47 protein-coding genes, 14 tRNA genes and 2 rRNA genes (2 of these 63 running past the window's edge) are annotated in these 57,671 nt (G+C 41.1%); 52 read left to right on the forward strand and 11 right to left on the reverse strand.

Going from position 1 to position 57,671, the window contains the following annotated elements; genetic code table 11:
• The 17 genes from MKY07_RS01045 to MKY07_RS01125 form a co-directional block, all read left to right on the forward strand.
• Positions 1-1,526: ribosomal RNA gene (locus MKY07_RS01045) — 23S ribosomal RNA — on the forward strand; it begins 1,403 nt to the left of the window's first position.
• Positions 1,527-1,639: 113 nt separating this feature from the next.
• Positions 1,640-1,755 (forward strand): 5S ribosomal RNA (gene rrf, locus MKY07_RS01050).
• Between the two features lie 9 nt (positions 1,756-1,764).
• Positions 1,765-1,840, forward strand: a tRNA-Val gene (locus MKY07_RS01055).
• A gap of 9 nt (positions 1,841-1,849) precedes the next feature.
• Positions 1,850-1,925: transfer RNA gene (locus tag MKY07_RS01060), tRNA-Thr, on the forward strand.
• Positions 1,926-1,931: 6 nt separating this feature from the next.
• Positions 1,932-2,007, forward strand: a tRNA-Lys gene (locus tag MKY07_RS01065).
• Positions 2,008-2,057: 50 nt separating this feature from the next.
• A tRNA-Gly gene (locus MKY07_RS01070) sits at positions 2,058-2,132 on the forward strand.
• A 4-nt stretch (positions 2,133-2,136) separates the two neighbouring features.
• Positions 2,137-2,225, forward strand: a tRNA-Leu gene (locus tag MKY07_RS01075).
• Positions 2,226-2,252: 27 nt separating this feature from the next.
• Positions 2,253-2,329, forward strand: a tRNA-Arg gene (locus MKY07_RS01080).
• A 23-nt stretch (positions 2,330-2,352) separates the two neighbouring features.
• Positions 2,353-2,429: transfer RNA gene (locus MKY07_RS01085), tRNA-Pro, on the forward strand.
• An 8-nt stretch (positions 2,430-2,437) separates the two neighbouring features.
• Positions 2,438-2,513, forward strand: a tRNA-Ala gene (locus MKY07_RS01090).
• A 19-nt stretch (positions 2,514-2,532) separates the two neighbouring features.
• Positions 2,533-2,625: transfer RNA gene (locus tag MKY07_RS01095), tRNA-Ser, on the forward strand.
• A gap of 26 nt (positions 2,626-2,651) precedes the next feature.
• Positions 2,652-2,727 (forward strand) — tRNA-Asp (locus tag MKY07_RS01100).
• A gap of 10 nt (positions 2,728-2,737) precedes the next feature.
• Positions 2,738-2,813, forward strand: a tRNA-Phe gene (locus MKY07_RS01105).
• Between the two features lie 6 nt (positions 2,814-2,819).
• A tRNA-Ile gene (locus tag MKY07_RS01110) sits at positions 2,820-2,896 on the forward strand.
• Between the two features lie 9 nt (positions 2,897-2,905).
• Positions 2,906-2,981 (forward strand) — tRNA-Asn (locus MKY07_RS01115).
• Between the two features lie 2 nt (positions 2,982-2,983).
• Positions 2,984-3,055 (forward strand) — tRNA-Glu (locus MKY07_RS01120).
• A 114-nt stretch (positions 3,056-3,169) separates the two neighbouring features.
• Complete coding sequence (locus tag MKY07_RS01125; RefSeq protein WP_065217558.1) at positions 3,170-3,592, forward strand: hypothetical protein; 423 nt, start codon at positions 3,170-3,172, stop codon at positions 3,590-3,592.
• A gap of 415 nt (positions 3,593-4,007) precedes the next feature.
• Here MKY07_RS01125 and MKY07_RS01130 read toward each other — a convergent pair whose 3' ends face one another.
• On the reverse strand, positions 4,008-5,132 hold the full coding sequence (locus MKY07_RS01130) for a cupin domain-containing protein (protein WP_008407936.1): 1,125 nt from the start codon (positions 5,130-5,132) through the stop codon (positions 4,008-4,010).
• Between the two features lie 57 nt (positions 5,133-5,189).
• Complete coding sequence (locus MKY07_RS01135; protein WP_008407937.1) at positions 5,190-6,140, reverse strand: fumarylacetoacetate hydrolase family protein; 951 nt, start codon at positions 6,138-6,140, stop codon at positions 5,190-5,192.
• 239 nt (positions 6,141-6,379) lie between these two features.
• Between MKY07_RS01135 and MKY07_RS01140 the strand changes: the two genes are divergently transcribed.
• On the forward strand, positions 6,380-7,594 hold the full coding sequence (locus MKY07_RS01140) for an FAD-dependent monooxygenase (RefSeq protein ID WP_339263528.1): 1,215 nt from the start codon (positions 6,380-6,382) through the stop codon (positions 7,592-7,594).
• Positions 7,595-7,623: 29 nt separating this feature from the next.
• On the opposite strand, the gene MKY07_RS01145 is transcribed toward MKY07_RS01140, so the two are convergent.
• Positions 7,624-8,385: an IclR family transcriptional regulator gene (locus MKY07_RS01145; RefSeq protein WP_014824986.1), complete on the reverse strand. Its 762-nt coding sequence runs from the start codon at positions 8,383-8,385 to the stop codon at positions 7,624-7,626.
• Positions 8,386-8,437: 52 nt separating this feature from the next.
• Between MKY07_RS01145 and MKY07_RS01150 the strand changes: the two genes are divergently transcribed.
• Together MKY07_RS01150 and MKY07_RS01155 are read left to right on the forward strand one after the other, a co-directional pair.
• A complete protein-coding gene (locus MKY07_RS01150) occupies positions 8,438-8,947 on the forward strand; it encodes a DinB family protein (protein WP_339263529.1) in 510 nt (169 codons plus the stop codon).
• A gap of 129 nt (positions 8,948-9,076) precedes the next feature.
• The gene (locus MKY07_RS01155) at positions 9,077-10,072 is read left to right on the forward strand and encodes an MBL fold metallo-hydrolase (protein WP_339263530.1); all 996 of its coding nucleotides are present in this window, start codon (positions 9,077-9,079) and stop codon (positions 10,070-10,072) included.
• A 42-nt stretch (positions 10,073-10,114) separates the two neighbouring features.
• Here the strand turns inward: MKY07_RS01155 and MKY07_RS01160 are convergent, their stop codons facing one another.
• Positions 10,115-12,268: a leucine-rich repeat protein gene (locus tag MKY07_RS01160; protein WP_339263531.1), complete on the reverse strand. Its 2,154-nt coding sequence runs from the start codon at positions 12,266-12,268 to the stop codon at positions 10,115-10,117.
• A gap of 141 nt (positions 12,269-12,409) precedes the next feature.
• Positions 12,410-13,471, reverse strand: coding sequence for an S-layer homology domain-containing protein (locus MKY07_RS01165; protein WP_339263532.1), 1,062 nt, complete (start codon positions 13,469-13,471; stop codon positions 12,410-12,412).
• 142 nt (positions 13,472-13,613) lie between these two features.
• Here MKY07_RS01165 and MKY07_RS01170 point away from each other — a divergent pair, with 142 nt between their 5' ends.
• Together MKY07_RS01170 and MKY07_RS01175 are read left to right on the forward strand one after the other, a co-directional pair.
• Positions 13,614-15,368 (forward strand): S-layer homology domain-containing protein, encoded by a 1,755-nt coding sequence (locus MKY07_RS01170; RefSeq protein ID WP_339263533.1) that lies wholly within the window; start codon positions 13,614-13,616, stop codon positions 15,366-15,368.
• Between the two features lie 232 nt (positions 15,369-15,600).
• The gene (locus MKY07_RS01175) at positions 15,601-16,530 is read left to right on the forward strand and encodes an AEC family transporter (protein WP_339263534.1); all 930 of its coding nucleotides are present in this window, start codon (positions 15,601-15,603) and stop codon (positions 16,528-16,530) included.
• Positions 16,531-16,822: 292 nt separating this feature from the next.
• Here the strand turns inward: MKY07_RS01175 and MKY07_RS01180 are convergent, their stop codons facing one another.
• A complete protein-coding gene (locus MKY07_RS01180; RefSeq protein ID WP_014824979.1) occupies positions 16,823-18,313 on the reverse strand; it encodes a catalase in 1,491 nt (496 codons plus the stop codon).
• 318 nt (positions 18,314-18,631) lie between these two features.
• Here MKY07_RS01180 and MKY07_RS01185 point away from each other — a divergent pair, with 318 nt between their 5' ends.
• Positions 18,632-20,479 (forward strand): SLC13 family permease, encoded by a 1,848-nt coding sequence (locus MKY07_RS01185; protein WP_339263535.1) that lies wholly within the window; start codon positions 18,632-18,634, stop codon positions 20,477-20,479.
• Between the two features lie 47 nt (positions 20,480-20,526).
• On the opposite strand, the gene MKY07_RS01190 is transcribed toward MKY07_RS01185, so the two are convergent.
• Together MKY07_RS01190 and MKY07_RS01195 are read right to left on the reverse strand one after the other, a co-directional pair.
• Entirely contained in the window at positions 20,527-21,489 is a 963-nt protein-coding gene (locus tag MKY07_RS01190; RefSeq protein ID WP_339263536.1) for a fumarylacetoacetate hydrolase family protein, read from the reverse strand.
• Between the two features lie 124 nt (positions 21,490-21,613).
• Positions 21,614-22,171: a TetR/AcrR family transcriptional regulator gene (locus MKY07_RS01195; RefSeq protein ID WP_339263537.1), complete on the reverse strand. Its 558-nt coding sequence runs from the start codon at positions 22,169-22,171 to the stop codon at positions 21,614-21,616.
• Positions 22,172-22,276: 105 nt separating this feature from the next.
• On the opposite strand from MKY07_RS01195, the gene MKY07_RS01200 reads away from it, so the two are divergent.
• Both MKY07_RS01200 and MKY07_RS01205 read left to right on the forward strand, forming a co-directional pair.
• Entirely contained in the window at positions 22,277-23,008 is a 732-nt protein-coding gene (locus MKY07_RS01200; RefSeq protein WP_339263538.1) for an SDR family oxidoreductase, read from the forward strand.
• Between the two features lie 15 nt (positions 23,009-23,023).
• Positions 23,024-23,842: an SDR family oxidoreductase gene (locus MKY07_RS01205; RefSeq protein ID WP_339263539.1), complete on the forward strand. Its 819-nt coding sequence runs from the start codon at positions 23,024-23,026 to the stop codon at positions 23,840-23,842.
• A gap of 78 nt (positions 23,843-23,920) precedes the next feature.
• Here MKY07_RS01205 and MKY07_RS01210 read toward each other — a convergent pair whose 3' ends face one another.
• Together MKY07_RS01210 and MKY07_RS01215 are read right to left on the reverse strand one after the other, a co-directional pair.
• Positions 23,921-25,129 (reverse strand): MFS transporter, encoded by a 1,209-nt coding sequence (locus MKY07_RS01210; RefSeq protein ID WP_339263540.1) that lies wholly within the window; start codon positions 25,127-25,129, stop codon positions 23,921-23,923.
• A gap of 273 nt (positions 25,130-25,402) precedes the next feature.
• Entirely contained in the window at positions 25,403-27,229 is a 1,827-nt protein-coding gene (locus MKY07_RS01215) for a V4R domain-containing protein (RefSeq protein ID WP_339263541.1), read from the reverse strand.
• Positions 27,230-27,678: 449 nt separating this feature from the next.
• Between MKY07_RS01215 and MKY07_RS01220 the strand changes: the two genes are divergently transcribed.
• The 20 genes from MKY07_RS01220 to MKY07_RS01315 all read left to right on the forward strand — a co-directional run bounded on the left by MKY07_RS01220 (position 27,679) and on the right by MKY07_RS01315 (position 47,474).
• Positions 27,679-28,878: an acyl-CoA dehydrogenase family protein gene (locus MKY07_RS01220; RefSeq protein ID WP_039967394.1), complete on the forward strand. Its 1,200-nt coding sequence runs from the start codon at positions 27,679-27,681 to the stop codon at positions 28,876-28,878.
• Positions 28,879-28,979: 101 nt separating this feature from the next.
• On the forward strand, positions 28,980-29,972 hold the full coding sequence (locus tag MKY07_RS01225; protein ID WP_014824974.1) for a VOC family protein: 993 nt from the start codon (positions 28,980-28,982) through the stop codon (positions 29,970-29,972).
• 11 nt (positions 29,973-29,983) lie between these two features.
• A complete protein-coding gene (locus MKY07_RS01230) occupies positions 29,984-30,838 on the forward strand; it encodes an alpha/beta hydrolase (RefSeq protein ID WP_339263542.1) in 855 nt (284 codons plus the stop codon).
• Between the two features lie 68 nt (positions 30,839-30,906).
• The gene (gene tcuA / locus MKY07_RS01235; RefSeq protein ID WP_065217548.1) at positions 30,907-32,391 is read left to right on the forward strand and encodes an FAD-dependent tricarballylate dehydrogenase TcuA; all 1,485 of its coding nucleotides are present in this window, start codon (positions 30,907-30,909) and stop codon (positions 32,389-32,391) included.
• Positions 32,392-32,404: 13 nt separating this feature from the next.
• Positions 32,405-33,262 carry an alpha/beta hydrolase gene (locus MKY07_RS01240; RefSeq protein ID WP_339263543.1) on the forward strand — a complete coding sequence of 286 codons (858 nt, stop codon included), beginning with the start codon at positions 32,405-32,407 and terminating at the stop codon, positions 33,260-33,262.
• Between the two features lie 20 nt (positions 33,263-33,282).
• Positions 33,283-34,491 carry an acyl-CoA dehydrogenase family protein gene (locus MKY07_RS01245; RefSeq protein WP_339263544.1) on the forward strand — a complete coding sequence of 403 codons (1,209 nt, stop codon included), beginning with the start codon at positions 33,283-33,285 and terminating at the stop codon, positions 34,489-34,491.
• A gap of 32 nt (positions 34,492-34,523) precedes the next feature.
• The gene (locus MKY07_RS01250; RefSeq protein ID WP_251690479.1) at positions 34,524-35,477 is read left to right on the forward strand and encodes a VOC family protein; all 954 of its coding nucleotides are present in this window, start codon (positions 34,524-34,526) and stop codon (positions 35,475-35,477) included.
• A 70-nt stretch (positions 35,478-35,547) separates the two neighbouring features.
• Positions 35,548-36,024 carry a flavin reductase family protein gene (locus MKY07_RS01255; protein ID WP_173364567.1) on the forward strand — a complete coding sequence of 159 codons (477 nt, stop codon included), beginning with the start codon at positions 35,548-35,550 and terminating at the stop codon, positions 36,022-36,024.
• A gap of 14 nt (positions 36,025-36,038) precedes the next feature.
• Positions 36,039-36,809, forward strand: a complete 771-nt coding sequence (locus tag MKY07_RS01260; protein WP_339263545.1) for a 2-keto-4-pentenoate hydratase — start codon at positions 36,039-36,041, stop codon at positions 36,807-36,809.
• A 17-nt stretch (positions 36,810-36,826) separates the two neighbouring features.
• On the forward strand, positions 36,827-37,714 hold the full coding sequence (locus MKY07_RS01265; RefSeq protein ID WP_014824967.1) for an acetaldehyde dehydrogenase (acetylating): 888 nt from the start codon (positions 36,827-36,829) through the stop codon (positions 37,712-37,714).
• On the forward strand, positions 37,711-38,706 hold the full coding sequence (gene dmpG / locus MKY07_RS01270) for a 4-hydroxy-2-oxovalerate aldolase (RefSeq protein WP_339263547.1): 996 nt from the start codon (positions 37,711-37,713) through the stop codon (positions 38,704-38,706). The genes MKY07_RS01265 and dmpG overlap by 4 nt, the downstream gene beginning before the upstream one ends.
• A gap of 133 nt (positions 38,707-38,839) precedes the next feature.
• Positions 38,840-39,790 carry an SMP-30/gluconolactonase/LRE family protein gene (locus MKY07_RS01275; RefSeq protein WP_339263548.1) on the forward strand — a complete coding sequence of 317 codons (951 nt, stop codon included), beginning with the start codon at positions 38,840-38,842 and terminating at the stop codon, positions 39,788-39,790.
• Between the two features lie 132 nt (positions 39,791-39,922).
• Complete coding sequence (locus MKY07_RS01280) at positions 39,923-40,873, forward strand: VOC family protein (RefSeq protein WP_339263549.1); 951 nt, start codon at positions 39,923-39,925, stop codon at positions 40,871-40,873.
• A 56-nt stretch (positions 40,874-40,929) separates the two neighbouring features.
• Positions 40,930-41,715 (forward strand): FAD synthetase family protein, encoded by a 786-nt coding sequence (locus MKY07_RS01285; RefSeq protein ID WP_339263550.1) that lies wholly within the window; start codon positions 40,930-40,932, stop codon positions 41,713-41,715.
• Positions 41,716-41,729: 14 nt separating this feature from the next.
• Positions 41,730-42,593, forward strand: coding sequence for an oxaloacetate decarboxylase (locus MKY07_RS01290; protein WP_339263551.1), 864 nt, complete (start codon positions 41,730-41,732; stop codon positions 42,591-42,593).
• A 22-nt stretch (positions 42,594-42,615) separates the two neighbouring features.
• Complete coding sequence (locus MKY07_RS01295; RefSeq protein WP_339263552.1) at positions 42,616-44,034, forward strand: FAD-binding protein; 1,419 nt, start codon at positions 42,616-42,618, stop codon at positions 44,032-44,034.
• Between the two features lie 10 nt (positions 44,035-44,044).
• Positions 44,045-44,779 (forward strand): SDR family oxidoreductase, encoded by a 735-nt coding sequence (locus tag MKY07_RS01300; protein ID WP_008407977.1) that lies wholly within the window; start codon positions 44,045-44,047, stop codon positions 44,777-44,779.
• 21 nt (positions 44,780-44,800) lie between these two features.
• Positions 44,801-45,247: a heme-binding protein gene (locus MKY07_RS01305; RefSeq protein WP_008407978.1), complete on the forward strand. Its 447-nt coding sequence runs from the start codon at positions 44,801-44,803 to the stop codon at positions 45,245-45,247.
• Between the two features lie 5 nt (positions 45,248-45,252).
• Positions 45,253-46,632: a flavocytochrome c gene (locus MKY07_RS01310; RefSeq protein WP_339263553.1), complete on the forward strand. Its 1,380-nt coding sequence runs from the start codon at positions 45,253-45,255 to the stop codon at positions 46,630-46,632.
• Positions 46,629-47,474, forward strand: a complete 846-nt coding sequence (locus tag MKY07_RS01315) for an aspartate/glutamate racemase family protein (protein ID WP_339263554.1) — start codon at positions 46,629-46,631, stop codon at positions 47,472-47,474. Before MKY07_RS01310 ends, MKY07_RS01315 begins: the two co-directional genes overlap by 4 nt.
• Positions 47,475-47,777: 303 nt before the next feature.
• Here MKY07_RS01315 and MKY07_RS01320 read toward each other — a convergent pair whose 3' ends face one another.
• Positions 47,778-49,250, reverse strand: a complete 1,473-nt coding sequence (locus MKY07_RS01320; protein WP_339263555.1) for a helix-turn-helix domain-containing protein — start codon at positions 49,248-49,250, stop codon at positions 47,778-47,780.
• A gap of 157 nt (positions 49,251-49,407) precedes the next feature.
• Here MKY07_RS01320 and MKY07_RS01325 point away from each other — a divergent pair, with 157 nt between their 5' ends.
• The 7 genes from MKY07_RS01325 to MKY07_RS01355 form a co-directional block, all read left to right on the forward strand.
• Positions 49,408-50,742, forward strand: a complete 1,335-nt coding sequence (locus MKY07_RS01325) for a YjiH family protein (protein WP_339263556.1) — start codon at positions 49,408-49,410, stop codon at positions 50,740-50,742.
• Between the two features lie 25 nt (positions 50,743-50,767).
• Positions 50,768-52,429: a urocanate hydratase gene (gene hutU / locus MKY07_RS01330; RefSeq protein WP_339263557.1), complete on the forward strand. Its 1,662-nt coding sequence runs from the start codon at positions 50,768-50,770 to the stop codon at positions 52,427-52,429.
• Between the two features lie 45 nt (positions 52,430-52,474).
• Positions 52,475-53,704: an imidazolonepropionase gene (gene hutI / locus MKY07_RS01335; protein WP_231918741.1), complete on the forward strand. Its 1,230-nt coding sequence runs from the start codon at positions 52,475-52,477 to the stop codon at positions 53,702-53,704.
• The gene (locus tag MKY07_RS01340; protein WP_339263558.1) at positions 53,701-54,672 is read left to right on the forward strand and encodes an agmatinase family protein; all 972 of its coding nucleotides are present in this window, start codon (positions 53,701-53,703) and stop codon (positions 54,670-54,672) included. The genes hutI and MKY07_RS01340 overlap by 4 nt, the downstream gene beginning before the upstream one ends.
• A gap of 338 nt (positions 54,673-55,010) precedes the next feature.
• Entirely contained in the window at positions 55,011-55,277 is a 267-nt protein-coding gene (locus tag MKY07_RS01345) for a hypothetical protein (RefSeq protein ID WP_065217532.1), read from the forward strand.
• Positions 55,270-56,475, forward strand: a complete 1,206-nt coding sequence (locus MKY07_RS01350) for an RtcB family protein (RefSeq protein WP_339263559.1) — start codon at positions 55,270-55,272, stop codon at positions 56,473-56,475. Before MKY07_RS01345 ends, MKY07_RS01350 begins: the two co-directional genes overlap by 8 nt.
• Before the next feature lie 223 nt (positions 56,476-56,698).
• Positions 56,699-57,671, forward strand: partial view of a sensor histidine kinase gene (locus MKY07_RS01355; RefSeq protein WP_008407991.1) — the 5' portion only. 611 nt of this gene lie beyond the right edge of the window; the window shows 973 of its 1,584 coding nt (coding positions 1-973); its start codon is at positions 56,699-56,701; its stop codon lies beyond the right edge, outside the window.

The following is a 57,671-nucleotide window of genomic DNA, read 5'->3' on the forward strand; positions in this document are numbered from 1 at the left end:
GCCGATAGGCGTAGGCGATGGACAACAGGTTGATATTCCTGTACCACCTCCTCACCGTTTGAGAAATGGGGGGACGCAGTAGGATAGGGTAAGCACGCCGTTGGTTGCGCGTGTTCAAGCAGTAAGGCGTGTATGTAGGCAAATCCGCATACTTTAACGTTGAGCTGTGATGACGAGCTCGTATGAGCGAAGTTCCTGATTTCACACTGCCAAGAAAAGCCTCTATCGAGGTGAGAGGTGCCCGTACCGCAAACCGACACAGGTAGTCGAGGAGAGAATCCTAAGGTGTGCGAGAGAACTCTCGTTAAGGAACTCGGCAAAATGACCCCGTAACTTCGGGAGAAGGGGTGCTTCTTTGGGTGCATAGCCTAGAGAAGCCGCAGTGAATAGGCCCAGGCGACTGTTTAGCAAAAACACAGGTCTCTGCAAAACCGTAAGGTGACGTATAGGGGCTGACGCCTGCCCGGTGCTGGAAGGTTAAGAGGAGCGGTTAGCGCAAGCGAAGCTGTGAATTGAAGCCCCAGTAAACGGCGGCCGTAACTATAACGGTCCTAAGGTAGCGAAATTCCTTGTCGGGTAAGTTCCGACCCGCACGAAAGGCGTAACGATCTGGGCACTGTCTCAACGAGAGACTCGGTGAAATTATAGTACCTGTGAAGATGCAGGTTACCCGCGACAGGACGGAAAGACCCCGTGGAGCTTTACTGTAGCCTGATATTGAATTTTGGTACAACTTGTACAGGATAGGTAGGAGCCAGAGATCTCGGAGCGCCAGCTTCGAAGGAGGCGTCGGTGGGATACTACCCTGGTTGTATTGAACTTCTAACCCATGCCCCTTAGCGGGGTAGGAGACAGTGTCAGGCGGACAGTTTGACTGGGGCGGTCGCCTCCTAAAGAGTAACGGAGGCGCCCAAAGGTTCCCTCAGAATGGTTGGAAATCATTCGTAGAGTGTAAAGGCATAAGGGAGCTTGACTGCGAGACCTACAAGTCGAGCAGGGTCGAAAGACGGGCTTAGTGATCCGGTGGTTCCGCATGGAAGGGCCATCGCTCAACGGATAAAAGCTACCCCGGGGATAACAGGCTTATCTCCCCCAAGAGTCCACATCGACGGGGAGGTTTGGCACCTCGATGTCGGCTCATCGCATCCTGGGGCTGTAGTCGGTCCCAAGGGTTGGGCTGTTCGCCCATTAAAGCGGTACGCGAGCTGGGTTCAGAACGTCGTGAGACAGTTCGGTCCCTATCCGTCGTGGGCGTAGGAAATTTGAGAGGAGCTGTCCTTAGTACGAGAGGACCGGGATGGACATACCGCTGGTGTACCAGTTGTCTTGCCAAAGGCATCGCTGGGTAGCTATGTATGGACGGGATAAGTGCTGAAAGCATCTAAGCATGAAGCCCCCCTCAAGATGAGATTTCCCATTACGCAAGTAAGTAAGACCCCTGAAAGACGATCAGGTAGATAGGTTCGAGGTGGAAGTGCGGTGACGCATGCAGCTGACGAATACTAATCGGTCGAGGACTTAACCACATTTTATTGCACAAATTCAATGAAACGTTTATCCAGTTTTGAAAGAATGATCTTTCTAAGGGTTTCAAGACACAAGCTAAAGGATAGCGCCGTGAATTGGAAGCCGAAAATAGTGAAGTGATGATGGCAAAGAGGTCACACCCGTTCCCATACCGAACACGGAAGTTAAGCTCTTTAGCGCCGATGGTAGTTGGGGGCTTCCCCCTGTGAGAGTAGGACGTCGCTTCGCTAGAATATTGGAGGATTAGCTCAGCTGGGAGAGCACCTGCCTTACAAGCAGGGGGTCGGCGGTTCGAGCCCGTCATCCTCCACCATTTCTAAATGCCGGTGTAGCTCAGTTGGTAGAGCAACTGACTTGTAATCAGTAGGTCGAGGGTTCGACTCCTTTCGCCGGCACCATTTAGAGAGCCATTAGCTCAGTTGGTAGAGCATCTGACTTTTAATCAGAGGGTCGAAGGTTCGAGTCCTTCATGGCTCACCAGTTTTATAAAATTATACATACTGTCAGAATAAATAAATCTTAAGCATTTTGCGGAAGTAGTTCAGTGGTAGAACACCACCTTGCCAAGGTGGGGGTCGCGAGTTCGAACCTCGTCTTCCGCTCCAAAATGCCGGGGTGGCGGAACTGGCAGACGCACAGGACTTAAAATCCTGCGGTGAGTGATCACCGTGCCGGTTCGATTCCGGCCCTCGGCACCATTTTATAATTCTTATCTCTAATAATGCGCGCCCGTAGCTCAATTGGATAGAGCGTCTGACTACGGATCAGAAGGTTGTGGGTTCGACTCCTGCCGGGCGCGCCATAATATATTTTTACTGACATATTCGGAATGTAGCTCAGCTTGGTAGAGCACTTGGTTTGGGACCAAGGGGTCGTAGGTTCGAATCCTGTCATTCCGACCATTATTTATGGGGCCTTAGCTCAGCTGGGAGAGCGCCTGCCTTGCACGCAGGAGGTCAGCGGTTCGATCCCGCTAGGCTCCACCATTTATATTTTATTCCCTTTGGAGGTATACCCAAGTCTGGCTGAAGGGATCGGTCTTGAAAACCGACAGGCGGGTAACACCGCGCGGGGGTTCGAATCCCTCTACCTCCTCCATTTTTAATATTTTTACTTTAGATGTTGGTCCCGTGGTGTAGCGGTTAACATGCCTGCCTGTCACGCAGGAGATCGCCGGTTCGATCCCGGTCGGGACCGCCATTTTTTTTATGGGTTTGTAGCTCAGTTGGTAGAGCATTAGATTGAAGCTCTAAGTGTCGGCGGTTCGATTCCGTCCAAACCCACCATACTATGGGCCTATAGCTCAGCTGGTTAGAGCGCACGCCTGATAAGCGTGAGGTCGATGGTTCGAGTCCATTTAGGCCCACCATAGTATTATTCCGAAGTAGCTCAGTTGGTAGAGCATCCGGCTGTTAACCGGCAGGTCGCAGGTTCGAGTCCTGCCTTCGGAGCCATTGGCCCGTTGGTCAAGTGGTTAAGACACCGCCCTTTCACGGCGGTAACACGGGTTCGAATCCCGTACGGGTCATATACACTTGAAAGAAAACACATTGCAGATTTTGCAATGTGTTTTTTGTTATTTTAAAAATGAATTCAACATAGGGAATTATTTGAAATACTGAATGTTAAGGAGTTTGAAGAAATGAGTATGATAGCCTATATAGGCTTTAATTTTCCGATAAAACTAAATGAAGGTGATGTAGAACATGAATATGAAGTTGACTATGTTTACCCCGATGCAGAACATCTTAACATAGTTAAACAAAAGCATTTTACGACACCCTATATCTTTGAGATTTTACAATTTGCAAATCCTATTTGGGAATTGACGGACTATAATAAGGCTTATTCTCCACATAACTATGAAAAATCTAAAAAAAAATTTCTCAATTTATGTCATTCTCTAAAAGAATTGCTCCCGAAAGGTGATATTTGTGAAATATATATCTGCTGGGACGGAGAAGAAAATGAAGACCTTGAAGTTGAATTGAAGATTAATTTAAATGATTTACAAATTGAAGCCATTGAAATATATGAAAAGTGCTTTATTCGTGTAGAAAACTAAAGGTTAAATTAGAGTATGAGTATTGTCATGAAAGGAAAATAATTAGAGGAACTTAATTTGCTGAGCTCCTCTAATTATTTATTTCAAAATCAACAATTAAATTTAACAGAGCCTTTTGTTTAGTAAAGGGAGGGCCATCAATAAAAATGAAGGTTACCTGGTAGACTGTCCAGCTGTAATGAGCGATACAAATAGTAAATCATACAGCTATTACAACTTTATACTTTAATAAAAAACATCCTACAGACAAATCGCTTTCGGCATGGACGATTTATCGATGTAGGATGTTTTTTTGAGATATATTATAAAAGGGATGCGTGGAAAATTGTTCAAAGTTCAATTGTTATACTATGTGATTAAAAATGAAGAATTTTACGTTCTATAAAAATTGGGCAGAATTTTTATAGATGCTGCATTAACGGAATGCAGCTTTAAATTCTCCAGTCACTTCCTGGTGACCATTATTCGACTCATACGCTTGCTCGATCTCTAATTCAAAACGATCCATAATCGGAATATCGTTTACAGAGAATAAGTACGAATCTTTTGAAGCATAGTGCTCATACCAAGCCCAGTTTGGAACGACAAAGTAATCGCCTTTTTTCCAGTCAAAGCGTGTACCGTTAATAACTGTATAGCCTTCACCTCTATGCACCTGATAAACAGTAGAATGCGTATGGCGTAAAGCTTTTGTATGCATGCCAGCTGGTAAGTGCTGCATACGTGTACCTAATGTCGGGTTGGCTGCTTTACCTGTAGAAGGATTAATATATTCAACAGCAAAACCATGATGCGGGTCCGGATCAAATGACATTAAGCCTTTAATTCCTTCAACCGTACGATCCCATTTATAGTTGGCAAGTGGTGCTACTGTATACTTGTCATCTCCGACAGGTCGTACCATTCCTCCACGATAACGCTTTTCCGTGAAGTTATCCGGAATATTCGGCTCTTGTAAACCGCCTTCATAAGGATCGAAGAAAGTACCGCCGATTCCGTATAAAGTCGGGATATCCAGCGCGTCTGTCCATAACATCGGCTCATCGCCAACGTGTTCATGCCCGTGCCATAAACCTTTAGGTGTAATTAAAAAGTCGCCTTCCTCCATGAAAATACGTTCGCCTTGTACGATTGTGTAGGCGCCTTGTCCTTCAGAAATAAAGCGCAATGCTGATTGAGAGTGACGGTGAGATGGGGCTTTTTCACCCGGTAACAGCATTTGTACCGCTACGTAAATCGTTTGTGTAGTAGATGCCCAACCCCATGGCTGACGATATGTTAATCCTGGATTTTGGAAATAGATTGCACGACGTTCTCCACCACGATCTGGTGTAAAGATTTGTGCTGCTTCGCCCATTTTCTTTTTAATTAGTTCATCACTCCAAAGGTAAGCTTGTGCTTGTGGCTTTGGTGTATGATTCATAATTTCCGGAATGGCTTCCCAAAGTGGACCTAAATGATATTGTTCAATATCTTTCGTAAAATCCTTTACCGTGTCACTTTTCATAAACTCTTTTACTTCTTCTGATACTCCTGCCATACATCTTCACTCCTTTAATAGTAATTGTGCATAAAGAATACTAGACCGTATTGAAGGTTATACACTAACTGGCACATTTGCAGCTGCTACTTTGTTTTCCAGAGCACCAACTTTATCAATTTCGATGCGGACAACATCGCCGTCTTTCAAGAAAGTCGGAGGATTCATTGCAACCCCAACACCACCTGGAGTACCTGTTAAAATTACATCACCCGGCTCTAATGTCATTAAGTTAGAAAGGAAAGCAACTAGCTTTTGTACAGAAAATACTAAGTTAGCCGTGTTCGTTTGCTGGCGTACTTCGCCATTCACTGTCAATACAACAGATAACCCTGATGGATCCGGTAATTCATCAGCTGTTAATAAATAAGGTCCCATCGGTGCAGAACCGTCTACTGTTTTACCTTGCAGCCATTGTAATGTACGACGTTGGATATCACGATAAGTCACATCGTTCGTAATTGTATAGCCGGCTACGTAATCCAGGGCGTCTTCTTCTGAAACATTACGGGCTTGTTTGCCAATAACAAATGTAAACTCTGCTTCATAATCAAGCTGTTCAGAAATCGGATAGAATGGAATATCATCATCAGGCCCTAAAAGTGTATTTGCAAATTTAGCGAAAATAACTGGATGTGTTGGTAGCTCACGGCCCATTTCCAGAATATGCTCACGGTAATTGTGACCTACACAAATGATCTTTCCTGGATTTAATACTGGTGCTCCAACATGTACTTCGTTACGATCAAAAACCGCTTTTGTAATAGAAGCATTTGGATTCTCTAAAATGAAGTCGACAGCTTGTTGCGCCAATTCAATAGATTTTTTCCCGCCTTCATAAATACCATCTGTAGTTGCCGGCACATAAGCATGGGCAATCTCCTTATAACGATATTCACCTTCTGCTTGAAGTTTTGCTTCAAAAGCATGGTTTAAATCGATTACTTGTTCCTTCACAATCGCTCCAGCACGTGTAATACCGTTCACTGTATAGTTGACTAATTTCATAGTTATCCCCCTTTATCGAAATAGAATACAAAGTTCTCTATTTAAAGAAAATATAAAGTACTTTAGGTAGTAAAGTCAATATTTTTCAGAAAAATCTTTTAAATAAGTGATTTAGGACCTATTAAAATCAATTAATTATCAGTAAATTTAGAAATATTATTGACAAATGTTTCTCTTTTACGTTACATTTTCATTATAAGTAAACAAAGTTCTCTATTTATAGAATCGGAGGTAATGATATGACAAATATTAGTGATGTAATTGTAGTTGGTGGGGGAATTGGCGGTTTAGCGACAGCGCTTTCAATAGTACAACGCACAGATAAAACGGTAGCAGTATTAGAACAAGCACCTGCATTCGGAGAAATAGGAGCAGGTATCCAATTAGCACCTAACGCACTGCATGTATTGGACCAATTAGGTGTTAAAGAAGAAATATTGAATGTAGCGGTCGTACCGAAGCGCTTAGTGCTAAAAGATATTTATACGGCAAAGGAATTAGCTGTACTTGATTTGACTGACGGTTTCCAGGAGCGTTTCAAGCAGCCGTACGTTGTATTGCACCGCTCGGATCTACACCGTGTTTTATATGAAGCATGTTTGAAAAATAACCGTATTTCATTTAAAAACGATGAGCAAATCCAAACAGTATCACAAACGCCAGGTCAAGTAACGATTACAAACCAACGTGGTGAGTCCTATACAGCAGAAGCAGCAATCGGGGCAGATGGTATTAAATCAAATGTACGTAAGCTATTTTCTCAAGACGAAATGATCTGTTCGGAATATGTAGCATACCGTGGGACATTACCGATTGAAGAGATTACTGCTGAAGGCGATATTGCAATGGATGATGTGATTATGTGGATTGGACCGAACTTACACTTAGTACAATATCCTGTTCGTCGCGGTGAGTTATATAATCAAGTCGTTGTTTTCAAAACATATGACTATAAACCGGAAGGCGACTGGGGTACTCCGGAAGAAATGCAACAACGCTTTGAAGGTGCACATCCGGATGTAGAGCGTGCGTTAAAGTATATTTCGACTCAATTCCGCTGGCCGATGTTCCACCGTCTGCCAATAGAAAACTGGACAGATGAAAATGTAACACTATTGGGAGATGCAGCTCACCCGATGCTTCAATATTTAGCGCAAGGCGGTGCACAGGCACTTGAAGATGCATATGTATTAGGAGAAGCTTTAGAAAATGAAGCAACGTACAATGAAGCATTTTTACGCTACCAGAAAGAGCGCCAACCGCGTTCAGCAATGGTACAAAATTCAGCGCGTCGCTGGGGTGAAATTATTCATGCCGATACAGCTGACGATCTTGACCGTGCGCTTGTGTTATTACGTGATCATTTATTCGGCAGCCACAAGGAAACAAACTATGAAGTAGCAGACTTTTTATATAATTACTTCAACACACGCAAAAGTGAAGTTAAGAGCTGAATAACGGAAAAATAAAAAGAGAAAGGGGATTAGTTCCCTTTCTCTTTAAAGCCATATACAGTCGACATTTCTTTACTCATATCAATAATTTGCTGCATCATTTCAGATGAAGTGTCTGTAGGTACGTCCTCTTCAAAGCCAACAACTGTGATGGCACCGACAAGCTCATTTTTGTAATTGAGTATTGGTAAACCGATAGAGGAAACATGACGGACAAGAGGCTCATGTGCAAACGAAAACCCGTTTTTGCGAATTCCTTTCAGCTCGCGTTGAAAAGCCGCAACATCAAAATTGGCAAGTTCATTTTGCTGAGCTTCAATCCAGTTCGTAATTTCCAAGGAATTAGCATAGGCCGCAAAAATTTTTCCTGTAGATGAATTAATCGGCAGTTTCGTACCGACTTGCGCACCGATACTTAAGCCAAAATTCGTATTCCAAATATTTGTGATAACCGGGGAATCATTTACCCAAAGCGATAGCAATGTCGTCATATTTGTGAGATTGCTAAGTTCTTTAAAATAGGGTGTAAGGCGTTCGATAAAATCGTCGTTTTGCATGGCAGCATTCCCGTATTCCAAAAATTTATAGCCGAGTGAATAGCTACCGGTCTTTTGATCACGATAAAGCAAATCTAACTGGATAAGTGTATTTAAATATTTATAGAGATTACTTTTAGAAATGCCTGTTTGTTCCTGAATATCGGAAAAACGTAGTGGGTGGTCGCTTTGCGCAACGACATCGATAATTTGAATACCTAATGCTAATGATCCGATTGTAGTACTGCTTGACATAGTATTCTATTCACCTTTCTTAAAAAGTCATTCAAAATAAGGAGATTATATCATGAAAACTAATGTTATGGAAAAGAAGTTTGAAAGTTTCGAGAAAAGCATCAATAGTATGGTTGATCTAATAAGTATAACAGAGACGGGAGTGCTGTATAAAAAACCGTCCAAAGAAAAATGGTCGGTTATGCAAATCGCTACACACATCATCGAAGCAATCGAGTTTTGGGTAGCTGACTTAGAGGCACTCCTAGTCGTACCAGGAGCGAAATGGGGACGTAACCATGAACATGTCCGTCGTTTAGCGGCGGTAGATGAAAATTATGTAGCGACTGTTTCAAAGGAAAAAGCGATTGAAAGGCTCAATGCGCTCATTCCTTTAGTGAACGAAAGCTTTGCAAAAGTGCAACAGGAAGATTTAGAAAAAACTGCACCTAGCTACAACCCGAATTTTGATGGCAAGCCGTTATCATTTTTAATCAACCATCTAATTATTTTGCATACTGAAAGTCACGTAGGGCAGATGCAGCGTCATTTAGAATTGGTACAGCCGCAAAAAGTAGAGTAAGAGTCGGAAGTATCCACTGTTTGATGTGCGTATAGTAAGGTATTATAAAGATACAATAGAGAGGGCTGTCTGGAATGGATTTCGGGGCATGCCCTTTCTGCGTATAAAACAGTGGAAGCAGGTGGAAAAGTGGATGCAATAATAAAAACAGGGAATAAAGCAGTCTATCCGATTATTTTCCCTTCTGACTATAGTGGATTGGGGAGTATTAACTGTTATGTCTACCAAAATGGAGAAGACTATACCTTAATCGATGCGGGCATTAAAAATGAGGGATTTGAGCAGTTTTTTTATCGGAAATTGAAAGAATATAATATAGAAATTAATCAAATTACCGGTATTATTTTAACTCATTTTCATAATGATCATATCGGGGTAGTAAATCAGATTACGAATGATTACCGGATTTCTGTCTACGCCAGTGAAATTGCCATTCCTCGTTTGAAGTGTGAGGATGATTATTTACAGCAGAAGCTTAGCTTTTACTATGAGTTGTATGAGCAATACGGCGTCTCGGAATTTGCCCGTGAACGAATGGCAAAAATGGAGAATACCCTTCAAAATAAAGAACAGGTGATGATCTATCCGCCGATAATGAAACTGGAAGACGGGCAAGCAATCGGAGGATTACGCGTAATGACTGCTCCCGGGCATTCACCGGATTCAATTTGTTTGTTTGATGAGGAGACAGGATGGCTATTCGCGGGGGACTTTTTATTGGCTACTGGTATGACGAATGCTTTAATCGATCATGACGAATCAGGAGACATAACGAACCCGATTAGCCAATATATAGACTCGATTGAGAAAATGAAAGCATACAATGTGCGCACCGTATTTGCCGGACATAAAGAGATTTATGAAAACTTGATTGAAGTGATGGATAAAAGCTTAAGTAAAATAGAATACAAGCTGCAAAAGGTTGTATCCAAAATTAGTGAAGGAAATCATACGGCGAAACAATTAGGAGAAGCAATCTATGGTGCCCGTTTTGCGAAGTATTTTACATTTATAATTTCTGAAATTATCGGATTAACGCTCCTGGCAGAACAGCGCGGTTTAATTGTGCGTGAGTTGCGGGGCGGGGATTGGTGTTTTTCAGTTACAAGTTTGATTGATCAATGAAAACAGCTGCCCGGGAGAGGCAGCTGTTTTTGTTATAGCGTATTATTTCCATCTCACATAAAGTGTCGTCGGAGTCGTTTGAGGTTGATTCCATTTTGCGAAAGCTTTTGTATACTTACTCGTTGTATAAAGATTGTTCAGCGGTTTTGTATTGATACCAAATTCATATTTAGCAGATGCTTTATTAATGTCGGCGGATTTAATAATCGTTGTTTTCTTACCTTGTAATGTAATGGTTTTCAGCGGATTCATAAGCACTGAACTGAACTCTACTGACTGGACATTTGCAGGAACTGTCAGCTTTGTTAGCTTGTTATTGAAAAAAGCACCATTGCTGATTGTCGTTACTTTCGAAGGGATCGTAATCGAACTCAGCGCATTGTTCGCAAACGCAGCTTCTTTCAATACTTTTATATTTTTAGAAATTTGGACTGATTTTAATTTGTTATTAGCAAATACATACGGTCCCATCGCTGTTACACTGTCCGGTATGACAAGAGAAGTTAACCTGTTCATATCAAAGGCATGCTGGCCAATTGATGTTAACCCGTATTTTAATGAAACAGATGTTAAAGCATTGTCTATGAATGCATATTGTTCGATAACTTTAATGTTTTTAGGAATCGTCACTTTAGTTAACTTATTATCTGCAAACACAAAGCTTTCAATCACAGTTAGCTTTGACGGAATGGTGATTTTAGTTAATTTATTATCGCTAAAGGCTCCGTACTTAATACTTTGCACATTTTCCGGGAGTGTTAGCGATGTTAATTCGTTTGTTTCAAAAGCTTGGTCACCAATTAGCTTTAATGTTGCCGGGAATTTCACAGATTTAAGTTTATTTGTATGAAAAGCGAAACTTTCAATGGCCACGACTGATTTTGGAATCGTTACATCTGTTAGTTTATTGTTCGCAAATGCATTGGCCGAAATAGTTTTTAAACCATCTGACAACATTAATGCTGTCAAACTATTAAAGTTAAATGCATATTGTCCTATATTTGTTACGCTGTTCGGTAATGATAGGCGCGGCAGCTTATTGTACTGGAATGCACTGTGGCCAATTGTCTGTAATGAATTCGGTAAAGTTAAACTTGTAATTGCATTGTTTGCAAAAGCAAAGTCTGGAATGGTTTTAATGCCTTTGCCTACTTTTACTTGGGACAAGCGGTTTGCGTAAAAGGCTTTTTTGCCAAGGTGCGTAACAGAGTCCGGGATCGAGACGCCGGCAATTTTATTCCTGCTGAATGCTTCCTTACCGATTTTTATCAAGTTGTTCGGTAAGACAAGAGTTTTCCCTCCAAATATGTTATCACTGAAGCTAAACGCATTGTTGCCGATTATTTCCAAACTAGCAGGGAGTTGAAGCGGCTTATTTTTATCGTAATTAACGGATGCAAATGCATAAGGTCCGATAACACGAATTGTATTTGGCAATGTTACACTAAATGGCTCTTTATTCATTGCTTTGTTAGTAGCCGGAATGATGGAGTGTTTAGTTGTAAAGGCAAATGGTGCGATTTCGGTAACGGGAATGCCATTGATGGCAGCCGGAATATTGAACGACTCAGCGCCTGCATTTTCGTCAAAGCCGGTAATTTTAATTTCCTGCTTCCCGTTATGTTCCGTAATGGCATAATATAAATTTTCATATTGGTGGTCCTGATTACTTTGTAAATGAGCAGGTAAAATCACCTCTACATTACGCTCACTATATAGAGTGCCGACGATTGATGAACCAATTGTTGTGACTGAATCTGGAACAGTAAGGGATGAAATGGAATTCCCCATAAAAGCTTCTGTCCCGATTTCTTCAAGTCCGGCTGGTAATGTAACGTTTTGAAGGGAGTTGTTTATAAATGCTCCATCACCGATTCGTTTCAACGTTTTCGGAAAACTAACGGTATGGACGATTCTCTCTTCATAATCAGGCGCATCATAATTAAACCATTCTGTATCAATCGCAAAAGCATTATCCGCAATTTCCGTTACAGGAAAGCCGGCGATTGTTTCGGGAATAGTTAAGTCTTTCGGTGCAGAAGAGCCAATAATTCGTACCTCTTGTTTTCCATTTTCAGCTGTAAAAATTACATAATAGAAATTCTTGTATGTCTCATATGGTGCAGCAGTTGCAGAACTGCAAAATCCGATAATAGAAACGAGCATTAACGCACAGGTAATAATGATTTTTTTCATAGGTTAAATCCTTTCTTTATTTTGGAATTAACGTACAGACGGATTAATTGGAAATAAGTTTCAAAATTAAATAAATATTTTTTAGTGGTAAATTACAACTTGAAAAGGTTCCTGCCACCTTATTAGACAAGAACCTTTTTGCTACTCTAAAGTGAGCGTTCCACTATATGTCGTTCCTTGATCACGGCCGGCTTCACAATAAAACTCGGTTGTTTTAATTGTCTTATTAGTAAGCCGTTCGAATTCAATAACACATCGATCACCATCCGCTGTTTTGGATAACCGCGCTTTTGTATCGGTTGTGAATGTTGCTGTTCCTTCAATCGTGCCGGTTGCCCAGCCGTCATACGTATAATAGGTCAATTGGAAACCGGTTTTCGTACTATTAGAGATTGTTAATACACGCCCCTTTGAATCAAGGTCCCCTTTACCGTAAGTATGAAAATACGTATACTCGCCATTCCAAGATTTATTTGGCTTCTTGTCGGCGGTAGGGGACCAGTTTGCACCTGTGCGTAATGATTTATCAAGCATACTGCGGGCGGAAGAAGCACGTTCATAAAGCGGGCTATTACTAGCAAAGCTCTCTTCTGCCATGTCAGAACGATAAAAGAAGTTTTTATTTTGCATGTTATAGAAAAACAGAACAAGCTGTGCACGTGTTAAATTATTTGTTGTACCGAAAAAATGCTGTAAGTTAGTTTGCTCATACTTTGCGTTTTGTCCGTTAGAAATATTATGATCCAGTAAAAAACGGATTGCTTTATTTAAAGTCGTTTGTCCATCCGCTATATAGGCAATCGCCTGTGCAACAGTTCCCCGTTTTACAGCTGCACCTCGAATACCGTTATGGAAATAGCCGTTTAAAGGTACTTGATAGGCGGCAAGCGTATTATAGTTTGCATCGGATGGAATCTCTTTCTTTGTGAACTTATCCAGTTCTTCCGAGACAGGTTCCAAATCAAAATAGCTAACTAAAATTTGAGCAAATTGTTGTTCTGTGACGGGTTGGTTTGGACGGAATGTACCGTTAGCATAGCCGTTTATAATATTAAAATCATATGCCCATTTAATTGCGTCATACGCATAATGGTTTGTCGGGACATCTTTAAACACTTGCTTCGCTGCCACCGAGTTGGTTGGAGAAATAAAAAAAGACAGCCCTACAATAATAGAGATAATTGTGAAGTAGAAGCGTTTCATAAAAAAACCTCCTCTTTATAATTGGATTATTTTTACTTTACCATGACTACCTCCAGTTTCCACTTACTTTTTATTCTAAAATATGGGATAAGAGCCGATATAATAGATATGGTATATAAAATGAGAATAGGTAGTGATCCATATGAATAAATCAAAGTTAATGCTAGCTGCATTGGCCGCAATCCCGGTAAGTATTGGGATGATAGGGGAAGTGGAGGCAGAGGGGGCAGCTGCGCCTGATATTGTCGCAGCAGATAAAGTCAGAGAAATGATTCAAACGTTAAACGACGAGTCGACGCCTACTGAAATCAGTGTAGCACGAAAAGCATATGATGCATTAAACAGCGAGTCGAAAAAGCTAATTGAGAAACAAGTAGTTACAAACCTTGAATACTTCGAAAGCCGGTTAGCTGTTCAAAAGGCACAAGCTGAAAAAGAAGCGAAAGTCGTGATGGACCGTATTAATCGTATCGACAAAATGAAATATACAGAAGCACAAATTAAAAGTATACGTATGGCGTACAATGCGCTGAGTGACCTTGCGAAGTCATCTGTAATAAACCTCCACATTTTAATTGACGGCGAGAATTATATTATTTATCAAAATACTGTTGTGAAACAGGCAAAGCTTGATGCCAACGCATTTGATATATATATGAACGATATTAGCCGCAGCTCGACGACACAGGAAATTGCGAGAGCCCGGTCACTATACAACAACTTATCGGCAGAAGCGAAAAGACATGTAACAGCTTTGGAAAAGCTTGTTCGTCTTGAAACAATGTGGAGAGATCCGTATTATATTGAGCTTGTGTATACGTATTATCCTGATTATATTCATGAAATAAAGCCGGGCGGAGTAGTCATTGAGAAGCCGGCATATGATCCGCTTTACATTCCGGATGATTCAAATACAGTTGCGACAACGATTCCAAAAACGCCAACTTGGTCACAATATGAAACGATGATCTATCAAAATGGCCGCTATACAACACAAATTACCACTTCTCAAGTGAAAAATATTACAGACCGGAATATGCGTTTAAAAGCGGGAGATATTGAAATCGTTATTCCTACATCGGAAATAAAGTCTTCTACAGCTAATGTTGGTGTGTCAGTAAATGTGGCGAATAATCAGCTGAACATCCAATTTACAGAAGGAAATCGTGCAAAAACTTTTGAAAATACAGTAGAAGTTCATGTTCCGGTCTCTAAATTAAAGGCGAATACTTCACAAGTAATTCAACGTGTTCTATCAACTGGTACATCACCGGCATCATTTAAGGTAGATGGCTCGAAATTCATTATCCGTACAGCCACAGGTGGTACATTTAAAGCAGCGAATAGCAGCGTTTTTTATACGGATATTCCAAACAATGACCAAGGACGTGCAATTCGAGAGCTGGCAAAGCGCGGCATTCTATTTAATACGAAAAGCCGTCTAGTTCAAACCTATAAACAAGTAAGCAAACTGGATGCAGCGGTAATGATTGCATCGGCACTGGATTTATCAAGTAACGCCAAATCGAAATATCTGGATATAGCAAATGCGCAGCAATTAAAACTAGTCCAGGGGTTATTGGAAGCAGGCATCATGAGTGGTGCAACATCGAGCCGTTTTACACCTAATGCTTCGGTGACAAAGCAAGAAGCAGCCATTATTATTGCCAACATGTACCGCTATTTAAATCAGGATTTGGCGAAAGTATACAATGAATTAAACATTAGCTATACGGATATTGCAAACCTGACATTTGAAGCGCGTCAAAGCATTGCAATTCTAGAGCTGTTTGGTGTTGTCGATGGGCAAGGTCCATTTAGTCCTGAGAAAACATTATCACGCGGCGAGTTTGCCGAACTTATTTACAATGCGTTAATAGCAATCGACTATTTATAAAATTGATTGGTCCCGGAGTGGAAATCAATTTTTACGTACATCGAAAAAACCTCCTTTTTCTCACAAAGAAAAAGGGGGTTTTTGGGTATGTCTCGCACAGAATGGAAAATTAGCAATAATAGGTTTGACTGCTAAGCTGAAAACAGAAAAATCCGTAGGAACTTCTGACAATTCCTTTACAAATACGCTATAATTAACTACTACAGCACACATGCACAAAAGGAGTTTTCGCATGGTCTATTTATCGATGATTTTCTTCAAAATTGTTGCACCGATTTTAATTTTACTTATTATAGGTGCTATTTTACAGCGCAAGTTTCAGTTTAACCTTAAAGCATTATCCCAACTCATTACATACTGTTTCATGCCGGCTGCGGTATTTATCAATATTTATGAAACATCTATTGAAATGAGCGTGCTTGGACAAATTACGATTTTTATTATTTTGTTTATCGGTGCGCAAATGCTGTTAAGCCAGCTGCTCACAAAGTTGTTAAAACTTGATAAAAAGGAAGCGGCTGTTTTTAAAAACAGTGTTGTCCTTATAAACTCCGGTAACTATGGGATCCCGGTTGCACAAATGATTTTCGCAACCCAGCCGATCGGGGTAGCGATTCAAGTTATTCTTGTTATTTTTCAAAATATGACGACGTATACATATGGCTTGTATAATTTAATCTCATCAACAAAATCAGGATTAGCGATTGTCCGGGACTTTTTGAAAATGCCGATCGTTCATGCGCTAATTATTGGTGCGGCATTAAATTATTTTAGTGTACCGATCCCGGAAACGTTTAGTATTCCGCTGGAGCATATTGCAGACGGATTTGTGGCGGTTGCACTTATAACATTAGGTGCGCAGCTTTCTACAATCGAAATGCGCTCGATGTTCAATAAAACGATTTTTGTCAGCTGCTTTACACGATTAATAGTCGGCCCTGCAACAGCACTTGTTATTATTTTTGCATTGGGTCTGGACGGAGTAGTGGCACAATCGCTATTTATCGCAAGTGCATTCCCGACATCGAGAAACAGTTCCAGCTTAGCACTGGAGTATGATATTGAATCGGCAACAGCTGCCCAGACAGTACTGTTTTCAACAATTATCAGCTGTTTAACCGTGACGTTTGTTATTTATTTATCGACGATTTTATTTGCTTAGAAAAGGGAATCAAATAGGATTAAAAGTTTGATTGGAAAAGGTTAAAACGAAACGGATATTTTTACGCACAGCTAAAAAACCCATTTTTCTCATTGAGAAAAATGGGTTTTTGGGTTATGTGGCAGCCCTTTTTGTATATAAAAAAACCGCAAGTATCCCCTCAGATACTTGCGGCTGTAAGCGATTAAAGTTGGATATCAATAACGCTTTCGTAATCTAGTAACCACTAAATTAATGAAAAGCTAGTGAATTTAACAATTTGAGCAAGAAGCTAAATTCATAGAGTAACATCTTAGTACATACTTACCGTATTAGAGTATGGGTTTGAAAGGTCCATACCATCTAATGAAAGACCCATTGCCTTCGCTACACCTTCACCATACGCTGGATCAGCTAAGTAGCAGTGTAAAATGTGACGACGTTTGATGAATTCTTCAACACCGTTCATTTCTGCAGCAGTTGTTTCGAATAAACGTTGTTGCTGTTCCGGCGTTTGAAGACGGAATAATTTACCTGGTTGCTCGAAGTAGTTGTTGTCATCTTCACGGAAGTCGTAGATGTCAGCTGGACCATCAAGAGCTAATGCAGGGTCTTTATATTGTGTTTGACCTTGTAATGCGCCATAGCTATTTGGATAGTAAGTAATTGCAGAACCACGGTTTCCATCAGCACGACCTTGACCATCACGGTGATATACCATGAATGGGCATTTTGGTGTGTTTACTGGAATTTGGTGGTGGTTAACACCTAAACGGTAACGAGTTGCATCTTGGTATGCGAATAAACGAGCTTGCAGCATACGGTCTGGTGAGAATGAAATACCAGGTACAACGTTTGATGGAGCGAATGCAGCTTGCTCAACATCAGCGAAGTAGTTTTCCGGGTTACGGTTTAATTCGAACTCTCCAACTTCTATTAATGGGTACTCAGATTTGTACCAAACTTTTGTTAAGTCGAATGGGTTGTCCTTAGAGTTGCGAGCTTGCTCTTCAGTCATCACTTGAATGTACATTTTCCATTTCGGGAAATCGCCTTTTTCGATTGAATCAAATAGGTCACGTTGTGAAGATTCACGGTCTTTACCGATAATTTCAGCAGCTTCTGCACCAGTCAGGTTTTTAATACCTTGTTGTGTACGGAAGTGGAATTTCACGTATACACGTTCGCCAGCTTCGTTGATCATTGAGTAAGTGTGAGATCCGAAACCGTGCATGTTGCGGTAACCTGCCGGAATACCACGGTCAGACATTACGATTGTTACTTGATGTAAAGCTTCTGGTAATGAAGTCCAGAAATCCCAGTTCGAGTTGCCGTTATGCATGTTTGTTTTTGGATCACGCTTAACTACGTGGTTTAAATCCGGGAAGTGTAATGGGTCACGGAAGAAGAATACAGGTGTGTTGTTACCAACCATATCCCAGTTACCTTCTTCAGTGTAGAATTTTAATGCGAAACCGCGAATATCACGCTCAGCATCAGCCGCACCGCGCTCACCTGCTACAGTTGAGAAACGTGCGAACATTTCTGTTTTCTTACCAACTTCAGAGAAAATTTTTGCTTTTGTATATTTTGTGATGTCATGCGTTACAGTAAATGTACCGAATGCACCAGAACCTTTTGCGTGCATCCGACGCTCAGGAATTACTTCACGGTTAAAATTCGCTAATTTCTCAATTAGGAATACGTCTTGTAATAAGATTGGGCCACGGCGACCAGCTGTTTGCGAATCATCGTTCGATACTACTGGAGCACCAGTAATTGTTGTTAAACGTTCGTTTGTCATGTATAGTTCCTCCTAAATCTTTTTGAAAAACTCTTCATAAATAATATAACAAATCTAAATCATAATTTCTACTAGATTATAATAATTCTTTTTAAGGAATCTTTATATTAAAGAACTGGTTATTATATATGGATATTAATGAAAATTCCGATAATATAGTTTTCTAGTAAATTATACCTTTTTCCAGCTTAGAAAGATAAAGATTGCTCCACAATTTTTGGTCAATAACCACTTTTTACTTGTTTATCGACAAATATGGGTAGTTCTTCTATTATTACCTATATAGTAGAGGCAATTACTTTACGAAAGGACATAAGAATGCAACTAACATTAACTTTTATTATTTTAGCAGTTACGATACTTCTATTTACGACGAATCGATTGCGGGCAGATCTTGTCGCAGTAATGGCGTTATTATCATTTGTCATATTAAATATTTTGACTCCCGCTGAAGCGCTGGCAGGGTTTTCGAATTCTGTCGTCATTATGATAGCAGGACTATTTGTTGTCGGGGCAGGTATTTTAAGGACGGGTCTTGCAGGAATGGCAGGAAACCTTCTTTTGAAATGGTCGGGGGATAATGAGCTCCGTCTCTTCATTTTGCTTCTTGTCATTGTCGCAATTGTCGGGGCGTTTATGAGCAATACAGGTACGGTTGCATTAATGCTGCCGATTGTAGTTTCGATAGCAATCAGCATCAAAGTAAGCCCGTCCAAATTTTTAATGCCGCTTTCCTACATTGCGAGCATGTCGGGGCTGATGACATTAATTGCATCGCCGACAAACCTGATTGCTTCGCAAACACTCGTTGATCACGGCTTTGAAAAACTAGGATTTTTTACGATAACTCCAATCGGAATTATCGCAACGATTACCGTCATTATTTATTTAGTATTAGTACGCAATGTGCTGTTGCCGAATGAAGATAACCGTTCGCAATCAAGTGCGGGGTATAAGCTTTCTCCCAAAAAAATTGCCAAGGAATATGATATACATGATAAATTGTTCCGCGTAGTCGTAAGCGAGCATTCGACCATTTCGGAACAAAAGCTTGCTGATTTGAAACTTCCGGCAACCTATCATATTTATATTATGAAAATAAAACACGGTGCTGTGCAGGAAGGGCTTAATTTAAGGCCGATGACGTACCAGGAACTTGCGGGTCCGAATAGTGTTATTCATGTAGGAGATGAATTGTATGTTCAAGGTTTTGCCGATGATGTAGCACGGTTTGCCCATGATTTTGCGTTGACGGTTCAGCCGTTCGAAGATCATGCAAAAGAGCTCGTCACGAAAAAAATTGGTGTAGCGGAAGTATTGCTAACACCGCAGTCACGTCTTATTAAGGAATCTGTCAGTAAAATTGGATTCCGTGAAAAGTACAATTTAAATATTCTGGGAATCAACCGTAAAGGTGACTACTTATTGAAAAACATGGCCGACCAGAAGCTGCGTTTTGGAGATGCGATTTTAGTGCAGGGAACATGGGATGAAATCGAGCTGTTGTCCCGAGAAACGCATGATGTTGTCGTAGTGGGGCAGCCACGCGAGTTAGCGGGAGCAATTGCAGCAAACGGAAAGGCTCCGATTGCTGGTATCATCATGCTGCTGATGATCGGACTCATGGTATTTGAAGTGTTTGACGCCGTAATTGCTGTATTAATCGGGGCCGTTCTTATGATTATTACAGGCTGTCTGCGCAATATGGATGATGCTTACAGCAAAATGAACTTTGAAAGTATTGTGCTCGTAGCGGCAATGCTTCCGATGGCGACAGCACTCGAGAAGACAGGGGGAATGACGATTCTCGCGGAAGGGATTATCAGTTTGCTCGGAGATTTCGGATCATATGGTGTATTGATGGGGATTTATTTATTAACAGTTGTTTTCGGGCAATTTGTTAGTAATACTGCGACAGCGGTACTGTTTTCGCCGATTGCCATTACTGCAGCACTTGCTATGGATGCGAACCCGTATACATTTATGATAGGGGTAGCAACTGCTGCTAGTATGGCATTTGCGACACCGATTGCATCTCCGACAAACTCTCTTGTATTAACAGCGGGCGGCTATAAATTTATGGATTTCGTCAAAGTCGGTGTTCCATTACAGGTTATTATGTTTATCGTCATGATGATTGCAGTACCGTTGCTGTTTCCATTTTAGTCGGTATAAAGGAGGTATTTGAATGGGATTGTCATTCAAATACCTCTTTATTTTATTGTAACAGCCTGTACAATTTTATTTTCCTGTAAGCCTAAATCAATGACACCATCTTCACTTTTAATTTCAAGGCGCATCACATCACCAGGCTGTAAATAGCCGTTATCTTTTTGAGAATTGTAGAACGCCTCTATTTTTTCTTCATAAGGGATGGAGTTATCATAAATGATTCCTAAAATCTCAGCATTCAGACGTAGACCTACACCAGCAGGAGTACCTGTTAAAATAAGGTCACCAGTTTTCAAATCAAAAATACTCGACATTTCGGTTAATGTTTCAGTCGGTTTAAACAATAGCTGATCTGTTTTCACCTGTTGGCGCGTTTCACCATTTACAGATAAATGGAGCTCTAGCCTTTCTAAATAATCAATTTCGCCGTCTTCCAGTAAATAAATATACGGTCCAGTAGGGCAGAAGCCGCGGTAGCTTTTTCCTTTAAACCATTGTTGTTCAACGATTTGTACATCCCGTGCGGAAACGTCATTCGTAATAACGAAACCTGCTATATAATCTTTTAAATTATGCTCCGTCACTACAACCGCTTCCGTTACATCCTGCTTCATAATAATGCCTAGCTCAATTTCATAGTCGAGTAAGCGAACATGTGCAGGGCATACGATATTTGCTGTTGCAGAAGTTAACGTACTTGGTGCCTTAGTAAATAGTAGATTATATGGCGGCTTTTGCTGTGAAAAACCGGCTTCCACACGGTGTGCGCTGTAGTTTGTACCCTGACAGTAAATATTTGCATCATCTGTTACAGGCGAAAGAATGGTAATGTCAGATGGATTGACGATTTGACCTGTTTGTTTAGCAGTAACAACATCCTCCATACCCGTTGTTAAAATATCCCGTAATGTTCGGTAAGAACCGTTGACTACATAAAGTTCATCCTCTAAAACACCCCATTGATTCGCATCATCTTGCTGAAAGCGTACTAATTTAATTCCCATTGAAACCCCTCCTTAATAATAGATTACCGTCATTTTATTTTAAAATTTTGGAAATAGTTAGTGGTTAATTAATGGATTTGCGATAGAAAATCAGTAAAAATTAATGAAAGTTTCCCGCAGCATCCTAGGAATGCGAATGGTGCGTTGTTTTAAATATCGGCTTAATTAATTGTTGATAATAGTGGTCAATTTCCATTGCCTGAAGATGATTTGCCTCCTGTATCCAGTAGTGATCCAGTGTAAGTAAAGTGGCACGTAAATGTTCAATAAGTAATTGTTCAGGGATGTTGAGGTTCGTTGTATATTGCATGGACTTTAAATCTAGAGAAATCGCTTCATACATTAACGGTTCAATGAAGTCTTTCATCGTTTTTGATTTTCTTGTTAATTCGGTGGCAATATGTAAAGCATGCACCTGTTTTAGCTCAGCAGAGATACGAAATGGTTCGTAAATACGTTCGACAATCGAATAGTTCATACGTTGCTTTGTTAAAGCGCGGTATAAATATTGAAACAGGGCAAATTTATCCGAGAAATGGGTGTAAAATGTTGTCCGGTGTATGATAGCCTGTTCACAGATTTCATTAATGGTAATCGATTCAAATGAACGCTTTTGGTTATTTAGTAAAGTCATTAAAGCACTACATAATAAATGCTTCGTACGATTTTTAGATGTAATCATCTACAATTCCTCCTGAAATGTATAATTTTTCTACAAATCTATTAATTTGATTCTACCTTCATGTCCCTACGTCCATATATATTTTATAGAGGGAGGGTAACCAAAATGAAATTACAAAACAAAGTAGCCATCGTAACGGGAAGTACATCTGGTATAGGAAAATATGCCAGCTTTGCACTTGCAAAAGCAGGTGCGCGTGTAACGGTAACCGGCCGTCGTAGTGAAAAAGGTGAACAAGTTGTACAAGAGATTAAAGCAAATGGCGGTCAGGCAATTTTTGTACAAGCAGATATGATGCATGAAGAGAGTTACGAATATTTAGTCAATGAAACATTACAAGCTTTTGGTCAGATTGATATTTTAGTGAATAATGCTGGTAATATCATTGAAAAGTCATTTTTAGAGTTAACGATAGATGATTTTCAACAATTCATTACGTTAGACGGTTATGCATATTTTCGTATGATGCAAGAAGTCATTCCACATATGAAAAACGGCGGTAGTATTATTAATGTGACTTCACTTGCAGCAATTAATACGATTCCAACCCATTCGCTGTACAGCTTTGTAAAGGCAGGGGTAACACAAATGTCAAAAGGGGTAGCCCAGGAATTTGCCGGACAGAATATACGAGTCAATTGTCTGTTGCCAGGAGCTGTAGATACGGAAATGGTAGCGGGGAACCCAAACAGTGATTTTATCCGCAGCCTAATTCCGATGCAGCGTTTTTCAACACCTGAAGAGCAAGCAAACATAATAGTTTTTTTAGCATCTGATGACTCATCTTACATGACGGGTACGTCCATCGTTGCGGATGGCGGAGTCCGTGGAATATAAAAGGAGGCAGGAAACATGTTAATTGAACAGAAAGTTGCAATAGTAACAGGTGCAGCAAACGGTATGGGAAAAGCAACCGCCCAGCTTTTTATTGAACATGGTGCAACGGTTGTGCTCGTTGATTATCAGGAGCAACAAGGAATTAAGACAGCGCAAATGTTAGGATCGAATGCATATTATTTCAATCCGGTTGATATCACTAAGCCAGTTCAAATTCAGCAAGTAGTACAAAAAACGATTGCCAAATTTGGCCGTATTGATATTTTAGTTAACTGTGCTGGAGGTGTAATGTCGCCAAATGGTTCGTCCAGCAATATTGATATGAGTGAATGGCAGGCAATGATTGAGTTGAATTTAACTGGAACAATGAATGTTATTATGGAAGTACTTCCTCATATGAAAGAGCAGAAAGCGGGTAAAATCATTAATTTATCATCTCTTGGTGCATTAAATCCATATGTTCCAGTACTTCATTATCATGCTGCCAAAGCTGGAGTTGAGTCGATTACAAAAAACCTCGCCTTTGAATTGGCAAGTATGAACATCCATGTAAATACAATTGCACCCGGCCCGATTTTAACACCATTTTGGGATAAATTGATGCCACCGGGTGAAGAGCGAGAGGCAATGATTACCGAGCTTGCAAAAAAAGAAGTACCGCTTGGTCGAATTGGGCAACCGGAAGATATCGCCGGCGTCGCACTGTTTTTGGCCTCTTCTTTATCCGACTTTGTAACAGGTCAAAAAATTAATGTCGGGGGAGGCATAGGGAACATAATTTCCATGAATGGTACCTTTACAAACTCACCGGGCAACAAAGAATTTGCAACTTGAAAGTTTTGTGTGAAATAGATAGAAAGGTTGTTCAATAAGGAGCCCTCCTTATTGAACAACCTTTTATGTTGAGTAATTTTATGCTATTTCTGTCTGACCGTCCGTATCGTTTACTGTTACAGGTGATTTTCTAACTGTTATAATCGCCCAAACAACCGCTAAAACAAATAGACCGATAGAAGCGACAAGCAATGTAGATCTTCCGCCTTCCAATCCAAAAATGCCTAGAACAGTCGCAAACATATAAGGGCTCACAATACCGCCTAAACCTTGACCTGCTGCAGCAATCCCGACATAAGAAATCCCTTTTGCTAAATTGGATAACTCAGAAACACGTGCCAACACACCTGGAATCACAATTCCCAAGCCCATGCCACCAAGGACACTTGCTACAAAAATCATTGTTAAGCTGTCCACTGTTGAACACCATAAAATACCTGTAGCCGTAAAAAGTACACCTATTGGAACAATGAGATTAGGCAACATCGAACGCAGTTTACCAAACATGAAGCCCGTTATTAATGTACCTGTTGTAAAGAGTGAAATTGCCAATCCGGCTTCCGTTGCATTCCCTAAGCCTTCAGTTTGAACAATAATAGAGATATTTGTTACATAACCAAAAACGAAAGCAGAAAAAATGATCTGTCCAATGGTAAAGCCGTAAACTGTTTTAGGGGCTTTAAATAAAACATCTTTAATTGACGCATTTGGTACATCCTGTTTTTTCGGTTCCGGTAAAAACATGAACGTAATAGCTAAAATCCAAATAGGGAATAAGTACACTAGGAATCCATAATTCCAACCGTAAGCGTCTGCCAGCATACCACCAACTACTTGGAAGAAGATTGCACCAACACATGCGATTGTCGATGTACCGAATCCGATCAGGAAATCACGTTCACGGCCATCAAAGAAACCAGTAATAATATCAATGGATAAAGGTAGAGTGATACCAACACCAAGGCCTAAAATACCACGGAAAACAATAATTGCGAATAGATTACTTAAGAAGAATGGCATGATTCCGCCAATTATGAATAAGATTAAGCCGGTCGTTAATAATGCACGTTTTGAAAATTTATTCGCTAGTTTACCATAGAAAAGGGAAGGGAAAATTTGAAGCAACCCGGGTATTGTCGCAATTAACATAACAGTAGTAGGGCTGAACTCCGGGAAGGCTACAATAAGGTCTGCCATAATCGATCCAGCTACACCAGCAGCTACGTCTTGGAAGGCAATCAGGACAATTAAAAACTTTAAAAAACCTCTGTTGGATGTTGGAAACATGAAATACCCCCTAATTTTTTATTTATTTGGAACTTAAAAACACAGCATGTTGTGCAAAATACCCCCTCAATCGATTGAATATTCAGATATTATCATGTAAGCCCTTTCACAGGAACGATAATAATTTACGGAAAAGTATTTTCTAATTAAACAAAAATTGTTAAATACCGGAAAAATATTGTTGGCCGAATCAGCTTTTGGCGTATGAAATTAACAATTAATAAAAAAAGTACAAAACTACGGAAATTCCGCTGTTTTGTACTAGAAATTCGGTTATTCTATTTCAATTTCACCTAGAACGATTAACGATTCAATTAAAAGAATTAATTCAAAAAGGTTTTTTGAGCTCCGCAGGTTCCGGTCAAGCAGTTCCTCAATTTTTTGAATACGGTAAACAAGCCCGCTCATCGATAAATTCAAGTCAACCATTGTCAGATTAAGGTTTCCGTTATGATTTAAAAATGTGTATAAAGTCTTCAAAAATTCGTCTCTTTTATTTGGTTTTAATGACAAAATAGGATCCAGCTCACGTTGGGCCAATTTCACAATAATATCGCTGTTTTGATGGTTAATTAATGAGCCAAGTATATTCGTATTTTCAAAATATACGATTGTATCTCGCTTGTTGATATTTAACGACGAAATAGCCTGGCGATGTGCTTCCGCAATGTCATCAATATCATTAATTACGCGGCTTAAACCAATGCGGAAATCATAATTTCTGAATTTACGCTGTAAGTGCTTCAATATATTTTGATAAATATCCTCGGTATCATCCTTTTTAGGGAACAGAAATACAATTTCATCCTGGAATTCTGTAATGAAAATCGATGTTTGATGCATTTCCAAATAGACGATGACGGACTGAATAATTTTAGAAATAGTGGAAGCTTCATGAACAGGTATCCCCTTTTTGGAGACGCCAAGATTGCCGATATAAAAATCTTCATTTAGATCAATTTGTAGGAGGTAACTGCGGCTGATCATACTTTTCTTAGAAGTATACTGCTGCTGCAGTAACTGTTCAAAAAAGTAAGCTTTAATATTTTCAGTCGCTTCCAGACTCGATTTTTCATTTAAATAGCAGAGGGAGATGGAAACGGCTGAGCGTTGTAAATAATGCATTTCTTCTTTATAATTTGTATCCTTCGAAAAATAGATGAAGGAAATATAGCCAATAATTTGCTTCTGTACGATAATCGGACTAATTAGCCGCGTATGATTCGGACAATCTACCTGACTTGGCTGCATAGGGTCGATTGGCTGAATTAAAATTTTTCCTGACTTTGTTTGGGGCATTTGCTGAATAAAATCCTCTTTAATAAATTCCAGCTGTTCCTGTGTCATCCCAATCGAGTGATGTGTATTAAAGCTTAAGTCCTGTACGATAGCAGGTATGTTCAGCGTATTGTAAATTGTTTCTAAAATCTGGTCGATGTGCATTCCTTGTGAAATACCAAGTGTTAGATTGTTATGGAAAGTTGATACTTTTTCTGTATGTTTCTTCTCTTCGAAAAGCTCCATATATGTTTTGTTCAAATCATCAATCATACGTGTCTGACTAATTTTCCTTAAGTCGGCTTGAGTTTCGGAATCCCAGTGCTCCAACATGCGCATTTCAAATGCACAATGTTCATCGCCCTTGGCACGGCACGTCATTTCTACAATATATACTTCTTTTTTCGTTAAATAAGAGGTATAGCCACTTGAATAACCGGCCAGTGTATGGCAAATACAGGAATCACTTTGACTGAAATGTTTCAGGTGTTCTTCAACTTCATAAGAATTTACCCAAATTCCTTTAGCGTACATATACTTCACCGTATCATCAGGGTTTAAGTGTAAGACTCTTTCTGAAAGAAGATCTGTAATTTGCCCGGATGCAAGGTGGTATCCGACAGCACTATTTAATTTTTCGGTTAATGTGAGTGGTAAATAATCAACTTCTTTGGCATGAGTAATACCGATATTCCAGCCATAACGCTGTAAAAAAAATTTTGCGTATTCCAGGCCTAAGCTTTCAATCAGTTCCTTCCTTAAAATTCCAAATGTATTAGTAGTAGTATACAACGCTTTATCTACATAAGATGAGCCAGCCATTTTAAACCTCCTGAATATTCGGAATATTATCTATTTTAAAATGAAACATACCATACTTTACATAGAAATGAGAAGATACTTTTTAATATTTATTAAAAATTAGTAAAGAAATTACTATTTTCAACTTAATATTATTTTCTATAAAAAACTTAAATTTGGTCTGTTATTCCTGCTTTTTGTAATATAACTAAAGGGAATTATTATGTCGGAAAGTGGCTTTATACAGAAAAACGTTTATTTTAATTTGAAAATCGTTTTCCATAAAGATGAAACAAAAAGATTTGCACAATCCATAAAAACCGTATTTTTTATACGAGTGGACGTTTGCTGTCTGATCAAGATTCGTTAATTTTTACTTATATTTGATTGTAAATTCCATAGATATTCACCATATTATTCGAAATTTAAAACCGTAATATTGGATTTAACAAATATAAGGAGTTGAAATGATGACGACAGCGCTTACAGAAAGACAAATTGAAGTAATGAATAAAATGCAGGAGATTGCAGCGAATGTTCGTAAACGTGTTAAGGAAACAGAGGAGATTAGAAGAATACCAGAAGCGACAATGCAGGAATTGAAAGATTCTGGCTTAATGTATATTTTACGGCCGGAACGATACGGCGGTTTGCAGGCAAGTGTCGAAACTTACAGCCAGGTCATTATTGAACTATCGAAAGCATGTGCTTCAACTGGATGGATTGCTTCTCTATGTGCGATACGCGATATTATGGTGGCGGAATCATTCAATGAAAAGGCACACTTGGAAATTTTCTCTGACAATCCGCAAGATGTATTATTTGCGGGTGTTTACGAACCACGATCTTGTACGGTCCGTAAAGTGGAAGGCGGTTACCTTGTAGAGGAAGGTCACTGGATGTTCTGTTCTGGTTCACTGCATGCGACGTGGGGTTACTTTGGCATGTATACAAAAGATGAGAACGACAACATTTTAGAGCAGCTGTTAATGACAGTGCCGTTTGATGTACTGGAAATTGAAGATGACTGGCACACACTAGGTCTTCGTGGAACGGGCAGTAATGCTGTGAGAATGAAAAACGTCTTCGTACCGGAACACCGTGTTACATCATTTGTGAAAATTTTAGACGGAGATTTCCAGTCACCGCATTTACGCGATATTCCGTTATATAATTCTGCATTATTCCCATGTTTAATTTTATCTTTAGGTTTACCAGGTCTAGGTGTTGTAAAAGAGATGCTCGATAATTTTAAACAATCATTGCCTTATCGTACCGCTCAGCATATGGGTGTGAAAATGATTAAAGATGCGGCGAGCACACATCATTTATTAGCAACAGCCGAGTTAAAAGTAGAAACTGCTGAACTTTACTTTATGAATTTAGCAAAATCGATTGATGAGTGGGCAGCAAAAGGGGAGATTATGCCAAAAGATTTACGTCTGAAAGCGTTGGCGGATATTGGCTATGCAAATGAAATGCTGAATGACGCGGTTCAGGCAATTTTAAGAGCGAGCGGATCCGGCTTTGTGTATGATGCGAGCCCGATGCAACGTCTCCTTCGTGATTTCTTAACATTAAACTCCCACCGTTCATTGTCACCGGTTATTACGAGAGAAAACTATGGCAGACAATTGGCAGGTTTACAGCCAAATCAAATTCGTTATTAAGTAAATATTTACGGATTTTTCAGAAAAAACAAAAAAGTTTTCTTGTAGTTTGATAGTTGTGAAGTAAAGTACAGTTATTTTTAAGTAAGGGGGCTAAGTGAATGAAACAAGCAATAGCAAAATTAGGGTATGTCGCATTACAGTCTTCGAATGTGGAAGCATCATTGCATTTTTTCCAAGATGTTATCGGCCTTGAGCTAACAGAACAGATTGGAGATACGTATTATTTACGGGCGTGGGGAGACTTCCAACACCATACACTGTCCATTGCGCCAGGTGAAGCAGGTCGAGTAACCCATATCGGTTTCCGTACAAAGCGCAGAGAGGATGTTGCTTTATTTGCGGATCAATTAGGCGGCAAAGGTTATGAAATTGAGCATATCGCCGCTTGGACAACACCGGGAATCGGTGAAGCAATCCGTTTTACGGCACCATCGGGTCATCGGCTGGAGCTTTACTATGATATTGAAAAACCGGTTGTGGAAGAAAGCCGTCGCTCTGTTCTGAAAAACCAAACTTATAAATCATACAACAAGGGCGCTTCTCCTCGACGTCTTGACCACGTTAATATTCATACGGATGCGGATTCAAGTGTCACTTATAAGTTCTTCACGGAAGAGCTTGGTTTCCGGATCAATGAATGCGTTGAAACAGAAGAAGGGGATATTTTAGCCGGCTGGATGAGTGTAACACCATTAGTACATGATGTCGCTTTAGTATCTCATGAAAAACTTGAAACAACAGCGCGATTCCATCACATTTCTTACTGGCAAGATAACTCAGGCGATTTACTGCGAGCTGCGGATATTTGCAAGGAGCACGGACTGCAAATTATAGGACCTGGAAAACATAGCATTTCACAAGCAATTTACTTATATGTAATTGATCCTGGAAGTGGTTGCAGAGTGGAACTGTTTACAGGGGGTTATTTAATTTTCGAGCCGGACTGGGAAACAATCGTATGGCGGCCCGAAGAACGTGCATTTGGAAACACTTATTGGGGGGACAGCATTACAGGTAATCCGCTTATCGTGCCAACAATTGATGCCACAGGGATTAAAGAGACAAAAGCAGTTCCAGCATTAGAAGTATAGGAGGATGGAAAATGACAGTAGCAAATGAAGTGAAAATTAAATCAGGTCACGTGAAAACAGGTAAATATACATCATTTGTCCATGAGGCAGGTTCAAAGACAAATGAAACGATCTTATTTTTACACGGTTCAGGTCCTGGTGTAACGTCACTCGCCAACTGGAGTTATGCTTTAAATGACTGTGGGAATGACTTCCACTGTTTAGCACCTGACCTATACGGCTTTGCCGATAGTGATCATCCGGATGAACCGCTTAAGAATCGCCAATTGTGGATGGATTGCTGGGTAGAGCAATTAATTGAGCTGCTAGATTACTATGAAATCGAAAAAGCCCATGTAGTAGGGAACTCGTTAGGCTGTTCCATTGCGCTAGAACTGTTGCTTGAATATCCTGAACGTTTTGACCGCGTTGTATTAATGGGTCCAGGCGGCACACCTAATACGAAACTAAGCTTAGAGTTGGCACGCGCAAAATCGTTCTATGACAATCCTTCTAAAAAACGCCTACAGCAAATTATGGGCTGGTTCGTTTACGACAAGGATGCGATGCAACCGGTTATTGACGGTTTAACAGATGCACGCTATGCCAATGCGATGCGAGAAGAAGTAAAGCGCTCAAATAACTCGATTTTCTCGACGGCAGCTGTACCGATTCCAGTCGTAGCGTTAAACCGCATCGGCAATCAGATTTTATTAATCCATGGTCAAAATGATAAAGTATGCTCAATCGAATCAAGCTATTATTTAGCAGAACATATTCCAAACGCACAATTGCATGTATTCCCTCAATGCGGTCACTGGACACAAATCGAGAAAAAAGAGTCGTTCAATTATTTAATTCAACAATTCTTTAACCGTAAAATTTAATTCCTTCTAAGTGTTTTCCGCTGAATAAAAATAAAGCGCTTACAAAATGAAGTGGAAGTGATTTGAAAATGTTAAATGAACAAGCAGATATCGTCGTAGTAGGTGCCGGAAATGCCGCGTTATGCGCGGCCATTTCGGCAGCAGAACATGGCGCGAAAGTAACGGTACTGGAAATTTCCTCTGAAGAAGAAAAAGGTGGCAATACGACATATACGCACGGATCAATTCGCTTTGCTTTTAAAGATGGTGAAGAGGTTAGGCAATTGCTACCGGATATGACGGATGAGGAATTTGCGATGACGGATTTCGGCAGCTATCCAAGCGAACAGTTTTTTGATGACGTCTGTACAATGTCGAACTTTCGTACAGATTACGATTTAACATCGGTCATGACCGACAAAAGCTTTGAAACGATGCAATGGTTACTCAATCACAATATTAAATTCATCCCGATCTATGGTCGGCAGGCATATAAAATAGATGGAAAATTCAAATTTTGGGGCAACATGGTCATCGAAGCAGTCGGCGGCGGAAAAGGCTTAGTTGATGCGTTACATAATGAAGCCAATCGTTTAGGTATTACAATCCATTACAATACGGCGGCTGTTGATCTCGTAACGGAACAGCGCAAAGTAAAAGGGATTATCGTCCGTCATGCAGGTGAAGAACGCCAGATTGATTGTCAGGCGATTGTACTGGCAAGCGGCGGCTTCCATGCAAATGTGGAAATGCGAACGAAATATTTAGGACCTGGTTGGGATACTGTTCATACGCGCGGATGTAAATATAACGTGGGAGACGGCTTGCGAATGGCAATGCAGCTCGGAGCCCGCACAACAGGAAACTGGTCTGGTGCACACGCGGTTGGAGGCGACCGTTATTTGCCGGATTATAAAGAAGGCTTCCAAAAATTAAGCTATCCATTTGGCATCCTAGTCAATAATGAAGGCAAACGCTTTATAGATGAAGGCTCCGATTTCCGGAATTATACGTACGCAAAGCTTGGACGTGAAATATTAAAGCAGCCGGGACAGTGTGCATGGCAAATTTTCGATGCAAAAACAAAACCTTTCCTTCGGGAAGAATATGAAGGGCGTCACGTGTCAAAAGTGTCCGCGCCAACGCTGGAACAATTAGCGGAAAAGATGGACGGTATCAACAAAAACCGTTTCATGCAGGAAGTTCATGCATTTAATGCAGCGGTCAGCCGCGATACAGCATTCAATCCGAATATATTGGACGGCAAAGCAACTAGTGGTTTGGACGTTCCAAAATCCAATTGGGCAAACCCGATTGAAGAAGGTCCATTTGAAGCGTATGCCATCGGGTGCGGTATTACATTTACGTACGGCGGTTTGAAAATCTCGAAAAAAGCGGAAGTCATTCATAATGATTTCACAACGATAGATGGCTTGTATGCAGCAGGTGAAATTGTCGGCGGTTTGTATTATGACAATTATCCGGGTGGTGCCGGCTTGACTTCCGGTGCAGTATTTGGACGCATTGCTGGGGAACATGCCGCAAAGTATAGCCAACAAAAAATGACGGTTTAGGGAGGAAGTTATTATGACTATTATTGAGCGCAAAGTAAAAACAGGCGATTACGAAACATTTATTTTAGAGGGCGGTATCGGGAATAAAGATGCGGTTATTTTAATCCACGGATCTGGCCCTGGAGCAAATGGTAAAGCGAACTGGCAATTTGTCATCGATGAATATGCGGAAGATTTCCATGTAGTTGCCCTTGATCTATTCGGTTTCGGCAACACGGACCATCCGGAAGAATATCCGGAAAACGGTGTGCAATGGATGTCGGTACGCGTGAAGCAAGTACTCGACTTAATGGATGCGCTGAACATTGAAAGAGCAAATCTGATCGGGAACTCTTTAGGCGGCGTTGTAGCAACATATTTGAACATGGCTGCTCCAGAGCGCTTCAATAAAATTGTTCTGATGGGTGCAGGTGTCTCGTTATCACAGCCAACACCGGAACTGTCAAAACTGGCAAACTTCCATTTAGACCCGACAAAAGAAAACTTGCGCAACTTACTGAGCTGGTTCGTCTATGACCTGGATCGTATGCAGGACTTTGTAGACCAAGTAGTAGAGGCGCGTTGGGAAGCATTCCAACGTCCGGAGATCCAACGTTCATACCGTGAAAACTTTACACGTTCAACAATGATAGAATTCCAAATTCCGCAAACGGCACTGGAGCGTATGCAAAATGAATTTTTACTAATCCATGGCTACCACGATCGTTTCGTGCCAGTACAAAGCAGTCTTTATGCGCTGGAACATTTACCAAATGCAGAGCTGCACATCTTAAAAAGATGCGGTCACTGGGCAATGATCGAACAGCGTGAAGAATTTTTACACGCGACAAAGCACTTTTTCACAAAGGATAAAAAAGAAGTACATTCTTAATCATATAAGGGGGCTATATCATGGGAGAATCAGTAGTAAGTATATTATCTGTAAGCGAAATGCTTGTTGAGAACGCTCGCCAGCTCATACCGAAATTACGTGAAGCAACATTGGAAATTGATAAAAACAGCCAAATTCCAGATGAAATCATTCAGGAAATGCGTGAAAAAGGATTATTGAAAGTTTTACGACCAAAAATTTTCGGTGGACATGAAACAAGCATGCAAAACTATTTTGATGTCGTAACTGAAATCAGTCGCGGAAATCCGTCTGCCGGATGGTTCACAGCGTTAAGCAATATTCGCGATTACATGATTTCCTATGTATACGGCGAAAAAGCGCTAGCAGAGATTTTTGGGCCAAACCGTGATAATGATGTAATTTTAGCAGGTAACTTCAAACCGATCCGTATCGATATTGAAAAAGTTGATGGCGGTTACTTCATTAAAGACGCACAGTGGCCATTCGTATCGGGTGCTCCGTATGCAGACTGGTTCTACTGTGGCGCACCGGTTGACGATGGCAATGGCGGAATTGAAATGGCGATTTTAATCGTACCTCGTGAGGATGTTACAGTTTTGGACGACTGGGATGTAGTCGGTTTAAAAGGGTCCGGCAGTAACAGTATTGTCATTAAGGAAGTGTTTGTCCCGGATCACCGCATTTCATTAGACCGCTTAGCTCAGCAGCGTCATTATATGATCGATGAATTAAAGGACAATCCGTTATACCGTACACCATTCGTACCGTCACTGACATTATCAATTGCAGCACCGGTATTAGGCACAGCTCTTGGCGGATTTGATGTCCATATGGAACGTGTGAATAAAGCAGGAATCGGCAATACATTCTACAACAAAATGTCGGATGCCCCGCTGACACATTTACAAATAGCGGAAATCGATCTGAAGTTGGAGTGCGCAAGATCGTTATTCGAAAATGCGATTAAAATTTTGGACGATTACTCAACGAGCGGCAAGGAATTCACGCAAAAAGTAAGTATTCGCATTAAGGCACAGTACGGCTATGCCAACCAATTATGTAAGGAAGCGTATGATTTGATGCTTGCGGGATCAGGTTCGGTATTTGCTTACAATAGCAACGTATTCCAGGCGTTTTACCGCGACTTTATTACGATGCATTTACACGCATTCATTACACCGTCAAGCTTACTTGAAACACATGGACGTTTAATGGTCGATCTTGAGCCAAACACGTATTTCGCGTAAATAAATTAATAATGAAAAAAGGGGAATGCACTATGACAAATCCGGAAATTTCAAAACTCGGCCATTTTGGTTTAGTAAGTACAGATTTAGAAAAATCACTTTGGTTTTTTAAAGAAGTAATTGGACTTGAAGAAACAGAAGAAGCAGACGGTGTTCACTATTTACGTGCATGGGGTGACTTCGAGCACCATACATTAACACTTCGCGCTGGTGAAGAGTCTCGCCTTGATCATATTGCATGGCGTACAAAGCGTCCGGAAGATGTAGATGCTTTTGCGGAAAACCTGCAAAAAGAAGGAATCGAAATCAACTGGGTAGAGGAAGGCACGGAAAAAGGCCAAGGAAAAGCATTCCGCTTCCAGCTGCCTAGTAAACATACATTCGAAATTTATTTTGATATGGAAAAAACATTGGCTGCACCGGAAACACGCTCTGTATTAAAAAATCAGACGCATAAATCATGGAATAGAGGTGTATCACCGCGCCGTATTGACCATGTGAATCTATTAAGCTCTATCCCTGCAAATGAATTTTCAGATTTTATGATACAACATTTAGGCTTTAACTTACGTGAATATGTGGAAGCACCGGACGGCAGCTATTTAGGCGCATGGTTAAGTGTAACACCACTCGTACACGACATCGCATTCAGCTTTGATCCGCATTCCGCATCTACACATGAAGTACACCATATTTCATACTGGTTGGATAATGCACAGGATTTATTGCGCGCAGCGGATATTTTAAAGGAAAACGGTATTGAGTTTAAAGGTCCAGGAAAACACGGTATTTCACAGGCAATGTACATTTATGCAATTGACCCTGGTAGTGGAGTTCGTCTGGAAATCTTCACAAACGGCTATTTAATTTTCGAGCCGGATTGGGAGCCGATTCGTTGGACGTTAGATGAGATGAGCTTAGGTTTCACTTATTGGGGTGATCAAATGGACAATAACCCTGAAAATAACCCGACAATTAAAGCGTAAAAGTGTCTCGCACCAAAGCGGATAGTTTACGAAGTGAAAATAAAATATTTACAGAGGGGGCTTCATTATGATGGATGATCGTTTATTTAGAAATGCGATGGGGAAGTTTGCGACAGGTGTTACCGTCATTACAACAGAGCACGATAAACAAGAGCATGGTATGACAGCGAATGCATTCATGTCTGTTTCTTTAGAGCCGAAACTGGTTGTAATTTCAATCGGAGAAAAGGCACGCTGCCTTCCAAAAATTAAAGAGAGCGGCATTTTCGGTGTAAATATTTTAGCTGAAGATCAACAAGATCATTCAATGGTTTTTGCCGGTCAAAAGAAAGATGAAGTAGTAGAGGTAACTTTCGAGCGTTTAGCAGGGGTACCGGTTTTACAAGGGGCCATCGCACAGATCAGCTGTGATGTTGTATCGGAGTATGTCGAAGGTGATCACACATTATTCATCGGCAAAGTACGGGATATTAAGCTAGACGATTCGAAAGAGCCATTATTATTTTACGCGGGCAAATACCGTTCATTAGAAACAATAACTGTATAACAGGGGGATTCAAATTGGATATTCAACAAGCTGCAAGTGCCTTATTAACTGCTGAGCGTTCGAAACAGCCAATTAAACCTTTCACGTCGTCAACTGATATTTCAGTTGACGACGCTTATCATATTCAGCTGTTACAAATTAAGGAGAAATTGAAGGAAGCTGAATTGGTAGGCATGAAGGTTGGATTAACGAGCGAAGTCATGCAAAAAATGTTTAATGTAGATACACCTGATTTTGGCCATATTTTGAGCACGATGGTATATGAAAATAACAGTACTATTTCGAAATCACAATTTATTCAACCGAAAGTAGAGTTCGAAATTGCTTTTTTGTTAAAGGAAGATTTAAAAGGGCCGAATGTGACTGTTGAACAAGTATTACAAGCAACAAAAGCGATTGCACCAGCAATTGAAATCATCGATAGTCGCATTATGGACTGGAAATTTAAATTTGAAGATACGGTAGCGGATAATGGTTCTTCTGCCGGGGCAATTATTGGCACACCATCTGATTTACCATCTTTTGAAGAGCTCGCAAACATTCCGATAGTCGTGAAGAAAAATGGCGAAGTGATCGATCAAGGTATGAGCAGCGCAGTAATGGGGAACCCGGCGAAAGCGATTGCCTGGCTTGCCAATATGTTGAGTGAATATGATATTTCACTCAAAGCGGGTCAATTCATTTTAGCGGGTGCGATTACAGCGGCAGTATTTTTCGATGCAAATGACGAGTTTGAAATTGATTTCGGTAATTATGGACAGTTGAAAGTACAGTTTACAGATTGAGGATTGAGGTGAGCAAATTGACGAAATTAAAAGTAGGCATTATCGGTTCAGGGAATATCGGTACGGATTTAATGTATAAAATTGAGCGTTGTGATGCACTGGAGATGGCGGTCATGGTAGGTATTGATCCGCAATCAGAAGGTTTGGCACGTGCACGCGACCGTGGCTATATTGCAATCGAAAATGGTATTGAAGGATTTAAATCACAGTTAGATTTAGTTGATATCGTTTTTGATGCGACGAGTGCCTATGCTCACAAAGAGAATTATGAGGTTATAAAAGCTGCAGGTAAAAAGATGATTGATTTAACGCCGGCAGCAATAGGCCCGTTCACTGTTCCGCCAGTAAATTTGAGTGAGCACTTTGAAAAAGACAATGTCAACATGGTAACGTGCGGCGGTCAGGCAACGATTCCGGTTGTGGCAGCGATTTCCCGTGTTGTGCCTGTGGACTACGCAGAAATCGTGGCAACGGTTGCAAGTAAAAGTGCAGGCCCGGGAACACGCGCAAATATCGATGAATTTACACGGACAACGGCAAATGCAATCGAAGCAGTCGGCGGTGCGAAAAAAGGGAAAGCAATTATCATTTTAAACCCGGCAGAACCGCCTATTATGATGCGTGATACAGTGCATGCGCTCGTAGCGGAGACAGGGAAAGAAGATGAAATTCGCGCTTCTATTAAAGAGATGATTGAGGAAGTAAAAACATACGTCCCGGGTTACCGTCTATGTGGTGAACCGATTTTTGAAGGTAATAAAGTATCAGTTTTATTAGAAGTGGAAGGGATTGGCGATTTCTTCCCGCCTTATTCAGGAAATTTGGACATTATGACGGCAGCTGCTGCACGTGTAGCAAATGAATTAGCCAAAAATCTAATAGCGCAAGGAGCGGTTGTGCGATGAGAGACATTCATATTTTAGATGTATCGTTACGAGACGGCAGTCACTCCATGAAGCATCAATATTCCGAGCAACAAGTACGTGACATTGCCAGAGGATTAAATCAGGCAGGTGTAGAGTATTTTGAAGTCGCACATGGTGATGGGTTAGGTGGATCGAGCTTGCAGTACGGTCTATCTGCTGTAGACGAACTGAAGTTAATCGAAGCAGCTGCCAATGAATGTACCGATTCAAAAGTAGCTGTCTTACTTATTCCCGGCATCGGGATTAAGGATGATTTAAAAAATGCCGTGAATGCAGGCGCAAAAATGGCACGTGTTGCAACACATGTGACAGAAGCCGATATTTCAGCACAGCATATTGCCTATAGTCGTGAATTGGGACTGAAAACTGCCGGATTTTTAATGATGGCACATATGGCGCCGACAAGTGTCATTGTCGAGCAGGCAAAATTATTTGAAAGCTACGGTGCAGAAATCGTGTATGTGACGGATTCTGCAGGTTACCTTTTACCAGATCAAGTGACGGAACGCATTCGGGCATTAAAAGAATATATCGGCTGTGAAATCGGATTCCACGCCCATAATAATATGTCACTGGCGATGGCCAACTCTTTAGCAGCAATTGAAGCGGGCGCTACTTATATTGACGGCTCATTACGTGCACTGGGGGCAGGCAGCGGCAATACGCAAACCGAAGTATTAGTTGCTGTACTGCAGCGGATGGGCATTCAAACAGGTGTTGATCTGTACAATATTATCGATGTCGCAAATGACATCGTCGCACCTATTTTACCGCGTCCGCAGGAAATTTCAGGTTCGAGCTTAATTATGGGTTATGCAGGGGTGTATTCTAGCTTCTTACTCCATACAGAAAAAGCTTCCAAACAATTCGGTGTAGATGAACGCGATATTTTAGTTGAGCTGGGCCGCCGTAAAACAGTCGGCGGACAGGAAGATTTAATTTACGAAGTGGCACAGAGTTTGCGGAAATAATGAAAAGCTCTGTTGATATTACGATGATAAATGAAATAAACCGATAATGTTGAATGCTACCTTAATATAAATGAGGTAGCTTTTTATTCATCAACTATTTTTAAATACTTTTATAGATAGAGAAGGTGAGCGCATGAAGATTTGTGGGAAATACCGCGCGAAATTTGCAGATGGCCCAATCTGGCATCAGGCATACGGTGTGATTTGGCTCGATATTGCGAATAAAAAAATCATAACTTTCAACCCGGAAACGGAAAAAGAAGATGTGTATGATGCAATGGGCTGGATTCAATCAATCATCCCGACAGCAGATGGTCAGTTTATTGGAGTTTATAAAGACGGCCTCTATTTAATCAATTTTAAATTAGGCCTGAAAAAACCGTTTGTTTTGCCGCCAGATCTGTCTGAATTACATTTTTTAAATGATTCTAAATGTGGACCAGATGGACGACTATGGGTGGGCTCTTCAGACGGTTTTTTTAAAAAGTTTAAAGAAACACCGCAAACTGCATTTTCTAACTATCCATTCGAAAATGCGAAATTAATTTCCGTTGATGCAGAAGGCGAAATTCAGACGCATCTATCGAAAGTAGCGATATCAAATGGTTTGGAATGGGATCGCAAAACAAATAAATTTTATCACATTGATTCGTCGAAGCATGCAATCTTTCAATATGAATTAACAGAAAGGGGACAGCTGCTTTTTGAAAAAGTTGTTTACACGTTCAAAATGGTCGAAGGATATCCGGCCGGTATGACGATCGATAGTGAAGGTAATTTGTATGTAACATTATTTAAAAGCGGTCTTATGGCAAAAACAAGTAAGGAACAAACCCGTGTGGTATGTATCAATCCACAAGACCAGCAGATCAAAGAAGAATTTATCATACCCGTTTCCCATGTCACTTCCTGCACAATCGGCGGGAAAAATTTGGACAACTTATTTGTAACAACAGCTTATGAATCTTTGCCGGAAGCGCGTATAAAAGAAGAGCCGCTAGCAGGCTATTTACTGCAGTTTCCGTTAAAAACGACAGGTGTATTACCTTACGAGTTTATGTTGGCGAGCTGCGGAAACGATTAGTGAAATTCAGTAATTTTTTACTAAAAGTTAGATTTTTCTGAATAAAAGTTTCCTAGATATTAAAAAGTACATTTTGTAACATTGAAAACAATAAGAAGTTATTCATATCCATCATTTTGAGGGGGAATTACAGTGGCACCAGAAATCGCTAAATTAGGCCATGTTGCTTTAGTGTCAACAGATTTGGAAAAGTCATTAGTTTTCTTTAAAGAGATTATTGGTTTGGAAGAAACAACGGAAATTGACGGTGTTCACTATCTACGTGCTTACAGTGATTTCCAGCACCATACATTGAGCATTGAAGCCGGTGAAAATGCTCACGTAAAGCATATTGGCTGGCGTACAAAAACAGCTGACTGTGTTCTAGGATTCAAAGAACTTTTAGACGAGCAAGGGATAGCTGTTCAGGAATATCCAAAAGGCACAACACCGGGCATCGGTGATTCGATCCGTTTTCAATTACCAAGCGGACATACATTTGAACTTTATTATGAGGTTGAAAAATCTAAGGCTGCATCAGATAAAGCTTCGATTCTAAAAAACCAAGTATATAAATCATGGAATAAAGGGATTTCGCCTCGTCGATTTGATCATGTAAACATTCATACGACGACAGATGTAGATGAATCCTATGAATTTTTAATGGAAGTGCTCGGTTTCAATATGCGTGAATATGTACGTGGCGATGACGGTATATTGGCGGGCTGGATGAGTGTGACACCACTTGTGCATGATGTCGCGATGATAAAAAAGGAAACGCTTCCAACACCAGCCCGACTCCATCATATTTCTTACTGGCTGGATGATACACAGGATATTATACGTGCTGCAGATATTTTAAAAGAAAATAATCTGCCATTTATCGGTCCAGGTAAACACGGTGTATCTCAGGCGATCTATTTGTATGTAATGGATCCGGGAAGTGGTTGCCGTGTGGAATTATTTTCGGGGGGTTACCTGATTTTTGAACCAGATTGGGAACCGGTTGAGTGGACATTGGAAGAACGTGCCTTAAGCAATACATATTGGGGCGACAGTGTGCAGGATAAAGAATTAAACAATATTACGATTGAAGCAAGGTAAGGCATAAAGAGCATAAACCACTAAATTACGCCATCTTAGAGAGGTTGTGAAGAAGCATGAAAATAATTCTCGTAAATGAAATTAATCTACCGATTGTCCAGCAAAATAGCGAACCGGCAGTAATGGCATTAGGATTTTTTGATGGTGTGCATAAAGGCCATCAGGAAGTGATTTTAGCAGCCCGAAAAAAAGCCCGGAAAAATGGCTTGAAATTGGCTGTGATGAGTTTTTTCCCCCATCCGAAAACGGTCTTTTCAAATGAAGAAGTGGACTATTTAATGCCGATGGAGAAAAAGGCCGAACGCTTTCAGTCCTTAGGTGTTGATCTGTTCTATATTGTGGATTTTACGAAATCGTTTGCTGCTCTTCAGCCGAAGCAATTTGTACAGCAATATTTAGTGGGGCTTCAAGTGCAGTATGCTGTAGCAGGTTTTGACTATACGTACGGAGCTAAAGGAGCCGGTACGACTGCTACGATTCACTCTGACAGCGACTGCAAAATCATAGTCGACATTGTGAAGCGTTTTTCCATTTCAGGTAAAAAGGTGAGCTCGACATGCATTCGGGAAAAATTGAAACGGGGCTACGTCGAAGAAGTAACAGCGTTATTAGGAAAGCCGTACAGCGTCCAATACTCGATGGAAAATGGATTGCACGATTACTATACACTACCTCAATGCGGAGAATACTATGTCACGATTTTATCAGGCAATCGCGCTATCTCGCAAAAAGTGTATGTGAAGAATACCGAGGACATTATTTTTTACCATGATTTAAATATTGATAATTGTTCGATTTACTTTCATCAACGCGCAACCCAAAAATACCAAGAAATTAGTTGAGAGGCTGGTTAAACTTGAAAAAAACAGAGATGTTTCAACAGTTATTAGCAAGTAAAGACACATTTATATTACCAGGCGCCTTTGATGCAATGACGGCCCGCATTATCGAAGAAACCGGGTTTAAAGCCATTTATGCAACAGGAGCCGGCATTTCAAATGCGCAGCTTGGCTGGGCGGATGTCGGACTGACGACTTTAACGGAAATCGCCCAGGTTGTTTCCTGGATGAGTGAAGTGACAACGGTTCCGATTGTCGTTGATGCCGATACAGGCTTCGGCAACGCCATCAATATGCAGCGAACAGTAAAGGTACTGGAAAAATCTGGTGCAGCTGCATTGCAGATTGAAGACCAGGTCATGCCGAAAAAATGCGGTCATTTCAACGGGAAAGAAGTAATATCAAAGGATGAAATGGTCGGCAAAATTAAAGCTGCTCTTGATGCACGTACAGATGATCAGCTAGCGATCATTGCACGTACGGATGCATTAGGTGTCCTTGGTTTCGATGAAGCAATTGAACGAGCAAATGCTTATAAAGAGGCAGGTGCACATGCAATTTTTGTGGAAGCGCCAACTACGTATGAGCAATTGTCCCGTATTACAAAAGAGGTATCTGGTATCCCGCATATTATTAATCTTGTAGAAGGTGGTAAAACGCCTTTAGTATCACGTCAGGAAGCGCAAAATTTAGGCTTCCAGATTATGCTGTGTGCCAACTCGGCTTTACGCGGTGCGATTAAAGGTGCTACCGATGCAATGCAAATTTTAATGCGGGATGAAAGTCAGGAAAACATTCATGATGTCATTTGCACATGGGAACAACGCCAAGAATTGTTTAAGTTAAAAGAAATTCAACAACTGGAAAAACAATATTCTTAATATTCGGAAAGATGGTGTGGATATGAGTGGAGTGGACTATGATTTAGTCATTGTTGGTTGCGGTGCAGCTGGAACAGCGTCTGCATTAGCTGCAGCTGAACAAGCGAAGGAACAAAATGAAAACTTAACGATTGCTATTTTAGAGCGTGCACCTTTTGAACAGCGTGGTGGAAATACACGCTGGACGGCTGCTTATATGCGAATGGAAAATATCGATAAGCCGGCAGATGGCATCGTTGAAGATATGGTCACATTTTCTGATTCATTTATGGATCGTGCATATGCCGAAACATTACGTGATGAAGCGGGAGAAACATTACGTTGGGTAGAGTCGAAAGGTGTTGATTTTGATTTTCTTCCCACAATGTTTTTGACTGCATCCAAACCGCGCCTGTTACCGGTTGGTGGAGGACGTGCCATTATCGATGCCCTCACTTTACGAGCACGTGCTTTAGGTGTGGAAATCATTTATGAAACAACAGCATGGGATTTAACGCTCGATGGTGATGGGGCGATCAATGGCATCAAAGTACGTATGGCTGACGGGACATCCATCGTTCTGAAAACAAATGCGGTCATTTTAGGTGCAGGTGGTTTCCAAGGGAACAAAGAAATGATGGCACAGTATATCGGCCGCGATGCACATAAAATTCCGCCAGTCTCTGAAGGTGGCCTGTTTAATAAAGGCGAGGCAATCCGTATGGCGTTAAATATCGGTGCTGCCGGAAAAGGGCAGTTTGATGCTTTCCATGCCGAAACAGTAGACCCGCGCAGTAAACGCGAAGAAGCGGGCGTCATGTTGTTCCCGTATGCCATCCTCGTGAATAAGCAGGGGAAACGCTTTACAGATGAAGGGGTTACAACAATTGATGAACAATATGAAGAAGTAGCACGCAAAATTTTTTACGAATGTGAAGACCATATTGCTTACATGGTTACCGATCAAAAAATGTATAACATCCCGAATTATGAAGAGGCACTGCAAACCGATATTCCGGCAATCGTCGGAGAAACGATTGAAGATATCGCAAATCAGATCGGTGTGAATGCAGAAAACTTAAAGCACACAATTGATGAATTTAATGCAGCTTGCCCGACAGGTGAATTTATCTACAACCGGGTCGATGGGCTTGCAACAACTGGCTTGGCATTAAACAAATCGAACTGGTCTATTCCGATTAACGAAGGTCCGTTTATTGCGTATCCGATTATTTGCTGCAACGTATTTACGAATGGCGGGTTAGCTACAGATTTAAATGGGCGTGTCCTAACGGGTGATGAAGTAGCGATTCCTGGTCTATATGCTGTAGGCGAAACTTCGGGTGTTTACTACGGCAAATACCCGGGTGGTACATCGGTACTGCGTTGCTTAGTCTTCGGTCGCCGAGCAGGGCATGATGCAGTGCGGTATATCGGGGAAAAAGAAAAGTCGTATCAATAGGGAGGTTCATATGGAATTACTAGGTAAAGTAGCGCTTGTGACAGGCGGCGGTCGGGGAATTGGTAAAGAATCTGCCTTATTACTAGCTTCAAAAGGTGCGAAAGTTGCTGTATGTGCGCGCAATGAACAAGAGTGCGCAGAAGTGCAGCAGCTGATTGAAACAAAATATAATGTCCCATCAATCGGAATTAAATGCGATGTTTCCGATTATGCACAAGTCCAGGAAGCTGTAGCAGTTGTCGCAAAGGAGCTTGGACCAATCGATATATTGATCAATAATGCAGGAGCGATGGCATTAAAGCCGTTTACGGAAACGACGCCCGAAGAATGGATCAAAATGCACGATATTAATGTACATGGCCCTTATTACTTCTGCTATGAAACGGTTCCTTCGATGATTGAAAGACGTACAGGTGCGATCATCAATATTTCTTCAATATGGGGGACGAAAGGTGGTCCGAACCGTAGTGCCTACATCTCGTCCAAACATGCGGTAATCGGTTTTTCAAAAGCATTGGGTGAAGAGTTAAAGCCATACGGTATACGAGTAAATGCCGTTTGCCCAGGCCCGGTTGATACACAGATGACCAATGAACTTGGAGCAAACTTGAATAAAGACGGCTGGTTGGATGCCATTGATATTGCCAATGTCATCGTGGATCTTGTACTGCCGAAGAGCCGCGCGATTACTGCCACTTCAGTAGAGGCATTCGGATTCGGTGCACCAGTTGGATTAGCTAAATAACAATTAAAAGGGGATATTAAAATGACAGAATTAACGTACTCATTCCAGCAAAACACAGTGACTTTAGATTTAGCGAAGAAAATGTTAGAGAAAGCAGAGGAAAAAGGGAAAGAGCTAGGCATGAAGTTCGCAATTTCAATCGTGGACAAAGCCGGAAATTTAAAAGCATTTTCAGCTATGGACGGTGCACCGGTATTAGCGTTGGAAATTGCACAAAATAAAGCATTCTCGGCAGCAGCATATAATCGTGCTACACATGAATGGTACGACCGTTTAAAAGATGATCCGCCACTAATGGAAGGTCTTGTTCATACAAATCGCCTCGTTATTTTCGGAGGGGGTTATCCAATTCAATTAAATGGTGAATGCATCGGAGGAATCGGTGTAAGCGGCGGTCACTATACACATGATATGCAAGTTTGTGAAGCCGCTCTTGAACTATTGGCCGAAACAGTTAAGGAGGCGTAGTGCGGATGAGCCGTGACCATCTTATAATTGTTGGTGCGGGTATGGCAGGACTTTGTGCGGCAGTGGAGGCTTCTGCTGCTGGCGCAAAGGTCATCGTCCTGGAAAAACAAGCTGAACTTGGCGGCAGTTCCTTATTAAGCGGCTGTTTTATGGCCTTTGCCGAGACGGATTTTCAGAAGAAGCTCGGTATTGAAGATACGACAGAAAGCTTAATGGAAGATTTCCTTGTTGTAGGTCAATATAAAAACAAACGTACACTCATTGAAGCATACGGTAAACATCAGCTTGCTACATACAACTGGCTTGTCGAACAGGATGTCCAATTCCAAACATGCCAAGCTGTAAGCGGACATTCCAACCCGCGCGGACATACGATCATTCCTAGCCAGGCAATTGGCCAATTACGTGCAAATGCTGAAGCAAATGGCGTAATAATTAAAACCAATGCACCCGTTGTACGTTTAGTAAAAAATAATGAGCAAGTAGTTGGTGTTGTATACGAAGAGAACGGTGAACAGATCGAACTTACTACGGATTATGGTGTCCTGTTAACAGCGGGCGGTTTTTCTCAAAGTGAAGAGCTGCTGGCACAATTTGCTCCGCAGTTAGCGAATACGGTTCGGCTCGGTGGGGCGGGTAATAAAGGCGACGGGATTAAACTTGCTGCTTCGGCAGGTGCATGGCTCGAAGATTTTACTTATTTGAAGGGCACATACGGCTTCCACCCAACATCGACAAATGATAAGAAACGTCAGGCCCATACGTTTTATAAAGGCGGCATCATTGTGAACGAGCTCGGTAAGCGCTTCGTGAATGAATCCATTTCGTATAAGCTGCTTGGTGATGCAGCACTACAACAACCCAATTGCCGGACATATCAAGTATGGGACCAGACAATCATGGACAAAGGTGTCGCAAATGATGCACTTTATGATTTTGATTTACTTTACAGAGAAGGTTTAATTGAAAGCTTTGACACAATTGAACAGTTAGCAGAGAAAGCAGGTCTACCGGTAGACGTGCTACAGCAAACGATTTCCACGTATAATTCCGATGTGAAAAAAGGGCAGGATACAGCATTTGGCCGTACATCGCTCACACATAAATTCGGTACACCAACAGCAATCGAAACAGCTCCGTTTTATATAATGGACACTGCAACAGCGATGCTTGCTACGTATGCAGGTGTCCAAGTTGATGAACATACGCATGTGCTCAATCCATTCGGTGAACCAATCGAAGGTTTATATGCAGCCGGCGAAATGGTCGGAGGTTTCCACGGAGCGGGTTATATGACGGGCAGTTCTTTAGGAAAAGCCGCAATTTTCGGCCGTATAGCTGCAAGAACAGCAATACAAGCAAAAAAGCAGGAGGTACTTAAATGAAAATTTGGCACCAAAGCTTAACATCAATTGAAGATATTCCGGAATATCGCGATGCGGTCATTCAGCATATTTTAAAAATTGCGCGTCCGGATGTAGATGTCGTCCTTCACGGTATGACGAATGATACGTACCCGGAAAATTATCCCGGTCACTATATTACGTACAACTATTTACAAAGCCTGCATAAGGAGCAGTTTATCCGCAATGCATTAATCGCGGAAAAGGCGGGCTATGATGCAGTGTTTATTGGTACGATTCCGGACGTTGGCTTAATCGAGGCACGTGCACTTGTTGATATTCCAGTGATCGGTTACGGTCAAGCGTCAATGCATATGGCATCAATGCTTGGATCAAAAATAGGGATTGTTAACTTCCTTGCCCCGTTAGCCGATCAGCTGCGCTTCAATGCACAGCAATACGGGTTGGCACAAAAGCTTGGACCGATTGTACAGGCGGATATCGGCTTCTACGATATTATGGAAGGCTATAAAAATCCTCAGCCAATTATCGATAAATTTATTGCTGCTGCTGAAATAGCTATTGCGCAAGGTGCGGATGTTATTATTCCTGGTGAAGGGCCAATGAATATTTTCCTGGCAACCCATCATATTCACCATGTCGGCAATGTCCCGATTATCGATTCTTTTGGTACAGGAATTAAAATGTGTGAATCGCTTGTTGATCTGCAGAAGATTAGCGGTATGACGATGACTCGTGTAGGCTATTACAACGAAAAGCCCCCAACGGAAATTGTTGAAAAGTTAAGAGACTATTATAATTTGAAACAAGCAGCAGCCGACATGGATTTTGGGCTATCTGTCCGCGCTACGGCGTCTGTATAAATTCTTTTATTTCTCAATAGTATTCAATTAAATTATTGAAAACCGGAGAAATCAATTGCTATAAGGATTGATTTCTTTTTGTATGAGGGAGAAAGAAAAAACTGATTGAATAAAGAAAAAAACTATAAGTAAGAAACGGATATTAAAATTGATTGGAATAGAGGGGCGAATCCTTAGGGATAAGCGTGACGCTTGAGACTTAGGAACAAAAGCTAAAAGCGCCACGTCCTGTGGCAACGCTTTTGTGACCAACATCGTGTTGGCCTCACGCCACGCCCCCGGAAAGTGCCCCCGGAATGGAAATCAATTTTTGGCTGAGCCGACTGTCTTCCTCACCTGCAAACGGTAGCGGTAAGGGGTTAACTGGTAGTATTCCCGAAATACTTTAGTGAAGTAATTGCCGTCCGTGAAACCGACCATTTCCGCGATTGTCCCTATCCCTAAACTCGTTTCTATTAATAGCTTTTCGGCTTGCTGTACGCGGTACTGCTGTAAATATTTGCTGAACGGAATACCTCGTTTTTTTGAAAATACATTGCTCAAATAGTTGGTGCTTATATTTAATTTATTCGCTGCATGCTGTAATGTCAGTTCAGCATTTTCATAGTCGCGCTCAATTATTTCGACAGCCAATTCCGTATAGTCAGCAATTTGCTGTAGCTGTAAATTTTTCCGCGCATCGATCAACCGCTGTGTAAACAAAATAAACTCCTGTACAATCGCATATAAAATCGGATGCTCTAATATAAAGTGGAACAGTGCGCGGTATTGCTGTTCGATTTTTGCTTGCTGCTGCAGATGATACTTCATCATGAACCGGCGAATTTGCGCTAAAATACTCGTCAAATGGATACGCACATCATCCTGGTGGTAATAGGTAGAACTCGTTGTCAGCATATATAAAAAAGTCTTAATTGCTTTTAAATCACCGTTTTCAAGACTCGTAATCCAAAGCTGCTGTTCTTCAGGGGTTAAAAGCGGATCAAGCCTTGTCACATGAAGTGTTTGTGAGCTTTTAAAAATATGGGAATACCCTTTATAAAAGCGCTGAGCCAATGTTTTTTTACATTCCTGATACATTGTCAGCAAAGTTGTCTCCTCGCCGTCATAAACAGCAATATTCAGCGTTTCACCGCTAAATTTCTCCCATTCCTGGCTCATGATTCTAAGCTGCCTGAATAGATTGGTAAAAACATCGATTTCAGCAATACAAATCACACGGTTTTGCAGCGGTAGGGCTAACAGATTATGAAAAATAGGCAATTCAATGAGCCACTCATACAGCATTAAGTTATGCTCGTAGTCTGCACACTCAATTAAGAAGAAAGACTTTCCATCTAATGAGAAATTCCCAGGCTTATTCAAAAATAAATCCGAATATAATTGCGTTTCGACTGGAATGGTACTGCTTGAAGTTTCTGCCCGCTTAGTCGAAGGGATTTTCAACAATGCAGACTTTAGCTGCTCCAATGGAACGGGCTTCACAAAAAGATCGATTGCCTTTAAGCGGATTGCTTTCATTGCCTGCTGAAAAATAGGCTCCGCTGTTATTCCGATAACAGGAATCGCCTGCTTTTGTAAAAATTGCTCTATAGAAGGAGAAACAAGTTCCATTTCAATAAGAAGTACTTCCGGCCTCGCTTCTTCAAACGCTTCAATTATTCTACTGCCATCTATTACGCCAATTACTTCAATATCCCGCATAAAATAGTTTTTTAAATACCACTCAATTCCTGCAATTTCCTCAAAATCCCGCTCAACAATTAAGATTTTCAATCGAACACCACCTTTAATAATTACTATTTAATATATAAATTCTAAAAATCATTCAAAATAAGTTTACTTTATTCAAATATTACTATAACTGATGTTTTTATTCTATTTATTCGGAATTGAAAGAAAATTAAACTGAAAATAACAAAGGGGTGGTTGAATGACAAAGTATCAGGAAGAACATGAACTGCCGAAAATTGGACAGTTTGAAATGAGCATTTTTATTAAAATGGTAATTTGCAGTTTAATCGGAATTTTTAGTTTTTTTATTACATTTGAATGGAATGGAAAAACGTCGATTTTAATCGACCATATCGTAAGTGCATTCACAACATTCACACCAGCATTAGTAAACGGGTATGTGTTGATTCTTTTAGTACTCGGAGCATTTTATCCATTTGTCACGAAAAAGTGGAATACTTCAAAAGTAAATATGGTGCTATCAATTTTTAAAATAGGCGGACTGGTCGCAGGGGTAATGCTTATTTTTGAATTTGGTCCTGCATGGTTGTTTAATCCGGATATCGGTCCATTTTTATTAGAAAAACTTATTAAGCCGGTGGGGCTGGTCATTCCGATTGGTTCGGTTTTCTTAGCATTGCTCGTTTGCTATGGCTTGCTTGAATTTATAGGGGTACTTATGCAACCGGTAATGAAGCCGATTTTCAAAACACCGGGCCGTTCAGCAGTCGATGCGGTAGCTTCATTTGTTGGCAGCTATTCGGTTGGTTTAATATTGACGAACCGTGTGTATAAGGAAGGGAAATATACAGCGAGAGAATCAGCCATTATTGCGACAGGCTTCTCTACAGTGTCAGCTACTTTTATGGTAGTCGTTGCGAAAACACTGGATTTAATGGAATACTGGAACTTATTTTTCTGGGTGACATTAGTTGTGACATTCGTCGTTACAGCGATTACAGCCCGAATTTATCCGTTAAATAAAATTAAAGATGAATATTATGAAGGTTCAACTCCTCAGCCTGAAAAGATTATAAAAAATGACCGTCTAAAAGTAGCCTGGACAGAAGCGGTGGAAGCGACAAAATCAAACCCGTCTTTGTCTAGAAACTTATACATTCATTTAAAAGACGGTTTTATTATGGCGATGGGTGTTATTCCTTCCATATTATCAATTGGTTTATTAGGAATGGTATTGGCAATTTATACACCGCTATTTGATTGGTTGGCCTATATTTTTGCACCATTTACGTATTTACTTCAAATTCCGGATCCGATGCTGACAGCCAAAGCATTGTCATTATCGATTGCGGAAATGTTTTTACCGGCGATGATTGTAACGGAGGCGGTTCTTGTAACAAAGTTTATTGTAGCCGTTGTTTCGATTTCAGCTATTTTGTTCTTCTCTGCTGTCATTCCGGTTATTTTATCGACAGACATCCCGTTATCAATTCGCCAAATGATCATTATCTGGTTTGAGCGCGTTGTCTTAACACTCATTTTCGTCACACCAATAGCATTTATCTTATTCTAACTTCAATTTAAAGGAGAGATTTCTTATGGTATATAAAACAAACATCCGTGCACCACGTGGTTCGGAGCTTTCATGTAAAGGGTGGACACAGGAAGCGGCAATGCGCATGCTGATGAACAATTTAGACCCGGAAGTAGCGGAAAATCCGGATGAGCTAGTCGTATATGGCGGCATCGGGAAGGCGGCACGTGATTGGGAAAGCTACGAAAAGCTCATTGCGACATTAAAAGAACTGGAAAATGATGAAACGATGATTGTACAGTCAGGTAAACCGGTCGCAGTATTTAGAACACATGAAAATGCACCGCGCGTACTGATCGCCAACTCGAACCTAGTGCCTGGCTGGGCGAACTGGGACCATTTCTATGAACTGGAAGAACGCAATTTAATGATGTACGGGCAAATGACGGCGGGCTCATGGATCTATATTGGGGCACAGGGAATTCTCCAAGGAACATATTTAAGTTTTGTGGAAGCAGGGAAAAAGAAGTTTGGAACAGCCGACCTTCGTGGTAAGTGGATACTAACTGGTGGTATGGGCGGCATGAGTGGTGCCCAGCCATTAGCAGGGAAAATGGCGGGTGCGGTCATTTTAGTTGTTGAAGTGGACCGTACGCGAATCGAACGAAAAATAAATGAAGGCTACTGTGATTACCTTGTCGAAACAGTAGATGAGGCGATAGAGCTTGTAAATAAGTTAACAGCCGCTAAAGAACCTGCGTCAATTGGTTTAGTAGGAAACTGTGCGGATATTAACCGTGAGCTGTTGAATCGTGGTTTGATTCCGGATTTTGTTACAGACCAGACATCTGCCCACGACCCGATTAACGGCTATATTCCAAACGGGATGACGTTGGAAGAAGCACTTCAACTGCGCAAAACGGATGTGAAAACATACGAACGCCGTGCAAAGGAAACGATGGCAGAGCATGTGCGAACAATGCTTGAATTCCAGCAGGCAGGAGCGGAAACATTTGACTACGGAAACAATATCCGCGCCTACGCAAAGGAAATGGGTGTGGAAAACGCTTTTGACTTCCCGGGATTTGTACCGGCATATATCCGCCCGTTATTCTGTGAAGGAAAAGGACCGTTCCGCTGGGCAGCACTGTCAGGTGACCCGGAGGATATTTACAAAACAGATGCTTTGGCAAAAGAAATGTTTGCTGAAGACACAGCATTAGTAAACTGGATTGATATGGCACAGAAAATGGTGAAATGGCAAGGATTACCTGCCCGTATTTGCTGGCTGGGATATGGCGACCGCCACCGATTTGCACTAAGAGTGAACGAGATGGTTGCAAACGGTGAATTGAAAGCGCCGATTGTATTCGGCCGTGACCATTTGGACTCCGGATCAGTCGCTTCACCAAACCGTGAAACAGAGGGGATGCAGGACGGATCAGATGCTGTATCAGACTGGCCGTTATTGAATGCGCTCGTCAATACAGCAGGCGGTGCGAGCTGGGTGAGCATTCATCATGGTGGCGGTGTAGGAATGGGGTATTCCCAACATGCCGGCCAAGTACTTGTTGCTGACGGCACAAAGCTAGCAGCAGAAAAAATCAATCGCGTGCTTATTTCAGACCCGGGTATGGGGGTTGTACGCCATGCCGATGCAGGCTACGACATTGCAGTTCGCACAGCAAAAGAAAAAGGTATCAATATGCCGATGCTAAAAGGATGATGAACTTTGGCTATTTTAATAAACAATGCAAATGAAGTATTAACAATGGAAAGTGATATAAAATTACCTCGCCGTCGTGAGCAGATGAGCGAGCTCGGCCTGAAAACAGAGGTAAGTGTACTAATCGAAGGAGATCGCATCGCAATGATTGCGCCTCTTGATGAAATAAAACAGGAATATCCGCATCTAGTAGGTAGTGCCGAGGTAATTGATGCACGAGGGAAGATTGTGATGCCTGGACTTGTTGACTGCCATACACATTTAGTGCATGGGGGAACACGTGAACATGAGCTGAATATGCGTCTTGCCGGAAGGTCCTATATGGATATTATGAATGAAGGTGGCGGGATTCACTATACAACGACAAAAACACGTGAAGCGAGTTTTGATGGTTTATACAATAAGACCGTTCAGCACTTAAACGAGTTTTTGCGCCATGGCGTTACGACGGTTGAAGCAAAATCGGGCTATGGTCTTGATCTTGAAAACGAAATCAAACAGCTGTATGTTGTGAAAAAGCTGCAGGAGGAACATGCGGTGGATATTGTCTCGACTTTTATGGGCGCACATGCCGTTCCGAAAGAATATAAAGGCAATGAAGATGAATTCGTGAAAATTATAATAGAGCAGATGATTCCAAAAGTGGCGGAGTTAGGGCTAGCAGAATTCAATGATGTCTTTTGCGAAAAAGGAGTGTTCACACCTGCACAATCCCGTCTTATTTTGGAAGCAGGTAAAGCATACGGACTGACACCGAAAATCCATGCAGATGAAATCGAGCCATATGAAGGGGCGGAACTCGCTGCAGAAGTCGGTGCCATCTCCGCAGAGCATTTACTCGTTGCATCGGATGAAGGGATTGCTGCAATGGCTAAGGCAGGGACAATTGCAGTACTCTTGCCGGGAACCGCATTCTTTTTACGCGCACCGTATGCAAGAGGTCGCCTCATGGTTGATAGTGGTGTACCTGTAGCCATTTCAACGGACTTTAATCCAGGTTCGTCTCCGACAATCAGCTTGCCGTTCATTCAAAATCTGGCGTGCATGAACATGGGAATGACGATGGAAGAAGTGCTTTGTGCAACAACGATCAATGCTGCTCATGCGATAAAACGAGCAGATGAAGTCGGTACACTAGAAAAGGGTAAACAGGCCGATGTACTGATTTTAGACGTCCCGAATTATAAGCAGCTTCAATATTTTTACGGAATGAATCATACAGATACTGTAATTAAAGCAGGAGATGTCGTTGTGAAAGGTGGCAGCTTACTGTGAGCGAGTTTCTTGTAAGTCCGGCAACTACTTGGAATCGAGTGGAATCTGAAGACATGAAGGTAAAAGACTGGGTTGAACCAAGTTATGGGGAGCTTTCGGAATCCTTTGATGTAGTCCTTACCGGTGTCCCGCTGTCCCGTTCGTCAATCAGTGCTTCAGCAGCTTCGGAATATCCCGATTTTTTCCGCAAAAGCTGGAATCTGTTCACAACGTATTCGATTGATGAAGATGTAGATATTCGAGCACTTCGGATTGCTGATGTCGGCGATGTGAAAATGCACGGGACGAATATTTTGCAATGTCATGACAATATCGAACAGGCGATGACGGATGTATTGAATGGCTGTCCTGAAAGCTTCTATGTACAAATTGGCGGGGATCATTCGATTACTGCGCCTGTTGTGAGAGCATTTGCCAATTCTTCCGGGCAACGAATCGGTATTTTACAGTTCGATACCCATCTGGATTTACGGACAACAGAATCGGATGGCCCGACAAACGGTACACCAATCCGCCAGTTGCTTGATGCTGGTGTAGTGAAGGGCGAAGATGTGTACAACATCGGGCTGCACGGTTTTTACAATGCCCCGAGTCTCTTACGTGCTGCGGATCATTATGGGGTAAACCGCATTACATTAAAAGATTTCCGTCGTCGTGGCGCGGAGTCGGTAATAGCAAATGTAATGAAGGAGCTTTCTGAAAAAGTAGATGTAGTGTATGTGACAGTAGATATGGATGTACTTGATATTGCATATGCACCGGGAGTCCCTGCCTCTACACCAGGTGGCATGCGGACAGATGAGCTGTTTGATTTGCTGTATGAAGTGGGGAAATACGACATCGTAAAAGGTATGGATTTCGTCTGTATTGACCCGCATCGTGATACGAAGGAACTGCAAACAGTAAAAGCCGGCGTATACGCGTTTTTAACAATGATGGTATCGAGGTTTGTTCATTTGAAGAAGTAATAAATTGGGCTGTTTGAAAAGTTTATACGCTTTTCGAACGGTCCATTTTTTATTAAGGAAGGCTTGTGTTTTCTAATAAGTTTGCGATTCTTTCTAATATCCGTGCCCAAGTGTCGAATAAAATGGCTATTTTCTAATAAAGCATACCGATTTTCTAATATTGTCCCCGATTTTCAAATATATGGTCCGAATTTTCAAATATCGTCCACCAGTTTTCTAATATATTCCGCTTTCTTCTAATAAAAGTTGACTGCCTCTGTCATACAGGAAAATTTATGAAACTTCTCCTTGCCCCAATCGTAAATAGTAACAATTATGTTCGCAAAAGGAGGTTCGACATGAAACGTAAAATCCTGTTCGCATTCATCGGGGCACTAATGTTACATATTCTATATTTTGCCGCACAGCTGTTAATCGGATTGATTCAAACTTTATTCTATAAACCGCAATTTGGGCCGGATACGGTTGTACTGCAATCCGAATTGACCTTCGGATTTGTTAACCAAGGATTTCCGACATTTCTGCTTGGCAGCTACATTGGGGTAGCGCTTCTTATATACGCTGTACTCAGTTTAAAAAGGAAAGGCGTGAACAGCAGTGATTGAAATTAACGGAAAGTATACAAACGCTAAAATTTATACGAATACACCACAGGAAGCAGCGATTCAGCAAATTGATGAACTCGTCAATCAGTCATTTATGGTAGGGACAAAAGTTCGAATAATGCCTGACTATCATGCCGGGAAAGGCTGTGTAATCGGCACAACGATTCAGCTGAATGACCGTGTCGTACCGAATCTCGTCGGTGTTGATGTAGGGTGTGGGGTGCTCGTTTCGGAAATCGGCAAAGACGCAATTGACTTTAATGAACTCGATACAGTAATCCGACGTTTCGTACCAAGTGGCAATGAAATCCATGAAACGGCGCTAAAAATAAAGGATGCAGAGCGTTTTGAGAACGAAAACTTCATCGCACGCGGCTTGCAAAACGAGTATACAGGACGCTCGCTCGGTACATTGGGCGGGGGCAATCATTTTATCGAGCTAGCAAAAGATGTTACCGGTATTCATTATTTATTGATCCATACGGGCTCGCGCTATGTCGGGGCAAAGGTGGCGAACTGGCATCAGAAGCGTGCATTCGAATCGTTGCAACGCGAAGATTTAACCGAAAGAATTGCAGCACTGAAAGAAGCCGGTAACAGCAAGGACATTCAGAAAATGATTAAAGCATATAAGAACGAAAATCCGGTTGTGCCAAAGGACTTAGCTTATTTAGAAGGTGATCTGTTCCAGGATTATATTGCCGACATGAAACTGGCGCAGCGTTTTGCACATGAAAACCGTATGCATATTGCCAAGACAATCGCCGAACATATGAAGTGGGAGTTCGCAGAGCAGTTTGATTCCGTACACAACTACATTGATACGGATGCCATGATTTTACGTAAAGGGGCAGTGCGTGCGGCAAAAGATGAAAAACTCGTCATTCCGATGAATATGCGGGACGGTTCGCTTATTTGTATCGGAAAAGGGAATGTCGACTGGAATGAATCCGCCCCACATGGAGCAGGCCGCATTTACTCACGGACAGCCGCAATGAAAAACCTGTCGATGGATGATTTCAAACAGACGATGCAAGGAATTTGGACCACTTCGGTAAGTGAGGAAACGCTCGACGAAGCACCAATGGCCTATAAGCCGATGCAGGAAATTGTTGAGCAAATCGGAGAAACGGTGACAATCCAAAAGCACGTGACTCCGGTCTATAATTTCAAAGCTAGCGATAAATGGAAGAGATAGTGTATTGATCACTATATTAAATAGATAACTTTTAAAACGACAATGTAGCCACTTGGCGCCTTAATTATTCGGCGTCAAGTGGCTATTCGCTTTTGGCAGCATTCCGTATAACCTGAGCTCATTTTGCATATATTGCAGGGGTTTGCCAATTGTTAGAATTAAGAGAAAATTCTTATGCTATAATCATCTAAAGTAATAACTGCCAAAATAGGGGTAATAGCATATGGAAAGAAGCTCATTAAATTTTCGTTTTTTCAAGTACAATACGATTCTGGCCGCCATGATCTTATTAGTAAGTTTAGTTTCAACCTATTTTATTATTGGGGAAATCGTGGAAAAAGAAATAGGTGAGCGTGCACTTGGCGTAGCACAAGTCGCTGCGAAGCACCCGGATATTATAGAGGGACTGAAGCAACCCCAAACATCAGCAGAAATTCAAAAAATTGCATTGCAAATTCAGCAAAGTGTTAATGCCGAATACGTGGTCATTGGTGATGAAAAGGAAATCCGGTATGCCCACCCAGTAAAAGAACGAATCGGTCAAAAAATGGTTGGTGACGATAATGCTAAAGCGCTTATCGATGGAGAAGCTTACATATCAAATGCGGAAGGTACTTTAGGTAAAGCATTACGCGGCAAGGCACCTGTAAAAGATGAAAATGGGGAAATCATTGGTGTCGTTTCAGTTGGCTTTTTATTTGCCGATATCTTTTCAGCAAATATCATTTATTCCAAGTATTTAATCATAATATTTTTCATTACGATTGTTTTATCTATTATTCTTTCCACTTATTTTTCCAATAAAACAAAAGCACAATTATTGGATTACGAACCTCAGGAAATCGTTAAAATATTGTCCGAGCGAAATGCGATATTGGAATCGATTCGAGAAGGAATTATTATGGTTGATCGAGAAGGGACCATTACATTGATTAATCATTCTGCGAAGGCGATTTTAAGGAGCGGGGATTCTGAAATAGGCGAAAATATTAGTAAAGTAATTCCGAATACACATTTAATTAAAGTGATGGAATCCGGTCATGAACAATTAGACCGAATGATGACCATTAATGGTGTTAAAACATTAGTAAACCGTGTTCCGATTGTTAATAATGGCGAAGTAACCGGTGCGGTGTCCAGTTTTAGACCGTTTGAAGAAATTGATTTAGTTGCCAATGAGCTGTCACAAGTAAAAC

This window comes from Solibacillus sp. FSL W7-1472, assembly GCF_037969775.1.
GTDB lineage: Bacteria > Bacillota > Bacilli > Bacillales_A > Planococcaceae > Solibacillus > Solibacillus silvestris.

Excerpts from the sequence above, each read along its gene's own strand:
- MKY07_RS01125 (WP_065217558.1), top strand. The coding sequence starts at position 3,170 with ATGAGTATGATAGCCTATATAGGCTTTAATTTTCCGATAAAACTAAAT.
- MKY07_RS01130 (WP_008407936.1), bottom strand. The coding sequence starts at position 5,132 with ATGGCAGGAGTATCAGAAGAAGTAAAAGAGTTTATGAAAAGTGACACG.
- MKY07_RS01135 (WP_008407937.1), bottom strand. The coding sequence starts at position 6,140 with ATGAAATTAGTCAACTATACAGTGAACGGTATTACACGTGCTGGAGCG.
- MKY07_RS01140 (WP_339263528.1), top strand. The coding sequence starts at position 6,380 with ATGACAAATATTAGTGATGTAATTGTAGTTGGTGGGGGAATTGGCGGT.
- MKY07_RS01145 (WP_014824986.1), bottom strand. The coding sequence starts at position 8,385 with ATGTCAAGCAGTACTACAATCGGATCATTAGCATTAGGTATTCAAATT.
- MKY07_RS01150 (WP_339263529.1), top strand. The coding sequence starts at position 8,438 with ATGAAAACTAATGTTATGGAAAAGAAGTTTGAAAGTTTCGAGAAAAGC.
- MKY07_RS01160 (WP_339263531.1), bottom strand. The coding sequence starts at position 12,268 with ATGAAAAAAATCATTATTACCTGTGCGTTAATGCTCGTTTCTATTATC.
- MKY07_RS01165 (WP_339263532.1), bottom strand. The coding sequence starts at position 13,471 with ATGAAACGCTTCTACTTCACAATTATCTCTATTATTGTAGGGCTGTCT.
- MKY07_RS01170 (WP_339263533.1), top strand. The coding sequence starts at position 13,614 with ATGAATAAATCAAAGTTAATGCTAGCTGCATTGGCCGCAATCCCGGTA.
- MKY07_RS01175 (WP_339263534.1), top strand. The coding sequence starts at position 15,601 with ATGGTCTATTTATCGATGATTTTCTTCAAAATTGTTGCACCGATTTTA.
- MKY07_RS01180 (WP_014824979.1), bottom strand. The coding sequence starts at position 18,313 with ATGACAAACGAACGTTTAACAACAATTACTGGTGCTCCAGTAGTATCG.
- MKY07_RS01185 (WP_339263535.1), top strand. The coding sequence starts at position 18,632 with ATGCAACTAACATTAACTTTTATTATTTTAGCAGTTACGATACTTCTA.
- MKY07_RS01190 (WP_339263536.1), bottom strand. The coding sequence starts at position 21,489 with ATGGGAATTAAATTAGTACGCTTTCAGCAAGATGATGCGAATCAATGG.
- MKY07_RS01195 (WP_339263537.1), bottom strand. The coding sequence starts at position 22,171 with ATGATTACATCTAAAAATCGTACGAAGCATTTATTATGTAGTGCTTTA.
- MKY07_RS01200 (WP_339263538.1), top strand. The coding sequence starts at position 22,277 with ATGAAATTACAAAACAAAGTAGCCATCGTAACGGGAAGTACATCTGGT.
- MKY07_RS01205 (WP_339263539.1), top strand. The coding sequence starts at position 23,024 with ATGTTAATTGAACAGAAAGTTGCAATAGTAACAGGTGCAGCAAACGGT.
- MKY07_RS01210 (WP_339263540.1), bottom strand. The coding sequence starts at position 25,129 with ATGTTTCCAACATCCAACAGAGGTTTTTTAAAGTTTTTAATTGTCCTG.
- MKY07_RS01215 (WP_339263541.1), bottom strand. The coding sequence starts at position 27,229 with ATGGCTGGCTCATCTTATGTAGATAAAGCGTTGTATACTACTACTAAT.
- MKY07_RS01220 (WP_039967394.1), top strand. The coding sequence starts at position 27,679 with ATGACGACAGCGCTTACAGAAAGACAAATTGAAGTAATGAATAAAATG.
- MKY07_RS01225 (WP_014824974.1), top strand. The coding sequence starts at position 28,980 with ATGAAACAAGCAATAGCAAAATTAGGGTATGTCGCATTACAGTCTTCG.
- MKY07_RS01230 (WP_339263542.1), top strand. The coding sequence starts at position 29,984 with ATGACAGTAGCAAATGAAGTGAAAATTAAATCAGGTCACGTGAAAACA.
- tcuA (WP_065217548.1), top strand. The coding sequence starts at position 30,907 with ATGTTAAATGAACAAGCAGATATCGTCGTAGTAGGTGCCGGAAATGCC.
- MKY07_RS01240 (WP_339263543.1), top strand. The coding sequence starts at position 32,405 with ATGACTATTATTGAGCGCAAAGTAAAAACAGGCGATTACGAAACATTT.
- MKY07_RS01245 (WP_339263544.1), top strand. The coding sequence starts at position 33,283 with ATGGGAGAATCAGTAGTAAGTATATTATCTGTAAGCGAAATGCTTGTT.
- MKY07_RS01250 (WP_251690479.1), top strand. The coding sequence starts at position 34,524 with ATGACAAATCCGGAAATTTCAAAACTCGGCCATTTTGGTTTAGTAAGT.
- MKY07_RS01255 (WP_173364567.1), top strand. The coding sequence starts at position 35,548 with ATGGATGATCGTTTATTTAGAAATGCGATGGGGAAGTTTGCGACAGGT.
- dmpG (WP_339263547.1), top strand. The coding sequence starts at position 37,711 with ATGAGAGACATTCATATTTTAGATGTATCGTTACGAGACGGCAGTCAC.
- MKY07_RS01275 (WP_339263548.1), top strand. The coding sequence starts at position 38,840 with ATGAAGATTTGTGGGAAATACCGCGCGAAATTTGCAGATGGCCCAATC.
- MKY07_RS01285 (WP_339263550.1), top strand. The coding sequence starts at position 40,930 with ATGAAAATAATTCTCGTAAATGAAATTAATCTACCGATTGTCCAGCAA.
- MKY07_RS01295 (WP_339263552.1), top strand. The coding sequence starts at position 42,616 with ATGAGTGGAGTGGACTATGATTTAGTCATTGTTGGTTGCGGTGCAGCT.
- MKY07_RS01300 (WP_008407977.1), top strand. The coding sequence starts at position 44,045 with ATGGAATTACTAGGTAAAGTAGCGCTTGTGACAGGCGGCGGTCGGGGA.
- MKY07_RS01305 (WP_008407978.1), top strand. The coding sequence starts at position 44,801 with ATGACAGAATTAACGTACTCATTCCAGCAAAACACAGTGACTTTAGAT.
- MKY07_RS01310 (WP_339263553.1), top strand. The coding sequence starts at position 45,253 with ATGAGCCGTGACCATCTTATAATTGTTGGTGCGGGTATGGCAGGACTT.
- MKY07_RS01315 (WP_339263554.1), top strand. The coding sequence starts at position 46,629 with ATGAAAATTTGGCACCAAAGCTTAACATCAATTGAAGATATTCCGGAA.
- MKY07_RS01325 (WP_339263556.1), top strand. The coding sequence starts at position 49,408 with ATGACAAAGTATCAGGAAGAACATGAACTGCCGAAAATTGGACAGTTT.
- hutU (WP_339263557.1), top strand. The coding sequence starts at position 50,768 with ATGGTATATAAAACAAACATCCGTGCACCACGTGGTTCGGAGCTTTCA.
- hutI (WP_231918741.1), top strand. The coding sequence starts at position 52,475 with ATGGAAAGTGATATAAAATTACCTCGCCGTCGTGAGCAGATGAGCGAG.
- MKY07_RS01345 (WP_065217532.1), top strand. The coding sequence starts at position 55,011 with ATGAAACGTAAAATCCTGTTCGCATTCATCGGGGCACTAATGTTACAT.